44 protein-coding genes, 1 tRNA gene and 1 pseudogene (1 of these 46 only partly in view) are annotated in these 57,671 nt (G+C 52.1%); 19 read left to right on the top strand and 27 right to left on the bottom strand.

Going from position 1 to position 57,671, the window contains the following annotated elements; translation table 11 throughout:
• From flhA to ACM615_RS11405, 3 genes are all read left to right on the top strand, one after another.
• Positions 1-134, top strand: the 3' end of a protein-coding gene (flhA, locus tag ACM615_RS11415; RefSeq protein WP_112287876.1) for a flagellar biosynthesis protein FlhA. Its footprint begins 1,951 nt before the window's first position; 134 of the gene's 2,085 nt are visible here — the last part of the coding sequence; its start codon lies beyond the left edge, outside the window; it ends in the stop codon at positions 132-134.
• Between the two features lies 1 nt (position 135).
• On the top strand, positions 136-552 hold the full coding sequence (locus tag ACM615_RS11410; protein WP_431011910.1) for a flagellar protein FlhE: 417 nt from the start codon (positions 136-138) through the stop codon (positions 550-552).
• A 201-nt stretch (positions 553-753) separates the two neighbouring features.
• Positions 754-2,331 (top strand): ABC transporter substrate-binding protein, encoded by a 1,578-nt coding sequence (locus ACM615_RS11405; RefSeq protein WP_431011909.1) that lies wholly within the window; start codon positions 754-756, stop codon positions 2,329-2,331.
• A 199-nt stretch (positions 2,332-2,530) separates the two neighbouring features.
• Here ACM615_RS11405 and putA read toward each other — a convergent pair whose 3' ends face one another.
• Positions 2,531-6,517, bottom strand: coding sequence for a trifunctional transcriptional regulator/proline dehydrogenase/L-glutamate gamma-semialdehyde dehydrogenase (gene putA, locus ACM615_RS11400; RefSeq protein WP_431011908.1), 3,987 nt, complete (start codon positions 6,515-6,517; stop codon positions 2,531-2,533).
• A gap of 524 nt (positions 6,518-7,041) precedes the next feature.
• On the opposite strand from putA, the gene putP reads away from it, so the two are divergent.
• The 8 genes and pseudogenes from putP (at position 7,042) to phoH (ending at position 15,007) form a co-directional block, all read left to right on the top strand.
• Positions 7,042-8,526, top strand: coding sequence for a sodium/proline symporter PutP (putP, locus tag ACM615_RS11395; RefSeq protein WP_132963931.1), 1,485 nt, complete (start codon positions 7,042-7,044; stop codon positions 8,524-8,526).
• A gap of 310 nt (positions 8,527-8,836) precedes the next feature.
• Positions 8,837-9,688, top strand: a complete 852-nt coding sequence (gene efeU / locus ACM615_RS11390) for an iron uptake transporter permease EfeU (RefSeq protein WP_112287884.1) — start codon at positions 8,837-8,839, stop codon at positions 9,686-9,688.
• A gap of 44 nt (positions 9,689-9,732) precedes the next feature.
• Positions 9,733-10,860, top strand: coding sequence for an iron uptake system protein EfeO (gene efeO, locus ACM615_RS11385; protein WP_165353144.1), 1,128 nt, complete (start codon positions 9,733-9,735; stop codon positions 10,858-10,860).
• 52 nt (positions 10,861-10,912) lie between these two features.
• Positions 10,913-12,208 (top strand): iron uptake transporter deferrochelatase/peroxidase subunit, encoded by a 1,296-nt coding sequence (gene efeB, locus ACM615_RS11380; protein WP_129638709.1) that lies wholly within the window; start codon positions 10,913-10,915, stop codon positions 12,206-12,208.
• 137 nt (positions 12,209-12,345) lie between these two features.
• A pseudogene (locus ACM615_RS11375) lies at positions 12,346-12,711 on the top strand (AMIN domain-containing protein); the annotation flags it as partial.
• Positions 12,706-13,536, top strand: a complete 831-nt coding sequence (locus ACM615_RS11370) for an N-acetylmuramoyl-L-alanine amidase (protein WP_431011912.1) — start codon at positions 12,706-12,708, stop codon at positions 13,534-13,536. The pseudogene ACM615_RS11375 and the gene ACM615_RS11370, both read left to right, overlap by 6 nt.
• Before the next feature lie 205 nt (positions 13,537-13,741).
• A complete protein-coding gene (locus ACM615_RS11365) occupies positions 13,742-14,155 on the top strand; it encodes a hypothetical protein (protein ID WP_431011907.1) in 414 nt (137 codons plus the stop codon).
• A 63-nt stretch (positions 14,156-14,218) separates the two neighbouring features.
• A complete protein-coding gene (gene phoH, locus ACM615_RS11360) occupies positions 14,219-15,007 on the top strand; it encodes a phosphate starvation-inducible protein PhoH (protein ID WP_112289210.1) in 789 nt (262 codons plus the stop codon).
• A gap of 74 nt (positions 15,008-15,081) precedes the next feature.
• Here phoH and ACM615_RS11355 read toward each other — a convergent pair whose 3' ends face one another.
• The 4 genes from ACM615_RS11355 to ACM615_RS11340 are packed head-to-tail and all read right to left on the bottom strand — an operon-like array spanning position 15,082 to position 18,333.
• Positions 15,082-15,927: an amino acid ABC transporter ATP-binding protein gene (locus tag ACM615_RS11355; protein WP_431011906.1), complete on the bottom strand. Its 846-nt coding sequence runs from the start codon at positions 15,925-15,927 to the stop codon at positions 15,082-15,084.
• A gap of 12 nt (positions 15,928-15,939) precedes the next feature.
• Positions 15,940-16,857: an amino acid ABC transporter permease gene (locus ACM615_RS11350; protein ID WP_159282097.1), complete on the bottom strand. Its 918-nt coding sequence runs from the start codon at positions 16,855-16,857 to the stop codon at positions 15,940-15,942.
• 27 nt (positions 16,858-16,884) lie between these two features.
• The gene (locus ACM615_RS11345; RefSeq protein WP_112289212.1) at positions 16,885-17,388 is read right to left on the bottom strand and encodes a GNAT family N-acetyltransferase; all 504 of its coding nucleotides are present in this window, start codon (positions 17,386-17,388) and stop codon (positions 16,885-16,887) included.
• A 15-nt stretch (positions 17,389-17,403) separates the two neighbouring features.
• Positions 17,404-18,333, bottom strand: a complete 930-nt coding sequence (locus tag ACM615_RS11340) for an ABC transporter substrate-binding protein (protein ID WP_181955548.1) — start codon at positions 18,331-18,333, stop codon at positions 17,404-17,406.
• Between the two features lie 364 nt (positions 18,334-18,697).
• On the opposite strand from ACM615_RS11340, the gene ispG reads away from it, so the two are divergent.
• On the top strand, positions 18,698-19,819 hold the full coding sequence (ispG, locus tag ACM615_RS11335) for a flavodoxin-dependent (E)-4-hydroxy-3-methylbut-2-enyl-diphosphate synthase (protein WP_112289214.1): 1,122 nt from the start codon (positions 18,698-18,700) through the stop codon (positions 19,817-19,819).
• Positions 19,820-19,991: 172 nt separating this feature from the next.
• Here the strand turns inward: ispG and ACM615_RS11330 are convergent, their stop codons facing one another.
• Complete coding sequence (locus ACM615_RS11330; protein ID WP_431011905.1) at positions 19,992-21,209, bottom strand: M20 peptidase aminoacylase family protein; 1,218 nt, start codon at positions 21,207-21,209, stop codon at positions 19,992-19,994.
• 250 nt (positions 21,210-21,459) lie between these two features.
• Between ACM615_RS11330 and ACM615_RS11325 the strand changes: the two genes are divergently transcribed.
• From ACM615_RS11325 to ACM615_RS11310, 4 genes are all read left to right on the top strand, one after another.
• Positions 21,460-22,446: an MsnO8 family LLM class oxidoreductase gene (locus ACM615_RS11325; protein ID WP_431011904.1), complete on the top strand. Its 987-nt coding sequence runs from the start codon at positions 21,460-21,462 to the stop codon at positions 22,444-22,446.
• A gap of 9 nt (positions 22,447-22,455) precedes the next feature.
• Entirely contained in the window at positions 22,456-23,811 is a 1,356-nt protein-coding gene (locus ACM615_RS11320) for an LLM class flavin-dependent oxidoreductase (RefSeq protein ID WP_129638714.1), read from the top strand.
• Positions 23,812-23,964: 153 nt separating this feature from the next.
• Entirely contained in the window at positions 23,965-24,942 is a 978-nt protein-coding gene (locus ACM615_RS11315) for an oxidoreductase (RefSeq protein WP_431011903.1), read from the top strand.
• Between the two features lie 197 nt (positions 24,943-25,139).
• Positions 25,140-26,111 (top strand): chemotaxis protein, encoded by a 972-nt coding sequence (locus ACM615_RS11310; RefSeq protein ID WP_120163458.1) that lies wholly within the window; start codon positions 25,140-25,142, stop codon positions 26,109-26,111.
• 62 nt (positions 26,112-26,173) lie between these two features.
• Here ACM615_RS11310 and ACM615_RS11305 read toward each other — a convergent pair whose 3' ends face one another.
• The 10 genes from ACM615_RS11305 to ACM615_RS11260 all read right to left on the bottom strand — a co-directional run bounded on the left by ACM615_RS11305 (position 26,174) and on the right by ACM615_RS11260 (position 42,071).
• The gene (locus ACM615_RS11305) at positions 26,174-26,587 is read right to left on the bottom strand and encodes a hypothetical protein (protein ID WP_129638716.1); all 414 of its coding nucleotides are present in this window, start codon (positions 26,585-26,587) and stop codon (positions 26,174-26,176) included.
• A gap of 242 nt (positions 26,588-26,829) precedes the next feature.
• Positions 26,830-28,251: a hypothetical protein gene (locus ACM615_RS11300; protein ID WP_431011902.1), complete on the bottom strand. Its 1,422-nt coding sequence runs from the start codon at positions 28,249-28,251 to the stop codon at positions 26,830-26,832.
• Positions 28,235-30,157, bottom strand: coding sequence for a hypothetical protein (locus tag ACM615_RS11295; protein ID WP_431011901.1), 1,923 nt, complete (start codon positions 30,155-30,157; stop codon positions 28,235-28,237). Before ACM615_RS11295 ends, ACM615_RS11300 begins: the two co-directional genes overlap by 17 nt.
• 10 nt (positions 30,158-30,167) lie before the next feature.
• Positions 30,168-31,829, bottom strand: coding sequence for a hypothetical protein (locus ACM615_RS11290; protein ID WP_431011900.1), 1,662 nt, complete (start codon positions 31,827-31,829; stop codon positions 30,168-30,170).
• Positions 31,830-31,838: 9 nt separating this feature from the next.
• Positions 31,839-33,674, bottom strand: a complete 1,836-nt coding sequence (locus ACM615_RS11285; RefSeq protein WP_431011899.1) for a hypothetical protein — start codon at positions 33,672-33,674, stop codon at positions 31,839-31,841.
• Between the two features lie 67 nt (positions 33,675-33,741).
• A complete protein-coding gene (locus ACM615_RS11280) occupies positions 33,742-35,892 on the bottom strand; it encodes a hypothetical protein (RefSeq protein WP_431011898.1) in 2,151 nt (716 codons plus the stop codon).
• Between the two features lie 16 nt (positions 35,893-35,908).
• Entirely contained in the window at positions 35,909-37,354 is a 1,446-nt protein-coding gene (locus tag ACM615_RS11275; RefSeq protein WP_431011897.1) for a hypothetical protein, read from the bottom strand.
• Complete coding sequence (locus tag ACM615_RS11270) at positions 37,351-39,144, bottom strand: hypothetical protein (protein WP_431011896.1); 1,794 nt, start codon at positions 39,142-39,144, stop codon at positions 37,351-37,353. The genes ACM615_RS11275 and ACM615_RS11270 overlap by 4 nt, the downstream gene beginning before the upstream one ends.
• On the bottom strand, positions 39,104-40,420 hold the full coding sequence (locus tag ACM615_RS11265; protein ID WP_431011895.1) for a Hint domain-containing protein: 1,317 nt from the start codon (positions 40,418-40,420) through the stop codon (positions 39,104-39,106). Before ACM615_RS11265 ends, ACM615_RS11270 begins: the two co-directional genes overlap by 41 nt.
• 1,153 nt (positions 40,421-41,573) lie before the next feature.
• Positions 41,574-42,071, bottom strand: a complete 498-nt coding sequence (locus ACM615_RS11260) for a hypothetical protein (protein WP_431011894.1) — start codon at positions 42,069-42,071, stop codon at positions 41,574-41,576.
• A 248-nt stretch (positions 42,072-42,319) separates the two neighbouring features.
• Between ACM615_RS11260 and ACM615_RS11255 the strand changes: the two genes are divergently transcribed.
• The gene (locus ACM615_RS11255) at positions 42,320-43,312 is read left to right on the top strand and encodes a TIR domain-containing protein (RefSeq protein WP_431011893.1); all 993 of its coding nucleotides are present in this window, start codon (positions 42,320-42,322) and stop codon (positions 43,310-43,312) included.
• Positions 43,313-43,841: 529 nt separating this feature from the next.
• Here the strand turns inward: ACM615_RS11255 and ACM615_RS11250 are convergent.
• The 3 genes from ACM615_RS11250 to ACM615_RS11240 all read right to left on the bottom strand — a co-directional run bounded on the left by ACM615_RS11250 (position 43,842) and on the right by ACM615_RS11240 (position 46,025).
• Complete coding sequence (locus ACM615_RS11250) at positions 43,842-44,507, bottom strand: hypothetical protein (RefSeq protein WP_159282109.1); 666 nt, start codon at positions 44,505-44,507, stop codon at positions 43,842-43,844.
• Positions 44,508-44,542: 35 nt separating this feature from the next.
• Positions 44,543-45,355 carry a hypothetical protein gene (locus ACM615_RS11245; RefSeq protein ID WP_431011892.1) on the bottom strand — a complete coding sequence of 271 codons (813 nt, stop codon included), beginning with the start codon at positions 45,353-45,355 and terminating at the stop codon, positions 44,543-44,545.
• Between the two features lie 594 nt (positions 45,356-45,949).
• Positions 45,950-46,025 (bottom strand) — tRNA-Asn (locus tag ACM615_RS11240).
• A gap of 264 nt (positions 46,026-46,289) precedes the next feature.
• On the opposite strand from ACM615_RS11240, the gene ACM615_RS11235 reads away from it, so the two are divergent.
• Positions 46,290-47,315 (top strand): LLM class flavin-dependent oxidoreductase, encoded by a 1,026-nt coding sequence (locus ACM615_RS11235; RefSeq protein WP_431011891.1) that lies wholly within the window; start codon positions 46,290-46,292, stop codon positions 47,313-47,315.
• A gap of 263 nt (positions 47,316-47,578) precedes the next feature.
• Positions 47,579-49,789 carry a catalase/peroxidase HPI gene (gene katG, locus ACM615_RS11230; RefSeq protein ID WP_431011890.1) on the top strand — a complete coding sequence of 737 codons (2,211 nt, stop codon included), beginning with the start codon at positions 47,579-47,581 and terminating at the stop codon, positions 49,787-49,789.
• Between the two features lie 81 nt (positions 49,790-49,870).
• On the opposite strand, the gene ACM615_RS11225 is transcribed toward katG, so the two are convergent.
• From ACM615_RS11225 to ACM615_RS11190, 8 genes are all read right to left on the bottom strand, one after another.
• A complete protein-coding gene (locus ACM615_RS11225) occupies positions 49,871-51,271 on the bottom strand; it encodes an FAD-binding oxidoreductase (protein WP_431011889.1) in 1,401 nt (466 codons plus the stop codon).
• A 26-nt stretch (positions 51,272-51,297) separates the two neighbouring features.
• Positions 51,298-52,113, bottom strand: a complete 816-nt coding sequence (locus tag ACM615_RS11220) for an ABC transporter permease (RefSeq protein WP_129638730.1) — start codon at positions 52,111-52,113, stop codon at positions 51,298-51,300.
• Positions 52,114-52,117: 4 nt separating this feature from the next.
• The gene (locus ACM615_RS11215) at positions 52,118-52,945 is read right to left on the bottom strand and encodes an ABC transporter ATP-binding protein (RefSeq protein ID WP_120163445.1); all 828 of its coding nucleotides are present in this window, start codon (positions 52,943-52,945) and stop codon (positions 52,118-52,120) included.
• Entirely contained in the window at positions 52,942-53,856 is a 915-nt protein-coding gene (locus tag ACM615_RS11210) for an ABC transporter substrate-binding protein (protein ID WP_369964407.1), read from the bottom strand. Before ACM615_RS11210 ends, ACM615_RS11215 begins: the two co-directional genes overlap by 4 nt.
• A gap of 82 nt (positions 53,857-53,938) precedes the next feature.
• Complete coding sequence (locus ACM615_RS11205; RefSeq protein ID WP_431011888.1) at positions 53,939-54,820, bottom strand: creatininase family protein; 882 nt, start codon at positions 54,818-54,820, stop codon at positions 53,939-53,941.
• A gap of 21 nt (positions 54,821-54,841) precedes the next feature.
• On the bottom strand, positions 54,842-55,312 hold the full coding sequence (locus tag ACM615_RS11200; protein WP_112289235.1) for a RidA family protein: 471 nt from the start codon (positions 55,310-55,312) through the stop codon (positions 54,842-54,844).
• On the bottom strand, positions 55,302-56,582 hold the full coding sequence (locus ACM615_RS11195; RefSeq protein WP_129638732.1) for a cytosine deaminase: 1,281 nt from the start codon (positions 56,580-56,582) through the stop codon (positions 55,302-55,304). Before ACM615_RS11195 ends, ACM615_RS11200 begins: the two co-directional genes overlap by 11 nt.
• Positions 56,583-56,602: 20 nt before the next feature.
• The gene (locus ACM615_RS11190) at positions 56,603-57,577 is read right to left on the bottom strand and encodes a PDR/VanB family oxidoreductase (protein WP_129638733.1); all 975 of its coding nucleotides are present in this window, start codon (positions 57,575-57,577) and stop codon (positions 56,603-56,605) included.
• Between the last annotated feature and the right edge of the window lie 94 nt (positions 57,578-57,671).

The following is a 57,671-nucleotide window of genomic DNA, read 5'->3' as shown; positions in this document are numbered from 1 at the left end:
TGGTCAATCATGCGCTGCGTCCGCTGTTGTCGCGCTTCCTGCGCCGTTCGCTGCCAAATATCGTGGTGATGTCGAATCTGGAAATGACCGACAGCCGTCAGATCCGTATGACTGCTACCATCGGCGGGGAATAATATGCGCCGCCTGGTGATGTTGCTGCTGGGAACACTGAGTCTGTCTGCGATGGCCGCCACAGGCTCATGGTCTGACACCCGCCACGGCGTCACGCTGCAAAATCGCGGTGTGATGATGTCCTCGGCGGCACTGGCAGCGACCCGCTCCGCGCCCGTCAGACAGCGGACCTCAGCGACCATCACCAGCATCAGCTGGAAATATGAACTGCTCGGCGCAAGACCGGCGGGCTTGCAGGTGCAGTTGTGTAATACGGTCAATCACTGCGTGATGCTGGATGCCGAAGGCGGAATGACGAAATCCTTTTACGGTCAGGCCGCCATTTCCCCGCTGAGATTCGTGTATTTCGTGCCCGGTTCCGGTGCGCTGAATACGCCGCTGCGGGTGGTAAGCAATCAGGTGATCGTGAACTATCAGTAAGGCAGGGTACAATAACTTAGGGGCGTATTGCGGTGCGCCACATATCCCGTTGGTACAATCCTTCATTCCCGGTTCTGTTTTCGTAATCCAGCGTCTTAATCTATTTTCCTGAAATACATAGCGTTATTTCATGGTTCTGGCGGTGCCGCCGACACTCTACACTCGAAAAAATTGCCTTTTCACCTGTGGAGTATGACCTCAATGAAAGTCCGTGTTCCTTCCCTGTTATTTTTGCTCATGATGGCGGTTACCCGCGTGGACGCCGCAACGCCTGCGGATACGCTGGTGGTGGCCGGTTCTCTCGAAGGTATTATCAGCCTGGATCCGGCTGAAAGTTTTGAAACGGTCAGCTCCGGTAATCTGGTCAATCTGTATCAGCAGCTGGTGGCGTCTGACCGTCAGCATCCTGATAAGCTGGATCCGGATGCTGCCGCCAGCTGGCAGCCGGGGCCGGACGGACACAGCCTGATCTTTACCCTCAAGCCCGGCCAGAAATTTTCCAGCGGCAATCCGCTGACCGCAGACGACGTGATTTACTCGTTCACCCGCGTGGTCAAACTCAATAAAAGCCCGTCATTTATTCTGGGGGAACTGGGCTGGACGCCGGAGAACGTCGACGGCAATCTGAAAAAACTGAGCGACGATAAAGTGCAGCTCAGCTGGCCTGCCGATATTGGCAGCGGGTTAGTGCTGAGTATCTTATCCGCGCCTGTCGCCGGTATCGTGGACAGTAAACTGCTGAAAGAACATGCCGAACAGAACGATTTCGGCAACAGCTGGCTGCGTTCGCGTTCAGCAGGTAGCGGTCCGTTTGAGGTGCGCAACTATGTGCCTCATGAGGCGTTAATCCTCAAGCGAAATCAGAATGCGAAGCCGTTAGCCAAACTGGAAAACGTGCTGTTTAAAAACGTCGGTGACCCGTCCACCCGCCGGTTGCTGGTGCTGAACGGAGATGCGGACGTCGCGTATGATCTGGGGGCAGACCAGTTCAGCTCGCTGCAAAAAGAGAAGGGCGTGCATGTCGCGCAGTTCCCGGCGGCAAAAGTGTTCTATCTGGCGTTTAACGTCGGCGATACCACTCAACCGGCGCTGGCGAATCCGGCATTATGGGAAGCCGCCCGCTGGCTGGTGGATTATCAGGGGATTTCGACTGACCTGCTCAAAGGCCAGTACGGTATTCATCAGACCTTCCTGCCTGATGGTCTGGCCGGTGCCATTGATGACCAGCCGTTTAAATATGATGTGGCGAAAGCCAAAGCCATTCTCAGCAAAGGCGGTATCGCGCCGGGCACTAAAATCGATTTAATCGTCATAAACCAGCCGCCATATTCTGATATCGCGCAGGCATTACAGGCCAGTTTTGCCAAAGCTGACATCAGTTTAGTGGTGCATCCGCTGGTAGAAAGCGACGTGCTGACCCGTATGCGGGCGCACAAATTCCAGTCCATCTTCACCTACTGGGGCGCGGATTATCTCGATCCGAATACCAACGCCAGCACCTTTGCGTATAACGTGCCGAATGGCCCGAAAACGCTGGCTCAGCGTATTCAGTGGGTGATCCCGGAAATCAGCAAACAGACACGCGCCGCTGCCGCAGAATCTGACCCGGAAAAACGCAAGGCGCTGTACGCCGATTTACAGCGTGAGCTGCAAAAAAGTTCACCGTTCGTGGTGGCGTTACAGAGCAAATTGCTGGTGGCAATCCGTGACAACGTGAAGGGCGCGAGTCAGAACGTGGCGGGCAGTCAGCTGTATCTTGATACGGTGAGCAAGGAGTAAATATCCGGTTATCTGTTGCTGTTTTATTGGATATTTTACCGGTCGGACTGATCGAGCGCCTTTCGGTTTACACCATTACCGGCTGGCAAATCGCCACCGGAGCAGGGCTCAGAACGCAGTTCCGGTACTAAAAACCGTGCTCCTGCCGCAATAATCAGCGGAAGGAGCACGTCAGTTTTTCCTGATGTTTTACCCGTGGTTAGCCGATGGTCATCAGGCTGGCATTCCCGCCCGCCGCCGCCGTGTTCACGCTTAATGAACGCTCATGCAGCAGACGTTCCAGCAGGATGTTGTCTTCCCCACGCGCAAAACCCTGCACCGAGATAATCGGCCCGGAACGCTGGGCGATGGTCTGACACAGTTCGCGCAGCTGATCGGCGTCACCGTGATAAATCACCGCATCAAACACCAGCGTGTCGTTCTGCCAGTCTTTGGTGAAATCAACCCGTTCCTGCACGGCTTTCGGCAACGTATTGAACAGGTCGCGTTGCAGCGGCGCATCCGGCCACAGAATGTGGCAACCGGTAGCAGTTACTGCCGCCAGCTGGGTCAGCGCATCTTCCTGATTATCGGCCAGCGCCAGAACACGTTCACGCGGCAGCAATGCGTAAGTGTTGCGTTCGCCGGTCGGCCCCGGTAGGGTGCGCAATGTGCCGCCCTGACTGGTCTGCGCGAACCGCTCGCAAACTGCCACTAACTCCTCGCGGTGTTTCTGCTCCGTTGCCCATTGTTGCAGGGCGCGGTGCGGTGCCAGCAGCGCTTCGCGTACTGACGTATCCAGCGGCAGCTCTCTGTCCTGACGCAGCAACGTTTGCTGCACGGCATTCTGCGGACGGCTGCTCAGCAGGCGATACAGATACAGCGGCCCCCCGGCTTTCGGGCCCGTGCCCGACAATCCTTCGCCACCGAATGGCTGCACGCCAACCACTGCGCCGACCATATTGCGGTTCACGTACATATTGCCGACGTGCGCCTGCTGCGTGACACGATGAATGGTTTCATCGATGCGGGTATGAATACCCAGCGTCAGGCCGTAACCGGCCGCATTAATCTGACCGATCAGCTTATCCAGATCCTGACGGGCATAACGCACCACGTGCAGTACCGGTCCGAAAATTTCTTTCTTCATCTCATCGAAACTTTCCAGCTCGATAAGCGTAGGTTTCACAAAGGTACCGTGCGGCCATTCCTGCTGATCGGCGGCAAATTCCTGCGACGCCTGATACACGGTGCGGCCTTTGGCGCGCATCGCATCGATGTGTTTCTCAATACCCGCTTTGGCTTCGGCGTCGATCACCGGGCCGATATCGGTACACAGACGTTCCGGATTGCCCATGCGGCATTCCGCCATCGCACCGCGCAGCATTTGCAGCGTGTGATCGGCTACGTCGTCCTGAATACACAATACGCGCAGGGCGGAACAACGCTGACCGGCACTGTCGAATGCCGAGGCAACCACATCCGTCACCACCTGTTCGGTCAGTGCGGAGGAATCGACAATCATCGCGTTCAGACCGCCGGTTTCGGCGATAAGCGGCGTCGGGCGCCCCTGCGGATCCAGACGACCGGCAATGTTGCGTTGCAGGATACCTGCGACATCTGTCGAGCCGGTAAACAGCACGCCGCGCACGCGCTCGTCATTCACCAGCTGCGAACCGACGGTTTCACCCTGACCCGGCAGCAGTTGCAGTACGCCAGCCGGAACACCCGCTTCATGCAAAATGCCCACGGCTAATGCAGCAATCAGCGGCGTTTGTTCAGCCGGTTTTGCCAGCACGCTGTTACCGGCAGCAAGTGCCGCCGCAATCTGACCGGTGAAAATGGCCAGCGGGAAGTTCCACGGGCTGATACATACGACGGGGCCCAGCGGACGGTGGGTGTCGTTAGCGAAATCTTCACGGATCTGACCGGCGTAATAATGCAGGAAGTCCACGGCTTCACGCACTTCGGCGATGGCGTTATTAAAGGTTTTTCCGGCCTCACGCACCAGCACGCCAAGCAGGTTTTGCAACTGCGCTTCCATCAGTTCTGCACCGCGTTGCAGGATTGCGGCACGCTCTTCGGGAGGCGTCGCAAACCAGATGGCACCGGCGGCGGCAGAAGCGTCAAGCGCACGGCTGATTTCAGCTTCGGTGGCTTCGCGCACGTACCCGACGATGTCGCTGTTTTGCGCCGGGTTGCGCACCGGCAGGAACTCGCCGTCGTCAGTTTGTGCATCGATAATCGGCTGGGCTTTCACCGGATGACTGGCGCTTTGCAGCAGGGCACTGGAAAGGGAAGCCAGACGGTGCTCGCTGGACATATCCAGACCGGCGGAGTTCACGCGTGCTGTACCATAAGAGCTGCCGTAAAGATTACGCGCCAGGGCAATACGCGGGTGCGGCAATCCGACCTGACCTTCGCTGGCGGCCAGCGCTTCAACAGCCAGCACCGGATCGGCAACCAGTTCTTCAATCGGCAGCGTGGCATCGGCGATACGGTTAACGAATGAAGTGTTCGCGCCGTTTTCCAGCAGACGACGCACCAGATACGCCAGCAGCGTTTCGTGCGTGCCGACCGGTGCATAAATACGGCAAGGGCGGTTCAGTTTGCCTTCGGTAATCTTACCGACAACCTGCTCGTACAGCGGTTCTCCCATGCCGTGCAGGCACTGGAACTCGTACTGACCCGGATAATAGTTATTACCCGCCAGCTGATAAATGGCCGCCACGGTGTGGGCGTTGTGCGTCGCGAACTGCGGATAAATCAGGTTCGGCACCGCCAGCAGTTTGCGGGCGCAGGCCAGATAAGAAACGTCGGTGTAAACCTTGCGGGTATACACCGGGTAATCTTCCAGACCTTCAACCTGCGCGCGCTTGATTTCGCTGTCCCAGTACGCGCCTTTAACCAGACGGATCATCAGACGACGACGGCTGCGTTGTGCCAGATTGGTCAGATAATCAATCACCATCGGGCAACGTTTCTGGTAAGCCTGAATGACGAAACCGATGCCGTTCCAGCCCGCCAGTTCCGGTTCGAAGCAGAGTTTTTCCAGCAGGTCGAGAGAGATTTCCAGACGGTCAGCTTCTTCGGCGTCAATGTTAATACCGATGTCGTAACTGCGCGCCAGCAAGGTCAGGGAAAGCAGGCGCGGGTATAACTCGTCCATCACACGTTCGTACTGCGCGCGGCTGTAACGCGGATGCAGGGCGGAAAGTTTGATGGAAATTCCGGGGCCTTCATAAATGCCGCGACCGTTAGACGCTTTACCGATGGCATTAATGGCCTGCTGATAAGACTGCAAGTACGCCTGCGCATCTTTTTCCGTCAGCGCCGCTTCACCCAGCATATCGTAGGAATAACGGAAGCCTTTTTCTTCGTGCTTGCGGGCATTGGCCAGCGCTTCGGCGATAGTTTCACCGGTCACGAACTGTTCGCCCATCAGACGCATCGCCATATCCACGCCTTTGCGGATCAGCGGTTCGCCACTTTTACCGATAATGCGGTTGAGTGATGTCGACAGGCTGGCTTCGTTATGTGTCGCCACCAGTTTACCGGTGAACAGCAAACCCCAGGTGGCGGCGTTGACGAACAGCGACGGGCTGCGGCCCAGATGAGAATGCCAGTTGCCGTTGCTGATTTTGTCGCGGATTAACGCGTCACGCGTTGGTTTGTCCGGAATACGCAATAAGGCTTCGGCGAGACACATCAGCGCCACGCCTTCCTGAGAAGACAGGGAGAATTCCTGCAACAGGCTTTGCACCATCCCGGCGCGACCGTTTGCACTCTTCTGGTTACGCAGTTTTGTGGCGATGTCGGCGGCCAGTTTCAGCGCAGCGTTGCCAAGCGGGGCAGGTAAACGGGCCTGTTCCAGCAGCATAGAAACCGCTTCAGGCTCGGGACGACGATAGGCGGCGGTAATGGCGGAACGGCTGACCGACTGCGGTAAAATCTGCTCGGCAAAATCAAGGAACGGCTGATGCGTTTCCTGAACCGCCGGTAATGCAGCCTCGTCGATTTCGCCAGCAGTGGCGCCGTTCAGCGCCGGGATCTCCGGCAAAGCATCGCCATTTTCCAGACGTTCCAGATAGGAAAAAATCGACTGCTTAATCAGCCAGTGCGGCGTGCGGTCAATTTTAAGCGCCGCCTCTTTTAGCCTGTCGCGTGTGCTCTCGTCCAGCTTCACGCCCATCGTTGTCATACCCATGCGCAACCACTCCATATGAAAAGGTTCAGGTGAATTCATTATCTTTATGGCAAGCAATATCTTCTATGTTGCAACCTTGTGCAACCCTGTTAATGCACGAAGTATGCCTGATGTGATTTATTTGGCATTTTTAACAAAATGCGGCGTCTGGAAAAGCCTGTCTGACTGATATCACGCTAATCAGAAGGGATGCAGCGGGTGCAACTTACGCAGTTGCAACGTGCAACCCGGATACAAAATAACTGTGATGGAGAGTGAATTTTAAGTATCGAAATTGTTAAAACAATTGAAAAGTCGTTGCCGCTGAACCAGTATCCGGCACGACAGGATTTTTGAATAACAACCCTACTTAAGACGCTGACTAATGACGCGTAACGATAAAAATATGGAGAGTAATGCTGAAACCTTTGCCGGTTTCAGCCATCATCTCGCCCCGGCAGGCTTTTGACAGTCTTTCATAAGAAGGGCGTCATGACAGACAGGTGCCGGACAACATCGCAAATAAGAAGAAAGTGGAGAATGGAATGACAATGAACACACCGATGCTGGTGACGTTTTGTGTTTATATTTTCGGGATGATTTTGATAGGGCTCATCGCGTATTTACGAACCAAAAACTTTGATGATTATATTCTGGGTGGACGCAGTTTAGGCAGCGTGGTCACGGCGCTTTCAGCCGGGGCTTCTGATATGAGCGGCTGGCTGTTAATGGGGTTACCGGGCGCGATTTTTATTTCCGGAATTTCCGAAAGCTGGATTGCGATTGGTCTGACGATCGGCGCGTATCTGAACTGGAAACTGGTGGCGGGGCGCTTACGTGTGCATACCGAAGCCAACAACAACGCACTGACGTTGCCGGATTACTTCACCCATCGTTTTGAAGATTCCAGCAAGCTACTGCGTATTATCTCGGCGATCGTGATTTTGGTGTTCTTCACCATTTATTGCGCTTCCGGCATCGTGGCCGGTGCGCGTCTGTTTGAAAGCACCTTTGGCATGACGTATCAGACGGCGCTGTGGGCCGGTGCGGCAGCGACCATCATTTATACCTTTATCGGCGGTTTTCTGGCGGTCAGCTGGACAGATACCGTCCAGGCCAGCCTGATGATTTTCGCGCTGATCCTCACGCCGGTGATCGTTATCCTCGCCGTGGGCGGCATTGATACCTCGATGATGGTGATCAAGGCCAAAAACCCTGAGTACACCGATATGTTTAAGGGCATGAATCTGGTGGCGATTTTGTCACTGCTGGGCTGGGGACTGGGCTATTTTGGTCAGCCGCACATTCTGGCGCGTTTCATGGCCGCCGATTCACATCACACTATCCGCAGCGCACGTCGCATCAGTATGACCTGGATGATTCTGTGTCTGGCAGGCACCATCGCGGTGGGTTTCTTCGGGATTGCGTACTTCAGCAATAATCCGGGCGAAGCGGGCAACGTGACGCAAAACGGTGAGCGCGTATTCATCGAGCTGGCGAAAATCCTGTTCAACCCGTGGATTGCCGGTATCTTGCTGTCCGCCATTCTGGCGGCGGTGATGAGTACCCTGAGCTGCCAGCTGCTGGTATGTTCGAGTGCGATCACCGAAGACTTGTACAAAGCGTTCCTGCGTAAGGGCGCGAGTCAGCGTGAACTGGTGTGGATTGGTCGTCTGATGGTGCTGGTTGTTGCGCTGGTGGCGATTGCGCTGGCTGCCAATCCTGAAAACCGGGTGCTGGGTCTGGTGAGCTACGCGTGGGCCGGTTTCGGTGCGGCGTTTGGTCCGGTTATCCTGATTTCGGTGATGTGGAAACGCATGACGCGTAACGGCGCGCTCGCGGGCATGATCGTCGGTGCGGTCACGGTTATCTTGTGGAAACAATATGGCTGGGCTGAACTGTACGAAATCATTCCGGGCTTTATCTTTGCTTCGCTGGCTATCTGGATTGTCAGCCTGATGGGACGCAAACCTTCTGCTGCGGTGGAAGAGCGTTTCACGACGGCAGAAGCAGAATACAACACCATTTAATACGCGGCCTTTTTAGCCGTAACGCTTTTTTTGCCCTCACAACAACGAGAAACGGGGTCATCTGACCCCGTTTCTCTGACTCTCCCGCCACACTTTTCCCCATACTTCTCACCACGTGTTTCACCAGGCGTTTCATTAAAGAAAGTCCCGCTCTGTCATTTCATGCGCATTTCCTCGGACGCCTGCAAAAAAGGGTCGGTTACCTCTTGTATTTCTTTTGGCAAGAATGATAATCACTATCGTTTCTTTTTACTTTTCTTTACAGAGCCCTTACAGTTTTTGCCGATTCATGGGGTCAGGAGTTATCGCTATGTTCGTTCCGTTTCTCATTATGTTTCGCGAAGGGCTGGAAGCGGCGCTGATTGTCAGCCTGATCGCCAGCTATTTAAAACGGACGCAACGCGGGCAGTGGCTCGGTGTGGTCTGGATTGGCGTGTTCGTTGCTGCGGCGTTATGTCTGGCGCTGGGTCTGTTCATCAACGCCACCACCGGTGAATTTCCGCAAAAGCAGCAGGAATTATTTGAAGGCATCGTTGCCGTGGTCGCGGTATGCATTCTGACTTACATGGTGTTCTGGATGCGCAAAGTGTCGCGTTCCATCAAGGTGCATCTGGAAGGCGCGATTGATAACGCGCTCAGTTCCGGGCGCGGGCAGGGCTGGGCGCTGGTGGCGATGGTGTTCTTTGCCGTCGCGCGTGAAGGCCTGGAATCGGTGTTTTTCCTGCTGGCGGCTTTCCAGCAAGACGTAGGAATAGCCGCACCCATCGGCGCCATGCTGGGGCTGGGCGCGGCCATCGTGCTGGGTTTCCTCATCTACTACGGTGGTGTGAAACTGCATCTGGCAAAATTTTTCAAATGGACCAGCCTGTTTATCCTCTTCGTTGCGGCCGGTCTGGCGGCAGGTGCGATCCGCGCATTCCACGAAGCGGGATTGTGGAACGGTTTGCAGGACATTGCATTTGATTTGAGCAATACGCTCTCCACGCATTCCCTGTTCGGCACCTTGCTGGAAGGGATGTTTGGTTATCAGGAAGCGCCAAGTGTGAGCGAAGTGCTGGTCTATTTCCTGTACCTGATCCCGGCGCTGTTCTTCTTTTTTATGCCTCAGGGAAAATCCTCTGTGGCCGCCGCGGCCTCTGCCGGGCAAAAAACACCACGTTGATTTCATCTATTTTTCATCACCTTGCCTTTGCCATGGAGTTGTACATGCCACATTTTCGCCGTAAAGCTTTACAGATTGCACTGCTGTCTCTGCCGGCTTTTGCGCTGAGCGCAAACGTACTGGCAGCCGACGTTCGTCAGGTCAAAATTACTGTGAATGATAAACAGTGTGAACCGATGGCGCTCAGCGTCCCGGCCGGTAAAACACAGTTTGTTATCCACAACGACAGCCAGAAAAACCTGGAATGGGAAATTCTGAAAGGCGTGATGGTGGTGGAAGAGCGTGAAAACGTCGCGCCGGGCTTCACTCAGAAAATGACTGCCAATCTGGAGCCGGGCGAATATGACATGACCTGCGGCCTGCTGAGCAATCCGAAGGGCAAACTGACCGTGACCGCAGAAGGCGCGGCGGCTTCCGCTAAACCGGACGCGATGGCGCTGGTCGGGCCGATTGCAGAATATAAAGTGTATGTGACTCAGCAGGTTGGCGAACTGGTTTCCCACACCAAAGCGTTCACCGATGCCATTAAGAAAGGCGACCTGGCGAAAGCGCAGTCCCTGTATGCATCCACCCGCGTTTACTATGAGCGCATCGAGCCTATCGCGGAATTGTTCTCAGATCTGGACGGCAGCATTGATGCCCGTGAAGACGATTTCGAGAAAAAAGCGGAAGATCCAAACTTCACCGGTTTCCACCGTCTGGAGAAAATCCTCTTCGCAGATAAAACCACCAAAGGCGCGGAGCCTTTTGCTGACAAGCTGTATACCGACACGGTTGATCTGCAAAAACGTATCACTGACCTGACCTTCCCGCCGAGTAAAGTGGTCGGCGGTGCAGCAGGGCTTATCGAAGAAGTGGCAGCCAGCAAAATCAGCGGTGAAGAAGATCGTTACAGCCGCACCGACCTGTGGGACTTCCGCGCTAACCTCGACGGCGCGCAGAAAATCGTAAACCTGCTGCGTCCGCTGCTGGAAAAAGCCGACAAGCCGCTGCTGGATAAAATCGACGCGAACTTCAAAACTGTCGATTCCCTGCTGGATAAATACAAAACCAAAGACGGTTACGAGAACTACGAAAAACTGTCAGATGCCGACCGTAACGCCATGAAAGGCCCGATCACCACGCTGGCCGAAGATCTGGCTAAACTGCGCGGTGTGCTTGGTTTAGATTGATAAGAACTTCTCCCCCTTTGCAGGGGGAGAAGTGTTTTCCCGAGGCATAGCAATGAGTCACAAAAACAATAATCAGGACGACATTTCTTCTTCACGCCGCAGCTTGTTAAAAGGCGTGGGATTGTTAGGCGGGGCATTTGCCCTGGGCGGCGCAGCGACTGCGCAGGCTGAGAAAGCACCCGGAGCAAAAAAAGAATACACGCCAGGCACCGTTTCCCCCGACGAGCGTTGGGGCAAGCAACCGTATTATGGCGAACATCAGGCGGGGATTTTAACGCCGCAGCAGGCCTCGATGATGCTGGTGTCCTTTGACGTGCTGGCCACCAACAAAGCCGATCTGGAGCGTTTATTCCGTCTGCTGGATTCACGTTTTGCATTTCTGACCACCGGCGGCACCGCGCCGTCACTGGATCCGAAATTCCCGCCGATGGATTCCGGAGTGATGGGCGCTGAAATTTATCCCGATAACCTGACCATGACATTGTCCGTCGGCGAATCGCTGTTTGATGAACGCTTTGGACTGGCAGCGCATAAACCACTGAAATTAAGCCGCATGACGCGTTTTCCGAATGATTCCCTCGATGCGAAACTTTGTCACGGTGACCTGTCATTGCAAATCTGCGCCAACAACAGCGATACCGTGGTTCACGCGTTGCGCGACATCATCAAATACACGCCGGATTTGCTCAGCGTGCGCTGGCGTCGTGACGGCTTTATCTCTTCTCATGCCGCGCGCAGTCAGGGTAAAGAGACGCCGATTAACCTGCTGGGCTTTAAAGACGGCACGGCCAATCCGGATTCAAAAGACAAGCCGCTGATGGATAAAGCCATCTGGGTGACGCCAGATCAGGCTGAGCCAGCCTGGACAACGGGTGGCAGCTATCAGGTGACACGTCTGATCCCGTTCAAAGTGGAATTCTGGGACCGCACGCCGTTGCAGGAACAGCAATCCATTTTTGGTCGCCATAAAGCCACCGGCGCGCCACTGGGCATGGAAAAAGAGCACGATGTGCCGGATTACACCAAAGACCCTGACGGTAAAGTGATCCCGCTCGACGCGCATATCAGGCTGGCCAATCCGCGCACTAAAGAAACCGACGACAATCTGATGCTGCGTCGTGGTTACAGCTATTCGCTGGGCGTGACCAATTCCGGCCAGCTGGAAATGGGGCTGATTTTTGTCTGTTATCAGCATGATCTTGAGAAAGGGTTCCTGACGGTGCAAAAACGCCTGAACGGTGAAGCGCTGGAAGAATACATCCGTCCCAATGGCGGCGGTTTCTTCTTCACGCTGCCGGGCAATAAAGATGAAAGTCACTACCTCGGACAATCTTTGATCGAAGCATAATTGAGCTCCTCCCGCTGAGAAGGGGGAGGAACTCAATCCTGAAATGCTTTTTACGCCTGGTTACGCAATTCACGACCTGTTAATACTCCGCTTAATTCCTGAAAATCTCAGTAATGTCATGATGATAAATCGCGTAAATGATTTATCACGATGCCAGTTCTGAGATTGCTATGACCATCAACCATTCCCGCAGAAAACTGCTGATTTTCGGTATCGGGCTGTCGCTGACGGCGCCGCGGCTTTACGCTGCTCAAAAAGCGGTACGCATCACCATGACGTCGGATGCCAGTCAGATCCACGTTGAATTACCCGCAGCCGATAAGCGTTGTCGCGTGTTTATACTCAGCGCGCCGGAGCGGGTGGTGATCGACATGCCGGTGACGTCTTTCCCGCCAGAACTGGAACATGCGCTGACCGTAGTGCGGCAGAAATTCCCGTGGGTGGCAGAAGGGCGTCTTGCCCATTTCAGCCCGGACGTGGCGCGTATTGTATTGCAGGTGAAGGGTAAACCAGTGATTACGCGCAGTACTGAGAATGGCGTGCTGAAAGTCTCGATCACAGAACAGAATGCCGCGCAGAATTTGCCGCAGGTAATCCCCGTCACCACCACCACGCCGCGCGCAGAGAAACCGCTGCTGGTGATGATCGATCCCGGTCACGGCGGTAAGGATCCGGGTGCGATCGGCAATGAAGGCACTTACGAAAAACACGTGGTGTTGCACATCGCCAGACGGTTGCAAACGTTGCTGGATAAACAGCACGGTATTCATGCAGTGCTGACGCGTCAGGACGACGTATTTATCCCGCTGTATCACCGCGTCAGTCTGGCGCATCAGCACCAGGCGGACCTGTTTATTTCCATCCACGCCGACGGGTTTACTAACGATCAGGTGTCGGGCGCGTCGGTTTTTGCCCTGTCAGAGCACGGCGCAGGCAGCGCGATGGCGCGGTATTTATCGCAAAGTGAAAACAGCGCAGACGTGCTGTACGACAACGATTTTAAGACAGACGATCAATATCTTAAAGAAACGCTGTTTGATCTCGACCAGCACGAAACCATTCATCGCAGCATGAATTTTGGCACGCATCTGGCGGCGAATATCGTCAAAGTCCATCACATGCACAGCCCGCATCCGGAGCAGGCAGGTTTTGCGGTTTTAAAATCTCCACGCATTCCCTCGGTGCTGGTGGAGACCTCTTTCATCACCAATAAACAGGAAGAAAAACTGCTCGGCGAACCGGTCTTTCAGGAGAAAATGGCCCGTGCGCTGGCAGATGGCATTAACAGTTACTTCATCAATGAAAAGAAAAACAATCTGCTGACCTGAGTAAAATTCAGCGTGCTTGCGGAGGATCTGAAAAAGATCCGCGTGATCCTATTGACGCCAGCCACAAACTTTTTTACATTTTGGTAACGCAAATATTTCAGCTGTCATTATACTGAAATTATAAAGTGATAGTTTTTAAGATGTACAAGACAGGTTTTCACAAGGTGTACGGCAGGTGCCGTTAATAACACTGCGGGGAGCGCGAATGGTAAAGTCCATGTTTGGGCTGGTGAACGAAAATAACATGCTTCACTGCCTGACTCGTTGTTGTCGCTTAAATGCAAACGAGGGCAAGGCCACCGTCTCTCCAATATTGACGTCATCATTTTCAGTTTATTCCTGCCGCTTTTTACAACAATCATCATTCACGCAACCTCAACCCTGTTCTTTAAATGACCCCTCAATTGTTGATAAAAATGATGTGAATATCACTGGCTTTTATCCTGGATATCTCATTTTATGGGTCAGCGGTTTGTCATTATTGACGACATTGGCAATGCCTCCTCGTGAACAGAAAACAACCAGGAGATTATTATCCAATCGCTTTGGTTTATTTTCCTCTTCACGTTATTCATTGGCTCTACTTGGTCTAAAAGGAGACCAAAACCTCATTTGTTAGTGAAACATAATCGTGCGGGCATTATGCCTTAGCGTTAAGTGAATCAAACTGTAAGGTGCCACTATGGGAAGACAGAAAGCAGTGATCAAAGCTCGTCGTGAAGCAAAACGTGTTATTCGTAATGATTCACGCAGTCACCGCCAGCGCGAGGAAGAGTCTGTGACGTCACTGGTACAGATGGGCGGTTTGGAATCGATCGGAATGGCTCGCGACAGTCGCGATACTTCCGTCATCGAAGCGCGTACTGAAGCTCAAGGTCATTACTTATCAGCCATAGAGAATAAGCAGTTAATTTTTGCCACCGGCGAAGCGGGCTGCGGCAAAACATTTATCAGCGCTGCGAAAGCGGCAGAGGCATTAATTCATAAAGAAATCGACAGAATTATAGTGACACGTCCGGTATTGCAGGCCGATGAAGATCTCGGTTTCTTACCCGGCGATATTTCTGAGAAGTTCGCGCCTTATTTCCGTCCGGTTTACGACATCTTATTACGTCGACTGGGTTCATCATTCCTGCAATATTGCTTGCGACCGGAAATAGGCAAAGTTGAAATTGCGCCATTCGCTTATATGCGCGGGCGAACTTTTGAAAATGCAGTGGTTATTCTGGATGAAGCCCAGAATGTCACGGCCAGTCAGATGAAAATGTTCCTGACCCGTCTCGGTGAAAACGTGACGGTGATCGTTAACGGTGATATTACCCAGTGCGATTTACCACGTGGCGTAGTATCGGGTCTCAGCGATGCAATGTCCCGCTTCGAAGAAGACGAGATGGTTGGCATCATTCAGTTTGGCAAAGAGGATTGCGTGCGTTCAGAACTGTGTAAACATACGCTGCACGCGTACTCTTAATTCCTCCCTCATTTCTGTAAAAAGCCCGGCGACTGTCCGGGCTTTCATCTTTTCACATCACCAGCAACCCGTATTTACAGCACTTTTTTCAGAAACCTGCGGGTACGCGCATGACGTGGACGGTCGAGCACCTGCGCCGCGCTGCCGGTTTCCACTACTGCGCCATCCACCATAAACACCACCTGATCGGCCACCTGACGCGCAAAGCCTATTTCATGCGTCACTACCACCAGCGTGACGCCTGACTGCGCCAGTTTTTTGATCACGTCCAGCACCTCGCCGACCAGTTCGGGATCCAGCGCTGATGTGGGTTCATCAAATAACATCACTTTCGGATTGAGTGCCAGCGCGCGGGCAATGGCGATGCGTTGTTGCTGTCCGCCTGACAGATGGCGCGGCCATGCCAGTGCTTTTTCACGCAGGCCGACGGTGTCGAGCAATTCATACGCACGGGCGATGGCCTGTTTGCGGCTCAGCAATCCGTGAACCACCGGCGCTTCGATAATGTTATCCAGCACGGTCATGTGCGGGAATAAATTGAAATTCTGGAACACATACCCGACGTGAGTACGTTGCTTGAGAATGGCGCGTTCTTTCAGTTCATACAGCGTGTCGCCTTTGCGCCGGTAACCAATGTAATCGCCATCAATCTGGATAAAACCTTCATCAACCCGTTCCAGATGATTAATGGTGCGCAGCAGGGTGGATTTTCCCGAGCCGGAAGGGCCGAGGATCACCGTCACCGTACCCGGTTCGATGCTCAGACTGACGTTATCCAGCGCCTTGTGTGCGCCGTAATATTTACTCAGATTGCTGATGTCGATGCGCCCGACGGTCGCACTGTGCGGTTTAGGCACAAATTGCCGTTCTGCGGGAGCATCTGCCGGGCGGTTAACGAATAAATCAAAGGCTTCGGACATAGGATTTTCCCTTTATTGAGGACGGGCAACGCGCCACTGACGCAGACGCTGCAACGGAGTCGGCGCGACCTGACGCACGGTGCCGCGGGAGAAATAACGTTCGACGTAATACTGCAATACAGACAGCACGGTGGTGATCAGCAGATACCAGATCGTCGCCACCATCAGCAACGGAATGACCTGCTGCGTGCGGTTGTAAATCACCTGCACGGTATAAAACAGTTCCGGCATCGACAGCACATAAACAATCGACGTGCCTTTCGCCAGGCTGATCACTTCATTAAATCCGGTCGGGAGAATGGAGCGCAGCGCCTGCGGCAAAATAATGCGGAAGGTGCGACGGTAAGCCGGTAATCCCAGCGCGGCGGCGGCTTCATGCTGCCCGTGCTCAACGCCTAAAATCCCGCCACGGATAATTTCTGCGGTATAGGCAGACTGCACCAGCGAAAGGCCGAGAACGGCAACCGAAAACTGATCCAGCAAATCCACCGTCGGGGTGCTGAAAAAGGATATTGTGGTGAACGGAATGCCCAGTGACAGGTTGTCGTACAGATAGGAAAAGTTGTAGAGGATGATTAATACCAGCAACAGCGGCAATGAGCGGAACAGCCAGATATAGCCCCAGGCCAGCGCATTCAGCAGATAAGATTTCGACAGGCGGGCGAGGGCGAGAGCCGTGCCGAAAATGACGCCAAACAGGGTGCCCAGCAGGGTGAGTAACAGCGTCTTGCCCAGACCCGATAAAATCACCGGATCAAAAAACCATTGCCTGAACACGCCCCATTCCCAGCGGGAATTTGTCGCAATCGACTGAATAATCCCGAGCAGAATAAACGCCGAAAAGACGGCACCGGCCAGCCGCCACGGATAACGCGCCGGCACCACTTTCAGCGGGGGATGATTCACAGATGAAGGGGCATTTTCGCTCATAGTCTTTCTCTTTCTGTTTGCTGCTGATTACGACACCGGAACGTCGGCGGTCAGTTTCTTGGTAAACGGCAGACGACCGTCATAAGGAGGCCGGGAATAGACTTCCGGATCCAGTCGCGTATCGAACTGCGGCTGATAACCGTGAGATAAGTACAACCCGACCGCTTCCGGCTGGCGGAAACCGGTGGTGAGAAACACCTGCCGATAACCGTAAGCGGCAGCGCGGCGCTCCAGTTCATGCAATATTTTCTGTGCCAGCCCCTGACGGCGCAGCGAGCGGTGCGTCCAGATGCGTTTCAGCTCGGCGGTTTCGGCGTCGTATCGCTTATACGCGCCCATCGCAATGGGCGCTCCGTTTCTTAGCAGAACAATAAATGCGCCGTCGGGCCGGGCGAACACGCTGTCATCTTCAGGTTCTTTGCTGGCAAAATAGTCGCCGTAACGTTCACGGTATTCGCCGAATAAACCCTGAATCACCGGCGCAATCAGCGGATCTTCCGCTACGGTCTGGATAAATACGTCTTCGCTCATCGTGGCGTCCTCTGATTAATCGCCCAGTCCCGGCGGGTTAATTTCTGAATGGTCGATCTTCTCAACGCTTTCACCCCAGCGATCCAGCACTTTGATATAAGCCCCGCTGGCAATGGCGCTGTTCAGCGACGCCTGCACGGCATCCACCAGTCCGTTACCTTTTTTCAGCGTCACCGCGATATTGGCGGTTTTCGGCCAGCCGCCCGGCACCGTGCCGACCAGTTTGGTTTTGCCGGTCAGCAGTGCTTTATACGCACCGGTGACGTTAGGCCCAAAAGTGGCATCAGCGCGACCGGACTGGATCGCCAGCGTGGCAGCGGCGTCATCGGTGACATATTGCGGTTTCAGTGCCGGTAATCCCTTGGCCTGATTCTCTTTGTCCCAGGCCAGCAACACGGCTTCCTGATTGGTGCCGGAACCGACGATGATGCGTTTACCGGCGATATCCGGCGCGGAAGTAATGGATGTGATTTTGCTGTCGCTTTTCACGTAAAAGCCCAGCGTGTCCTGACGATAGGTCGCGAAATCAAACTTGGTTTTGCGATCTTTAGTGACGGTGATGTTGTAGATGGCAGCGTCGTATTTCCCCGACGTCACGCCCAGCGGCCAGTCTTCCCATGAAGCCGGCACCACTTTGAGTTTCAGGCCTAAACCGTCCGCCACCAGACGGGCGATATCGGCTTCGCTGCCGATCACGGTTTTGTTATCGCGGGCATACAGCCCGAACGGCGGGGCGCTCCCAAGAACCGCCAGTGCAACGGTCAGGGTGCCCGGTTCGACAAACTTAAAGTTTGCCGGGATTTTTGCCACGGCTTCCGGGCTTTTCGGCGTATTAATGGGGGTTTCATTGGCAATCAGATCAATTCCCGGCGCGGCGTATGCCGCTGATGAAAAACTTAATATTGCCGCGATGGCGGTGGCTGTGATGGTTGCGCTATGTTTCATCATTATTATTTTTACCCTGCATTCTTATTTTAAGGGGTGATGACCGTGAGGTGACGCTTTCACTATTCCCGAGTGTTACAGGGATGTAAAACAACAAAATTAAATAATCAAAGAGATAAAATAGAAATGCCATACGCAAAGGGCTTCGACGAAACATAAGTGATAAAGGCCAGCAACATTATTGATACCTTTTGGGGTGAGTTTTTCAAAAATGAAAAATAAAGAGGCACATGTTATTTTTGAGATTCACCTTAAAATATTCACATTTATCGGTGTATGGGGATCCCCTGAAGCACGTAGAATAAACTTTCATTTGGAAGTGATTTTTTAAGTTTCCCTGATTTTTATTTATAAGGATATATCCATGAGCGATGCTCAAAAAAGTCCAATCGTAAGACGTAAATCAACATTACTTTATGTGGGCAAAGTGCCTGTTGGCGGAGATTCGCCAATAACGGTACAGTCAATGACGAATACCAATACGAACGACGTGAATGCCACGGTGAGTCAGATTAATGCTCTTGAAAAAGCAGGCGCAGACATTGTTCGTGTATCAGTCCCAACTATGGATGCGGCGGAAGCATTCAGAATGATTAAGGAACAGGTGAATGTTCCCCTGATCGCAGATATTCATTTTGATTATCGGATAGCGTTGCAGGTTGCAAAATACGGTGCTGATTGCCTGAGAATAAATCCCGGTAATATTGGTAATGAAGCCCGTATTCGCTCGGTCGTTGACTGCGCACGTGACAAAAATATCCCCATTCGCATCGGCATCAATGGCGGTTCACTGGAAAAAGATATTCAGGAAAAGTATGGCGAACCCACACCGGAAGCCTTGCTGGAGTCTGCGATGCGTCACGTAGATATTCTGGACCGCCTGAATTTTGATATGTTTAAAATCAGTGTAAAAGCGTCAGATGTTTTTCTGGCGGTACAGTCATACCGTTTGCTGGCGGCACAAATTGTTCAACCTCTGCATCTGGGGATCACTGAAGCAGGCGGATTGCGCAGTGGTTCCGTAAAATCGGCGATTGGACTGGGCATGCTGCTGTCAGAGGGGATTGGCGATACTCTGCGTGTCTCTCTCGCCGCTGATCCTGTCGAAGAAGTGAAGGTAGGATTCGATATTTTAAAATCCCTGCGTATTCGCTCCCGTGGTATTAACTTTATAGCCTGTCCAACCTGTTCCCGGCAGGAATTTGATGTGATTAAAACCGTTAATGAACTGGAACAACGCCTTGAAGATATTACCCTTCCGATGGATGTGTCAATTATTGGGTGTGTCGTGAATGGTCCGGGTGAAGCATTGGTATCAACCTTAGGCGTTGCCGGCGGTCATAATAAAAGCAGTTTTTATGAAGGAGGCGTACGTCAGAAAGAACGTTTTGACAACGATAAAATAATTGACCAGCTTGAAAGTAAAATACGTGCCAGAGTCGCGATGATGAATCATAAAAACCATATTGATATGGTAAATGGATAATCCCAATAAAATTCGCAATGTTAATATTTAGATAACATTGATTTTACCGACGGGCAGTCCTGTTACTGACAAATTTATAAATATTACAGATTTCATTTAAGCCTTTCTTTTAAGTCAAAGAGGTAAACGCCCGGAATAGCCGGGCGTATCTTCGCCAATATACGAACAGACTTTATTTTTCCCTGGTTAATTCATCCAGTGCTTTTTCAGCCAGTTGCTGGAAATATTCTGCCGCCGGATAAATAGCCGATTCGTCGGGATTAAATTGCGGATGATGCAAACCGAAATCACTGGCGGAGCCGATGCTGACAAACGCACCCGGTACATGATGCAGGTAAAACGCAAAATCCTCACCGCCCATTTGTGCCTGCGCGACTTCGGTTTTATAGCCAAATTCATCCGCTGCTTTCAGGCTGAACTCGGCCCAGCGCGGCGTATTGACTACTGCCGGTGGCCCGCCAAACCAGTGCAATTCGGCTTTTGCGCCCAGCGCGTCTGCGACACCTGCGATGACTTTGCGGATGCGCTGCGGAATTTGCTCACGGATTTCGCTGTTGTGCGTGCGAACCGTGCCTTCGAGTTCGACGGTTTGTGGTAGCACGTTCCAGGTATTGCCGCCTTCAATGCGTGTAACGCTGACCACCGCCGCCTCCTGCGCGCTGACATTGCGGCTGACCACCGTTTGCAGCGCGGTCACGATGTGGCTGGCGGTGACGATACTGTCGACGCCTTCTTCCGGATGCGCGGCGTGCGCGCCTTTGCCGGTCACGGTTATCTGGAAGCGGTCAACATTGGCGTAAAACGCGCCGCCTTTGGTGGAGAAGGTGCCGACCGGCAATTCAGGCGCATTGTGCAGACCAAAAATAGCATCCACGTTTTCCAGCGCACCGGCTTTTATCAGCTGCGACGCGCCGCCGAACCGTTCTTCCGCTGGCTGGAAAAACAACCGCACGCGGCCCGGAAGCTGGTCTTCACGCGCTTTAAGCAGATGGGCGGCACCCAGAATAACCGAGGTATGGAAGTCGTGTCCGCAGGCGTGCATTACGCCGGGCTGTTGTGAACTGAACGGCACGCCGGACGTTTCTTCAATCGGCAGGGCATCGATGTCACCGCGTAACGCCACCACCGGGCCGTGTTCAGGGCCGATTTCCGCCACCACGCCGGTTTTCAACCCGAGGGATAAAATGCGGATCCCGGCGGCATTCAGCCACTGAGTAATTTTTTGCGTGGTGACAAACTCCTGATTGGATAATTCCGGATGCTGATGTAATTCATGGCGCCAGGCGATGAGTTGTTCTTCTAATCCTGATGGATTGTCTGCTGATGAAATGTTTGCTGATGAATTGTCAGGTGCGATGTTTTTCGTGTCTTCGGCAAGTGAAATGCTCATGGCGAAATAACCTTATTGTCTGAAAAGGATTGTTAATTGTCTGAAAATGATTGTTACCCGGATGTAGCGGTTCATTTCATGCTAGCCAGAGCGAGGGAAATAACTAAATACTCAGTCGCTATAATTTATAGTCATTTTGCACACACGATTGCATAGCAAATTACTGACTATAGAAACGTGTTTTTATTATTTAGCTTTGGTCGTATTTCATGGAACTCTTTTTGTCACAATGAATAAAAGGGATGCCCAGGTGAATTACCGACTGAGTTTATTAGATCAAAGCCCGATCAACGACGGGCAGACAGCGGCGCAGGCACTGGAAGCGACGCTCACATTCGCGCTAAAAGCCGAAGCGCTGGGTTATCACCGCCTGTGGGTTTCTGAACATCACGACACCGAAAGGCTGGCAGGCAGCTCGCCGGAAGTGCTGATTGCCTGGCTGCTGGCGCGTACATCCCGGCTGCGGATCGGTTCAGGCGGCGTGATGTTGCAACATTACAGCCCGTATAAAGTGGCCGAGAATTTCCATCTGCTGGCCTCGCTGGCGCCGGATCGCGTGGATATCGGCATTGGCAAAGCGCCCGGCGGATTGCCGCTTTCTACCAAAGCCCTGCGCGGTCATACACCGGCAGATTCAGCACCCGGATTTCCCGCGCAGTTACAGCAACTGACGCATTATCTCACTCATCTTGATGACCATCTGGCTGGCACGGAAGCCCGTGCATTGCCGCGTCCGCCGGTCAGTCCGCAACGATTTCTGCTGGGTGCCAGCCCGGAAAGCGCGCGGCTGGCCGCATCGCTCGGCTGGAATTTTGTGTTCGCCGGTTTTATCAATACTTCGGAACAGGTGATGACAGAATCCGTGCTGGCCTTTCACGAATATTCTGCCGGACAGGGGCACGCGCTGGTCAGTCTGGCGGTGCTGGCAGCAGAAACCCGCGAACGGGCGGAAGCGCTGGTGGCTGAGCAACATAATTTTCGGGTCACGGTGGGCGACCGGCACGTTACGGTCGGCACGCGCGAACAGGCGGAGGCCTTTGTGCAACAGGCGGGCGCAACGCACTACCAGATTGAGCAGCAGAAGCTCAGCGTGTTGCACGGCACGCCCGGCGATATCCATCAGCAACTGCGCGATATTCAGCGCCGTCTTTGCGTGAATGAATTTGTGATCCACACCCCACTGACAGATGCCGCGGTGCGTCTGAAGTCCATCGAATTGCTGGCGGGCCAGCATTAAGGAGTTTTCATGAGCCATTCAAGTCATTCAGGCAATTCAAAAAGTATAAAGCTGGGTCTGATGCTGCACGGTGCGGGCGGACATATGAATTCATGGCGACATGAAAAAGCGCCTGCGGATGCCAGTGTGAACTTTCCCTATTTCCGCGATTTAGCCTTGCGCGCTGAAGCCGCAGGATTTGATTTTCTGTTTGTCGCCGACGGTCTGCACATCAACGAAAAATCGCTGCCGCACTTTCTGAACCGTTTCGAGCCGGTGGCGCTGCTGTCGGCGCTGGCATCAGCCACGCACAGCATTGGTCTGGCGGGCACCATTTCAACCTCTTACAGCGACCCGTTCACCGTGGCGCGTCAGCTGGCGTCCATCGACAATATCAGTCAGGGACGTGCGGGCTGGAATGTGGTGACGTCGCCGCTGGCCGGTTCCGCGAAAAATTTCGGCAAAGATCATCCTGAACACGCGCTGAGATATCAGATTGCGGAAGAATATATCAATGTGGTGCAGGGGCTGTGGGATTCATGGGAAGACGGCGCGTTTGTGCGTGACCGTGAAAGCGGCGTGTTTTTTGATGCGGCGAAGCTGCACAAACTGAATCATCAGGGGCAATTCTTCTCGGTGGAAGGGCCGCTGAATATTCAGCGTTCGCCGCAGGGACAGCCGGTGATTTTCCAGGCCGGTGCGTCTGATGCCGGTATCGCGCTGGCAGGCAAATCTGCCGATGCGGTGTTCACTAACGCCCGTACGCTGGAAGAGGCGCAGGAATACGCCGCGAAATTGCAGGCGCAGGTCGCGAAAAATGGCCGTCATCCGGTCGGGATTTTCCCCGGCATCAGCCCGATAGTCGGCAAAACCGAAGAAGAGGCTGAGGCAAAATATCAGTATCTGCTTTCCCTGCTTTCGCTCGATGACGCGCTGGCGTATCTGGGACGCTTCTTCGATCATCATGATTTCAGCCAGTATCCGCCGGACGGGCCGTTCCCGGAACTGGGTGATTTAGGACAAAACACCTTCCGTTCGACCACCGACAGCATCAAGAAACTGGCGCGGGAAGAGAACCTCACGCTGCGGGAAATCGCCTATCAGACCACGCTGCCGCGCGGTGAATTCTTCGGTACGCCGGAACAGGTGGCTGACCGGCTGATCCGCTGGGTGGAAGAGGGCGGTGCCAGCGGCTTTATCATCAGCGGGCCGGTGCTGACGGAAGCGCTGGACGATATCACCCGGCTGGTTCTGCCGGTGCTGGCGGCGCGGGGTTACTGGCATCCGTCAGAGGCGCAAACCCTGCGCGAGCGGCTGGATATTCCTTTTAAAACTAACCGTTACAGCGTGCAGGAAACCCGCCGCGAGGCAGTAAACGAAAAATAGTTACAACATACTAAAGCTTTTAACTGAGCCCGCTCCGGTAGCCCCGAGCGGGCTTTTTGCTTTGCAGGGATCGGCGGGGGTTGTCTCACAGAAAAAAGGGGCGTAGGTTTCGACAAAACCATAAGAAATCTTTGAACTGATAAAGGAAATGAAATGAAAGCATTGGTTCTCGAACAACAAGACAAAGCCACTCTGGCCGAAGTGAAAGACATCGCACTGCCGGAAATGGCCGCGGGCGACGTGCTGGTGGATATCAGCTGGTCAGGGCTCAATTACAAAGATGCGCTGGCAATCACCGGTAAAGGCAAAATCATCCGCCAGTTCCCGATGGTGCCGGGCATTGATTTCACCGGCCATGTAAAACGCAGTAACGATCCGCGATATTCAGCGGGACAAGCGGTGATCCTCACCGGCTGGGGCGTGGGCGAAAACCACTGGGGCGGACTGGCAGAACAGGCCTGCGTCAAAGGCGACTGGCTGGTCGCACTGCCTGAAACGCTGCCTGCACGCAATGCGATGATCATCGGCACCGCCGGTTTCACCGCCATGTTATGCGTGATGGCGCTCGAAGACGCAGGCGTGACGCCGGAAAGCGGCACCGTGCTGGTGACCGGTGCCAGCGGTGGCGTCGGCAGCACCGCCGTGGCACTGCTGCATACCCTCGGTTACACTGTCACGTCCGTGACGGGACGTGAATCCACGCATGATTACCTGCGCAAACTGGGTGCCAGCGAAATTCTGTCCCGCGATGAGTTTGCCGAAACCCGTCCGCTGGAAAAACAGCTGTGGGCCGGTGCCATCGATACCGTCGGTGACAAAGTGCTGGCTAAAGTGCTGGCACAAACCAATTACGGCGGCTGCGTGGCGGCCTGCGGTCTGGCGGGGGGCTTTGGTCTTCCAACCACTGTGATGCCGTTTATTCTGCGTAACGTGCGTTTACAGGGCGTGGATTCAGTTTCTGTGCCCGCTGAACACCGTGCGGCGGTGTGGGAACGTCTGGCGAGTACGCTGCCGGAAAGCTTCTATCAGCAGGCTGCGACGGAGATTACGCTGGAGCAGGCACCGGCGTATGCCGAAGATTTTCTGAATAATAAAATTCAGGGCAGAACGCTGGTGAAAATAGGCGGTTAACCTTGTTCAGCCCCGGCATTTTCACGATGCCGGGGTGTTTCTCCGCTCAATTTTCCCGCCGCGCTAAAGAATTTCCCCAAACCAGCCGATAAATACAACGTCCCTCTGAGACAAAAAGAGAACGGAATTCCTTATTTTCCGAACGACGCACAGCGCAAACACCGATAAAAACGAATAACGACAGGCATGGGGAAAGTATGGATAATTTTCAGAAAGAAATTGATGAGAGAACAAATCTCACTTCATCAAACCGGTTTGAGCTTTTGCTGTTCCGTCTTGGAACCTCGCCGGAAGACGAACAATCTGAACTCTTTGGTATCAACGTCTTTAAATTGCGCGAAATCGTGCCGATGCCGGCACTGACCAAAGCCGCAGGCATGTCATCGCCGATGATGGGCATGGCGAATATTCGCGGTGAAATTATTCCGGTGATTGATTTGCCCGCGGTGGTCGGCTGCGTGCCGAAAACCGGGCTGAACATTTTGCTGGTCACGGAATATGCCCGCAGCACGCAGGCGTTTGCTGTGGAATCCGTGGACGATATCGTGCGTCTCGAATGGAGTCAGGTGCTGGCTGCCGAATCCGGCGTCAAGAGCCGCAACATCACCAGTATCGCGCGTCTGGATAGCGATAAATCCAGCACCCGTCTGGCGCTGGTACTCGACGTCGAGCAGATCCTGCATGACATCATTCCGAACAGCAATATCGATATGGACAAGAAGAAAACCAGCGCGTTCAAACTGAAACCGGGCACGGTGGCGATTGTCGCGGAAGACTCGAAAGTCGCGCGTCAGATGCTGGAAAAAGGCCTGAACATGATGGAGATCCCGGCACAGATGCACGTGACCGGTCTCGAAGCCTGGAATAAAATCCGCAAACTGGCCGAAGAGTGCAAAGCAGAAGGGCTGCCAATCGCCGATAAAATTTCCTTCGTTCTTACCGATCTGGAAATGCCGGAAATGGACGGTTTTACGCTGACGCTCAATATCAAGCGTGATGAATTCCTGAAAAATATTCCGGTGATTATCCACTCCTCATTATCCGGCAGCGCCAACGAAGATCACGTGCGCAAAGTCGGTGCCGACGGGTATGTGGCTAAATTCGAAATTAACGAGCTGGAAGCGGCGATCCATAAAGCGCTGGATGCGAAGAAGATTGCGCACGTTTAATTTTATGAAAAATTGATTTATAAAAACCCCGCCTTATGTTGAGCGGGGTTTTTATTATTTACTTATTGAAGCGCAAACATTTGCCATGCACCTTTAATATTCTTCAGTTCAATATTACTGATCAGACAATGGTTAGGGCTATTTGGCAGCGGATCGGTGGAGACGGTGGCATTTTTATTCACCAGTGTGGACGCGTTTGTTCCACCTGCCTGCTTCAGGCCGGCCGGATGACCGGGATCTGTCGCAATTAAGGCTTCGACCTTGGCCTTATCAACGCCGGAAACGGTTTTCGTACAGAGTGCTGAAACGTTTTGTAATCTACCCGGATAACCATCCTGAGTGGCGTAATTCGCATCCGTATTGGCGGCACCGTAACGGACAACCAGCGCGCCTTTAGGCACATCATTCACTTTCGCGAAACCTTGTGCGGATACCAACATACCTGCGGCAATAACGAACATATAGTTGTGTTTCATCAGAACCTCGATAACAGAGTGTTTTTGTGGTGACGATGCAGAATGTCTGCATTGTCATTTCTCATAAATTGGATACAGACAGATTACAAAACTGAATATTCTCTGAACGTTAAACGTTACGTAACAGGGTTACCGTCGTGAGTTTTACGTCAGCTTTTTCGCATAGGCATGACTCCTGAGTGAGCTGTTATTAACAGGTTTTCAAATTTCCGCTTTTTTACCCGCATATCTGCCGGAGAAATTCACGGGACATAAATAATCTCAAAAGTTGAGGTTTGGTTATTAAGGTCCGTTTTACTGCCGTCAACGTAGCGGATTTGCAGATCGTATTTATAAACCGTCTTTTTATCCGGATGGAGGATGAGGTCAATAACCGGAACTTTCACCGTGACCTGATGGTCCGGACTGGCTTCATTTAACTCAAAGGTCTGGTTGCTGATATTGACCAGCATACGGGCGATAGGTCGCGGTCCGGATGAACTGTAAGCTTTCGGATCACTTTTAAAGGTCAGCGTATTGGAGATATCTACCGGTGCCGACTGGGTAATAAAATCGAGCGGTTTATCTTTGTATTTGTCGTCTAACGCAATTTTCATCGGCAGTTTGTCAGGATTAAATCCCGTGAACTGAACCTCTACTTCCCCTTTGAGTAACAGGCTTTGCTGAGATTTAGAAAACAGCGCATCCCAGATTGTCACAAACTGACTGACGGGCAGGGTGAATGAATCGGCAATCCCGCTTTGCAGGTTGATCAGCGCATTTTTCTCCTCCGTCTTGCCTGCGGGCAGTTCAAGCTGCAACGCCAGCGTATCGGCGTTGGCAAACGGCACCAGTTTGCCGTCTGACTGTTTTTGCAAAAACTGATCCCTGGCATTGGCGATGCGATCCTGATTAACCTTCGGCAGTAAAAAATAATCCAGCGACACGGTAACCTGATCCAGGCTGGTGGCGTTTTCCGGTGCTGAGAATGAAAACGACAGCATGGGTTTAAGGTCAGTGCCAATCCCCACCTCGAAGGTATCGGGCAGATAGTACAGGTAACTTTTCAGGACATAATCCTGATAATAGTTGTACGCCACGTTGTGATAAACCAGCGGCAGGAGCGTCAGTTGCAAGCGCGCGGGCGGCGGCAGAATACCCTGATAAATATACGGATAGTAGTTTTGTGCAAAGTAGAAAACTTTAGGGTCGGTAATGGTATTGATAATGCTGTGATCGGTGGTGATGGCAATCACCAGCGTGGTCTGCGCATCAAAATCCGACAGGGCGCGCAACAGGGCATCACGTTGAGCTAACTCATTCAGCTCCAGTTCCGCCTCATAGGTGTTGTCCGTTCCGGCTTTAAGCACTTTATCGAAGATCATCTCTTCGGGATTACCGAAGGTGCTGTAGCTCAGCACAACGTAGGGGATTTGAGGCACCTGGCGACTCAGCGTGAAATTCAGCATCATCTTCCAGCTTGTGCCGTCGGTGCTGGTGGCAATCTCGTAGCGTGTTTCTCCTGAAACGACTTCTGTGCAGACTTTGGCGGCCAGATCGTCCGCCTGCACGGCCTGTACCGCCCGATAGCGTACGTGCTTTTCGCTGATATCCGGAAATTGTTCGCGGGCGTTTTGCAGAATAATTTGGTTCAGCGTCACCAGGTTATTAAGAAATATATTCATCTTTTTCCTCAGCATATTCGGTTTGAGCCAGCGTTCTGAAGTGGTTCAGATTGGGTGACGTCCACAGGTATCGCCCGTCGTGCCGGCGGTAAAGCGGGCTTTCCGGCTGACCGGCAGGTAATTGCCAGCGGGCCAGTGCATTAATGACCGGCGTGAGCTGCGGAACACCGGCTTGTCTGGCGTAGATCAAGGTGGCGTGCCATTCGCCGGGATGGGCGTAATAAGGCGTCAGCAAACTGAGCCTGTCGAAGTCATCACCGCTCCATTGCACCGCCTGACTCAGCATGTTGAGAATGCGCGTGCAGGCAGGCGGCATGACACCGCCGTCGTCCGCCAGCGTTTGCAGCAAAATCAGCGCATTAGTGTTAACGCAGCAATCAAGCTGGCTGATGTCGTTGTCATCCTGCATCCAGGTATAAAAACTCTGACACTCCGCCCACTGGTGCTGTCCGGCCTTCAGACGGGGATCAACCTGTCGCACCTGATAACCGTTCATCTGCGCCAGCGTTTGCCTGACCTGCATCCGTGAGATGCGACCAAACTTATAAAGCAGCTCGGTGATGATGGCCGTGTCATCGATATCGGCGCAGATTTTCTGGTTCGCCATCCATTGGGGATGAGCGTCCGGCGGCCAGAAACTGAAGTGAGAAGGACGGATTTCGCAGGCAGTTAAAAAATCGAGCGCCTTTTCGATACACGCTGCCGTCTGCGGGGTGTATGCCAGCGTGCGTAAAACCTGCGCCGTGACAAACGCATTTTCATCCTGATGCCAGCGCCCGTCGGGTGTTCTGACATGTGCCGCAAAGGCACCGCTGGCGCACTGTTTCGCCAGCAGCGTTTTCAGACCGGGACTGCCGGGTTGCGCGGTGGAAGACGTCGGCTTTAACGGCAGGACGTTAAAACGCGAATTCTGCGGACTGAAGGTGCAACTGAGTCCGCTACGGCTTTGCCTGTCCACCGAAAACCCCACCACGTTGAACTGCACGGGAATTTCTGCGGTCATCACCTGCTGCAATAAAGGCAGGGTGTATTCGTTTTGCCGCAGCAACGCCTGTACGCCGGGAAATACCCGCGAGTTATCACCAAAGAAACTCGCGGCCATCACAAACAGCGTCACGCTTTCCGGCGCGCCATCCTGACCGCAGGACAGACTAAAACCGTAGGTGGTTGGCGGAAAAGTCTGTCCGTTCAGGGTTTGCGCCAGTGCCTGATCCAGTAAGGACGTCAGCGCCGGTAACAGGGATCCACATTCGAAAAAACGCATCACTGAGGCAATATCCGCGTGGGTGATGCGCGCGCTGTGCCACTGAAAATAATACTCACGCGGCGCATCAGCCTGCTGCGGGTAATAACCGACCATCAGTAATGACAAACCTGCCCGCCGGCAGGCAGCGGCAGAAAACTTTTCCACCGCGCCGGGCAAGCTGACTTGATCCAACGCGTCGCCACGCACTTCCGAATACACCTTGGTTTTCACCCCGTCAGGAGAATATTTTCGCCCCAGCCAGGAGCCAAACCGCAACGGCTGCGTGCTGCGACTTTGTATTTCCTCCATCGCGGCAAAACAGGCTTCAACGTTATCCTGCGGCGAACCGGCAACAATATGCTGCACATGCCGGGAGAAAGCCGCCATCCGGCGGTTTTCGGTAAAGCGCGGCAGAAAAGGATCCAGCGTGCAGGCCAGCGCCTGCGGTTTTGAGGTCGCGACCGTGAATTCCAGCGGGCAGCCGTTATAGGCCAGCAGGCTGGTATTGAATGCCGAAGACAAGCCACCGGAGGTCAGCCGCGCCTGAGTAAAACGGGCGATCTCCGGTGCCAGTGTTGCCCGCAAATGAGGCGCGGCGCGGCAAAGCGCGTCCACCAGGGCGTTCCATGCCACCGGGAGTACGGTATTGAGCTCGGTCATCGTCAGCCGCCTACGCCACAGCCGGAATAACGATGCCCGCCGGGTTTTCACTGCCTTCGAGCGTGGTTGTTTTACCGCCGACCAGGAAGTACGTAATCTTGTAATTAACCAGCCAGGGCTTCTCGGTCAGGCAGCGATATCTGAAGGTCTGCGGGTCTTTTTTATCCTCGCTGAAGGTGTACTTTTTGCTTTTTTTGCTCTGCTTGTCGTCGAGATAGGTCAGTTCGACGATCACCTGGTTACAGTTTTCCCACGAGAACGTCTTGTCGAGGCGAATTGAGATTTCGTTGAATGTCAGCACGGCGGCGGGGTCGAGGTTCAGCAAGGTTGAAGCCGATTGCGATGTTGGCTGGTAACTGCTGCTTCCTTCCCAGCCGGAGGTGGCGGCGGATTTGAAGACAAACTCACTCTGGATATCAAACAATTCGTTGACGTTGCTGCTGCGGGAAATGTTTTTGTTCCAGGTGCCGTCATCGGCGGTGAACGCCGGAGCGGTGTAAACCTGTTTGTTGTAACCGATTTTAAAAGTCGCGGCTTTAATGCCGTATTCATCAAAGCCGTCCGGCCCCAGCACGGTGAAATCAATTTTCTGGAAGAACGGATCGTTGACGTTGACTTCAATAAAGTAGGGCGCCTCTTTTTTGGCGTGCAGGATGTCGCTGCCAATAAAGTTTTGGGGCACGGCTGACTGGCTGATGGCTTTCGATGAGATGTAGTTAAAGTTCAGTGCTTTGGTTTCTTCGATGCGCACCATTTTTATCTCCAGCGAGCCGCTGGGGAACAGGCCACCTTTACCGCCTTCTTCTCCGTCTTCTTTCTTATCGCTGGCGATCAGAGAATCCAGAATGGAAGAACTGGCGGATTTTGCCTGGGTATTGCTGTCATCGTTGAGGCTGAGCGAGGCGGTGAAGAAGCTTTTGAGGATCTCTTCTTTGACGAACTGCAACGCCCATTCCTTTTCCTTTTCCGCCTGATCACCCGGCATACTTTCGGTGATTTTGATCACCAGTTTCTGATCCTGCTGCAACTTCTTGATGACGCTGTCAAAACCGAGCCAGAAACTGGCCGGTGTTTCTACCGGGATCGGAATGTTAGCGCCAAATTTAAGATCGAATTCTTTGTATAGGCTTTCAAATTTGGCTTCCACTTCCACCTTTAAGGCAGGCGTGATGCCGGTAAAACTCAGGTTGTAGGCTACCGCCGCCGGTGCCTGCGCCTGATTAAAGGCGGCTTCCAGAATGACCGCCTGTTCCGGTGTCAGTTTGGCGCTGAAGATGGCGCTGTTCTTGCCAAACAGGCTGGGGCTTTGCGCGCTGATCAGCTCGCCATTGGTGCCTTCTGCGCCCAGAACAAAGAAATTCACCGTGCCTTTATCGAAAGGAACCTGAGCCTTGCGGGGGTTCACCGGCTTAACCTTGAGCTTGCTGAGATATTCTTTAAATGCGCTGTCGAGCACATCTTCTTCAATGGACGTATCCACTTCAAAATTGATGTATCCGCCTTGCTGACCGCTGCCGTCACCGGTGTATTTGATCAATGAAAAGACCGGCTTTTTATCATTCTGCGCGATGTGAATGTCACCGGGTAAATACCAGAACTGTGAGTCATCAGAATCATCGGCAAAGAAGGTAATGTTATTGATGGTTTGGGTTCTTTCTCTGAGTAATAACATGGCGTTTCCTTAATTGAGGTTGGCGATATCGATACTGTCTTGAACGGTGGTGGTCTGGATGTGCTCGGGTTTGTCTTTACCTTGTCCCGGCTGGTAAATGAACCAGACATCGAGATCGACGCTGAGTCGTGCAGGGTCGGGCTGATCGGCGCTAAAACACTGAGCGGCGGCGTCGGATTCGGTAAATTTAAAAACTTGTTGCAGGGTGGCGTTGCTGTCAGTTGCCGACCAGGCATAACTGGCCGAGACGATCACTTCCCCGACCTCCTGCCAGTCGAGGGTGGCGGAAAGCATTAACACCCGCTGGTGATACAGGCTGGAGAACAGGGAAACAGTCTGGCTGGTCGGCTCATTCATCTCCGCCGGTATGTGAGGAGAATTGACGGCGCTGCTGTAGTCCTTGATGACCTCAAACAGATACAAATCGGGATTGGGCAACGTGACCGGATAATGCACCGGCGGCGAACCGGCGGTTATCTGAAAACTTTTCGAGACAACGGAGGCAGGCAGCAGCATATGACGACAGCGCAGGGTCACCAGCACGGACTGATACCAGTTCCAGTCAAACTGGCTGGCCGCCGCGATGAGAAAATCATAGCGGGCATAGACTGAATCCAGGTCGAGGTAAATATCGTCCAGTTCGGTGTACAGATCGCCGGAGCTGACTGAATTCACACCGCCGAATGGCTGATTAAAATAGACGGTAAAATCGTACCCGACCGGCCAGAGCATTTTCCCGGTTTTGGGGTCGAGAATGCTCGGTGCCTTGAAATGCTTTGGCTGCACATCGCCGTTGCGAAAAGTAAATTGCTGAATATTTTCGCCATAACGCAGGCGCGCCATTACCAGCTGTACATTGCTGTCCAGTTCGGGCGTCAGTAAGCTGATTTGCACCTTACGGCTGGCAAAGAAGTCATCCTGTAGATCACTCTGGCTGATCACCCGACCAGGCTGATAGTCGGTGCCTTTGACCAGTTCACCGAACAATGCCTGCGGATAAAGTGAGCGTTGCACTACTGTGGTTTCGCTCAGCTTGCCGCTTAAACGACGTTGCTCAATGTCTTTAACCGACACCCGTTGCAGATAAAAACCCGCGCGGGGCTGGGTTTGCGCAGGCACATCGGCAAACACCGGGGTGAAAAACTCACTCAGCAGGATCTGCATCAGTTCAGCACCCGCCTGGGCGATATGCCCGTCGGGATCGGTTTCCCTGACTTTGATGGTCACCACTTTTTCGCTGATCAGACGCGACGAGGTTTTCTCAATATCGACTGAAAAAACCAGCAGGCTGAAGCCGAACGATTCCTGCAGGAATTCATAAACCTTGTCCCAGCTCGCCTCCAGTTCAAAGCTGGCAGGGGGTAACTGTTGCAGATAATCGATTTTGTAACTGACTGCGACCGGTGTCGCTTCCGGCGTCTCCATCAGCTTGGCCAGCAGGGCGATATCGGCTTGCTCAGACAGTCTGGCCAGCAGATAACAATTTTGCTGGTCGTTTAACGCCGTCTTGCTGGTCTGCCCGCTGATGAAGCCGGGAATATCCAGCGTGGCACTGCACGAAATCGCCTGCAACGGTAAAAGAATGGCATCGCGCGGGATGTCCGGGCTGGCATCGGCCGCCGCGCGCGCGGCCTCCGGGCTGCTGGACAACAGGGTCTGCAATGACAAGGTGGCATAGTAAACGGTGGCCGGTTCGCGGCTGTTTCTGAAAATCTGCAACTGAACGGCGGGCTGATTGTCGTGCGTCACTTTGATGCACGGCGCAGCGGCGCAGTAAAAATACAGAGCGCTGTCCGGGTCGGCACGGATAAAACAAATGTTTTGCACTACGATCTGGCTGTTCATAGCGACAATCCTGCGTTGCGAAAGTAAAGGCAGGGCAAAGATTTCTTGCCCTGCGTTTTTCAGAGCATCAGAAACTCACCACCACGATTGAGGTGGTATTCGACACCGTCTTGTCGATGGTTTTCTCTTCGCCCTGATCGCCGTAGTACAGGGTCGAGGTATAGGTTATCTCCGGTTCGTTACCACTTTCTGCCTGCATGAGATCGAAGGTCAGGGACTGAGTCAGCGACTTGCTGTCAAATTCGTTCACCACCAGGCTTTGCGTTTCGCTGAAGTCCCATTTCGGGTATTTGACCGTCATTTCAAAGGTAATCAGCGACACCTCCTTCTGCGTATATTTGAAGATGATGGTGTACTTCTGCTGTTTCGGCAGGGCGTTTGCGATCAGGATCTGGTTGCCATGTATCAGCCCGTAGCCCGGTAATTGCGGACTGGTCTCAACCCCGGTGGGAATGTAAGTCAGGCTGTCGCCATCGATGGCATAGTAGTCGGCGGAGTAATAAATGGGTTTTTCCACGGCGGTGCCGATCGGATAAATGAAAGGCTTAGGTGGTACGCTTTCGCTGATCACCTGGCTGCTGGTTTTAAGTTCGACGCCTTTATCCGGATCGGAATATTGGGTTTTAACCACCACCTGACTGAAGACTTTCCATCCCTGCGGATCGAGCAGCGTGGAAATGTCGGCAAACACCACGCCGCATTGGGCGGTATTGATGGTGATAATCAGGTCCCGGTCGCTCTGGATCTCGCCAGAATGATAGGGTTTAGCCTGTAACCCGCTGAAATTTACGGTATAGGAGTATTTAAAGGCGCGACCCAGTTCAGGCTTGATATACCATTTGCCGGTTTTTTTCGGATCCATATCTTTAGGGCTAAACTGCAGGGTGCTTTGATTGTCTTTATCGTAAATGGCCGTCACGACAATATTGGCAATGTTATAGGTGGACAAATCCTGGGTGACAAAGAATTCAGGCTGTATGTATTGATAGAAAGGATCGTTAAGGTCGTACTCTTTGAAATATTCTTTCAGATTGTCTTCACCCACGATGGACTGAATGGACGGCAACTGGGTTTGCGGCGCAATAGCAAACGACACGACCGAGTTTTCGTCATAAACGCGGGTAAAGCTTTTGGTCTGGCTCAGGCTTTCCTGGAATTTCCCAAAGTTGCCTGCGTCATTAAGCATATCCAGACTCATGTCCAGCCCGGTCTGACTGCTCAGGATTTGCTCAACCTGCTTCTGTCCCCACGCCGTCAGACCTTCTTTCCATTTAATGTACTGATCGGGTGTCATGCCCATTTCTGCCGCGGTCAGGCCGACCTGGACATCAATTTTGATCGCGCCTTTTTCGATGTATTCCCGCTCAATTTTTTTCTCATCCGCCGACCACGTATGGTAAGAAATAGTTTGCGTGACGGACTTGGTGATCTCGCTGTCGTAGCTGACCGTGACTTTGGCGGCGGGCAGGGAGGCATCCAGATTGAAGTTAAAACGAACGCCCACGCTGGAGTTCTTATCCGTGCCGGTCAGCACATTTTCAAACAGGGTGGCGCCTTCGCCGGTCAGCGTCAGGCCGAACACGGTGCGGTTATCGCCCAGACCGGATGGCGATAACGGGGTCGGGATCTGACGATAGAATTTCTCATTATCATCAAGAATTAACGTGGCCTGCGCCGAGGTGTACGACGGCTGTAACAGATTAATTTTTTGCGCTTCTTCCGGCAACAGCTCCGGCAGGAACTGATCATTGCCTTTGCTGCTGTCGTACAGCGAGACAAACTTGCTGGCCTGCTCAGCATTCAGACCGGTATTTTTCAGCGCCGTGTCCATGGCTGCTTTCTTGGTCTGGTTTTCAGGATCCGCCACCGAGGCCTGTTCAGCTTTCACATAGGTGACAATCAGCGTCGATTTCGCCGTCAGCTGGCCCTGAATATTGCCGTACAGTTCCGCGCGGATTTTGATTTGCAGGTCTTCGGGAGGCAGCGGCAACATCACGGTAAACTGGGTATAACCGCCTTGCATATCTTCGCCGCGATACTTGTAAAACATAAAGCTGGGGCTCTTGTCATCCCTGGCGACAAATACCGGAATTTCTGGCACCACGTAATACGTGTTCTTGTCGAGGCTGTCGCCGTAACAGGTACAGATATACTCAGTTTCGCCCAGATACTTATCAGTAGGGATTTTGATCGACTGCTGCAAAGCGGTAGTTAACATAGGGTGTTCCTCTTGTTTATATCACTTGTTTGTATTGCAGTTTGACGGGGCTGACGGTGGCCTTCAGGCGGCCAGAGTCGTAGGTCTTGGGAAACAATGTATTTTTCAAATCTCCGATCCAGCTGTACTCAATTTCGCCGTTCAGACCGGCAAAATGCGTGTTGATCCACCAGCTGGCCTGCCACTGCGATTGACCGGAAAAGGCGAGGTTAAAAGATTGTCGTTTTGCCACACCGGCAGGCTGATACATGGCCGTGCCTTTGATTGATTTGAAGTCTTTTTTCAGGGATTCGGCTTCAAACAGGACGCTGTAAAAACCCAGTTCCTGCGGCGTAAGCGCGATGTCGTCCTGCCAGCGAAGCTGCGTCTCGTAATCGCTGTAGTCAGAAAATTTCACCCTGAGCGTGATTGTGCTGATGTCCGATATGGTTTTAAGCGTGACTGGTGTGAAGTTGGGCCACGGCATCGGCGTCTGCTCATCCCCGTAATACAAATCAACCGACATGAGGTTGAAGCCGGACGGGTTGAAACCGAGGCTGACGTGACATTCGCGGGTAACCACCGGTTTGTCCGGGCGGCTGGGTTCAGGCAATGGTGTCGGGGTAAAACTGATGATGTTACCGGCGGGCAACTTGCCCAGCAGCTCAGCGATATCCTGTTGTTGTGCCAGGACATATTGTTGCGGCACGCTGTTGCTGTAACTGACGTCATAGCTGATGTGGTTGGGGATCTCATCCACGGAATGGATATTACGCAGCGTATTACAGACCAGCAGGGAGGCCGTACTGACCAGCGAATTTCTCACCAGCGCCTGTGTCTGTTCCGACGGGGTATTATCAAACTGCTCCGGCATGGTGATCACCCCGGCATCAATTTGCTGATTTAGCAGCAGGGCGACAGCATCCGGCTGGCGCGCATCTTCATTGAACGCCAGTGTTAAAAATGCCACCCAGTCCGTTTCCAGCCTGGCCGCCGCACGACTGCTGACACTGAACTGGCTGCGGGGCAGCAGATACACCCGGTTTTTGTCCCCTTTGATCGCACTCTCCAGTTGTGCGCTTTCCGCATGGGTCAGCGCCATACGGGATTGCTCGAACTCAACGTCATAGCTGTCCGTTTCAGGCTGGCGGATAAAGCGCAAAAACAGCGACTGACTGACATCGGCCTGTATCAGGTTTATTTCACCCGGCGACGGGATGAAATGCGCCCTGATATAGGCTTCTAACACCGCGGTATCAACGGGCTGATTCGGCGCGACAAAAGTTGCCATTCCTCCGCCGGGGCTGGTCAGTAAATGAAGTGCGCTGATTTGCCCTGCGGGCGTGTCCTGCACAACCTGCGGGATAAAACTGCCATAGGTGTAGTCCTGCGGTTGCCGCGTCTGGTCGTGAAAGGCAAAGGCCCGTCCAAGCAGGAAGAAGTTCTGCAACATGTGTTGCGGGTTGTTCGCGTCAGTGTTCATTTTTCACCTTTATAATCAATTGTCTGATCGCCGGTCACCACAGCCGACCACGTGCCTCCTTCGCTTCTGTAGCGATATCCGCAGGCAAAAATAGAGGTGACCGTCCACTTGTAGTCGAATGTGTTTTGCTGATGAGTGAAGCTCCAGGGCGTAATGTGTATCGGAATTTGTGGTTCAAATTCGAATGTTGCCGCGGTTATGCCTTCCGGCAAATTGACCGTTATCCGCGCCTGTTGTGATCCGAACTGCGGGAAACTGTAGGCTCCGATAGTGGTGGTTAGCGTCACCGGCGCGGGTAGCGGGACCACGCCGGATCCTGATAACTCGCGGGCTTCCACGTCGGCAAAGGTATTGCCGATAACCGGATAGCTGAAAACGGGCGTTTTTGCGGTTAACGCGAAGTCTTGCGACCAGCCGTCAGAATGACAGGTTCCGTGAAGCGTACTTTGCAGGGCAAAGCCTTCATCGAGGCTGATAGTCAAAAACTGACACGGCAATGCAGCGGGATCGAGCACCAGGAAAGCGTCATTGCAGGGCAGTGCATCACTCTCCCGCCGGTGCCATTTTCCTCCCTGCGAATAGTTAACGCGGATTTGGTAGAAAAAGGGGCTCGCAGCCAGCGAACTGGTAAAAAAGCTAAACGACAAACGGCTCTGATCCGGCGTCAGTATCTGGGTCTGGGTCTGTTTCTGCGGATAAATATCACCGGCCGGTAAGGTGAGCTGAATATCCACAGAGACACTGCTGTCCAGCCCGGTCGGGGCGGTATAGAAAACGTCGATCGCCCGTTTGCCTTCCGGTAATGGTGGCGTGGTGGAACGGTGGATAATGGTATCCGGCGCAGTTTTTGCGATTTGTTGCGCAGCGGCAAAGGGATCGAGCAAAAAGGATAACGGACGCAGGGCAAGCATTTCGGTATCAAGGTTGAATATCACCCGCCCGCTTTGCGGCTGGGCTTGCAGGCAGATCATGGCCGTATTGTTATTCGCCGGACCCGCACAGGGTGAACCGGTTTGCTCGTATAGCCGGTCAAGGAATGCCTGACAGAAAAGCCGGATCGCGGCGGGATCGTTATCTGGCAGCGCGGGGCTGACAGTCAGCGGCAGCAGGCGGATATTCTGGTACAGATATTGGGTCAGCTGGTCGTAGCTGAACTCGACCTGACTGCCGTCAGCCGTGGGTTTGCCCGGCACATCGCGGGTTAACGTCAGCATCAGCGCATGGGGATCAAATTCGACGGAATAAGGCAGTCGCGGAGACACGCCCTGAACAAAGCCGTCCACCCGCGCATTAAATCCGACCGTTTTATCCAGCAGGGTATTTTCGATCAGCTGAGTACTGTCTGAATTCAGCAAAATAATAAACTGGATGTATTGTGCCGAATACCAGGTCGCATCAAAGCTCTGTTCCCGCAGGGCACTGTGATATTCAACCGGCACGTCAAACCCCAGGCTGCCCGCGACCAGCGGCAGAACATTCACCGCCTTATCCGGGTGCTGTTGCTTAAATTCTGCCAGGCATTCTCCGCTGGCATACTGAAGTTCAGTGGTGAAGTTGAGCCAGCCATAAATACTTTCTGCACTGCTGCTGCGGACAATATCCAGAGAGAAGGGCAACGGGTCAGCTGCCTGAATACCGAGGGATTCAGGATAAAGGTAATAAGCATCATTCTGCAGATAACTGCCGATAAATCGCTGCGTGGCGGTCGTTATCATATTTTGAAAGTCCGGGTATCCCTGATACATGATATTACTCACCCGTTGCGTTGAGATGATTTTGATAATCTTCATGCCATTCTTCGGGGAGCTGGCTCAGGATATTCACGGGCTGCTGATGATATTTATCTTCATGCAATCTTTGCATCTGGATATCACCGACTAAAATTTGATTGGCATAAAGGGTATTTTCATCTGTCTTTTCAGCCGACAGTTGCAGGTTATATACCGTCGCTTCATCACTTCGCGGTTGAATATCTGTTATTTCTGCTTCACCCTGAGGGGTAAAGAGTTTATCCGCTAATGTCAGTTCACGGGCAATAACAATGCCCGCAGGCGTGATAAATGGATGGCCGGGACTGGTAATAACGTTGAGTGTATTATTATTCCGATCCCGCGCAGAGATTTTAATACAATGCTGTTCCTGACCGGTGGTGATGTTTTCTACCCTCAGCGACCCGTTATTTATTGTTTTGACGCTGTCGCCGGTTCTGATCGCTGAGATCACTTTCTCACTGCCGTCATGCATCATTATTTTGGTATTTTCGTGCAGGCAGCCGTAAACGATTTTCATCGGCTTAATAGTCACGGTATTTAAAAACATTTGGCCGGGGACAATGTTTTTTGGCGCGTTGGTGATAAATGCCGCGATGCTTTTGCCTGAAACATTCAGAATGAGCTTGAAAACATAATAAACCATTTCGCCGGAATCAAAGTTGACCTTATTAAACTTTAACCAGTTTAGATCCCAGTTGATTTTGTTTCCGGCAACGGAAGAGTTTTTAGCATCGAAGAAATCAAAGCCTGCGTAGGGCAGGATCGGGTCACCGCCGGCGCGGGTGCGTATCAGGTAGATACTGCTCATCCCGTTGACCGGTTTGCCGCCGCTGACATCGATATCCCCGCCGTAGGTGATGTAGCCTTTAATCGGGACGCTGACGATGCCGTCCCATGAACTGGTTTGCCGGTAATCGCAGTCAGGCTCGTCGCGCGTTAAGCAGATTTTAATTTCGTTGGGATTTTTAATTGTTCGCGGGGAGTCATTGAATATTTCTTTCGGGTAACTCTGGGTAGTAATGATTTCCGCGCCGTAAAAAGTCTGATTATTAATGGTTTGCGCGAAAGTATAAATTACCGTCACCGGGGAACCGGCCACACCCGGATATACGCCGTCTGCGCTGATGACGCAGTCTGACGCGTTAACGAAGTTCTGGGTATATTTCACCGCACCGGTATTACTGGCCTCGCCGTCAAATAATCCCAGTGTTTGTGTCACATTGGTGGCAGAAACGGGGAGTGAGCCAATGGCATCGGTGCGGTAGTTTTTCCCGTCCACAGTATCAACGCGCACAATGCTGTATACCGGCCTGACAGTGTCAGTGGCTGCCTGGCTCAGCAGGCCGGCACTGCGTTTAAGTCGTTTGGTTTCCTGCCAGCACTGCGTAAATTGGGGGGAGCGCCCCGATGTCAAACCGGAAAGTTTTAGCTGGATATCATAAAAATTCACCAACTCAGTGTTGCCGGGTTCAATAATAAAAACCCCTTTATTTCCATACTGGTTGATAACGTTTTTAATAATACTTTTTTCATCTGCTGTATAAGTTTGTGTAGTCATATCATCGGCACCCAATAAAATTCAGACATAAGGCTGGCAAATGGCATTGAGAAAGAATGCCATCAGGATCCATACAATGATTGAATCATTGTTAAGTTAGTTTGTTGAATAAACAGAAACCAAACTTTTTCAGCCTGATATTGGGAGCAGGGTGTCACAGTGTCTGCCATAAATAACTTCGGGCAATAGTCTGCGAGACCTTAATATTTCAAAGGGGCAAAGTGGAATGATTATTATCAGCGACATGTCCTGACATGCAGGCACGCCTTTTTTAAAAAACACAGTCAAATGTTCATATGAGTATGTGTTCCATAATGAGAGCTAATTATTTTTTTCGCTGCGCGTCATTGCTGACTTAATCAACAATAGCAACAAAGCAAAGAAGATCAATCAACCCATAAAAAAACATTAAGAATTATCTGGCAGCGAAAAAAGTGGAGATGTGCAGTGCTGCAGGTGGCAAGTCAATGAAATCTCAATGGGTTATGTTGCAGTGTGTCGTGTCTTTTTCACCAGCATCAGTCAGTGTGATGTTTTTAATCAATTGAAATTAATGATTAAAAATATTTTTCCGCCATTGATGAAAATGGTATTTCTTATGCAGAGATCGGACGAGTGACAGACCGAATTCAAGCAACCGACAGGCAGGTTTGTAGCGGGGGTGACGACGATTCAGACGCTCAATGCGATGATTTCAGGCGGAAACTGATGAATACATAAGATTGTGTAATGTTTATAAGCGCATGAAGTCCGGGCAGGAAAATCGCTTCGCACGTGGCTTGTATCTCAGCTTCTAAGAATTCAATGAATGCACTTACTTTTGAAGTAAGTGCAGAGGGTAGGGACTCAATAAACCCGGAGGTTTGGTGAGGGGGCTACGCCATACCCGCTACTCCGGCTGCATTTTTCTGTTCCATCCAAAAGTGTCGGCACAGGGGGCTAACCATTGACGGATTTTGGAATTGCACGACAGCGCCTCGGGTTCGAGCAAGCGCGCTCCGAAATTGGCATGCCGCAGGAAGCGCATATCCAGGCATTGCTCAAGTTGCCCAGCCAGCAGGGGAAAATCCATGAGGCTGTATAGCCGGGGCCATTTGATCAATTTTTGATAGCGCAGTTGTGCCGACTCGATGCGCAAGTCATCATTCGGGCGCCACTGGATGTTGAACAGATTGTCATGACGCGACAGGTCGACCAACCAGTTCCCGTTAGATGGGATGCGCAACTCCAGTTTCAGGCTTTCGGGCCGCAACTTGTTGCGCTTGTAAAACCAGTGCTCAGGCGGTTCGCTGGTCAGGTCGACGGAACACCCGCTATATGACACGTCGGCGACACCGAACCTTGCAAACCATTCGGCGACTTCGGGGTGGGTAGAGTGGTCGAACATATTTTGCATGCTCCTAAAAAAGCGTCATATAGCACAACAGATTATCGCTCATAATCGCTCATAGTAGTCCAATAACATCCTTTTGGGGTGGTATGTGCCAGAAGCGGAACTTGCCTAGATTTTATGATGGTTCTCTAACGTCAATGTAACAATTATACTTGATTTATTTAGATGGGGAAGGTAAATCATGATTAGTACAATGCTAACCCGCTAAATATTAATTTAAACTGAAAAGGATAAATATAAAAATGCCAGAAGCAAGAGATTTTGATATTGCTCTATCGTTCGCAGGTGAGGATAGAAACTACGTTCAACAAGTAGCCAATCTTTTGATGCAATCTGGTGTGAAAGTATTTTATGATTCGTTTGAAGAAGCAAATCTCTGGGGTAAAGATCTTTATACTTATCTTAATGAAATATATAAAGACAAAGCTCTTTATACCATAATGTTTATTTCCGAGAATTACGCAAAAAAACTATGGACAAATCATGAAAGAAAAGCAATGCAAGCAAGGGCTTTTCAGGAGAGTGCTGAATATATCCTTCCTGCGAAATTTGATGATACAGAAATCCCTGGGGTGCTACTTACAACCGGCTTCATATCTCTTATAGACCGCACTCCTGAAAGTTTTGTTGAAATAATCCATAAAAAATTGGTAAACAGTGGGAGGACGATACCCTCAGAATTATCGAGAAAATCTTTTTTTTCAACAGGGTCGCTTCCCAAAATAGAACCGTTAATGTTAAGGGTAATCATTAAATCTTCGACAGGAGAGTTGATTCAGTCAGCATCAATCGTTGCTATCGCAGACAACAACACTATTAAGCAGGGCACGACTGATGCCAATGGTTGCCTAACCTTAGAAATTTTAACTCGTAGAAATTATTCTATACTGGTAGCTCATTCAGACTTTCCCGGAGCTATAATCCCTAAATGGGATCCAGCAGAAGATATTGAAATAACTTTGTCCTCCACTGAAACCATTGGTTCCGTAATAATTAATGGCACCGGCTACATTGATGGTTTAGATGGTCGATTAAATCCTAAGCTAGATAGTAATAACAGAACATATCTTTATGCGGATAATATAGCTATTAATGAAGGAGAAATTCAACCTGTTCATTTTGAAATAAATTCCCCAATCACTTTAGAGGACTGTAATGGTGTAATAATTGAAGCAATTTTCTTACATATTCAAGGTGAAACATCATTAATTAAATTTTATCATCCACGTAAATGATATTTGGCCATTTTATTTTTAACCTTAGAAGATTGGGAAAATAATTAATATTTTTGTTAACACCATTGTGTTGGTGCAATAAAGAAATATTTATATCCAACCCTAAGTTAACTTTAATAAATGATTTACAGCGGACCATACCTTTGGTATTGATAACGTGTCGCACAATGTACAACGCCCTTACCCTTTTCATATTTTAGGTATCCGTGACAATTTTTATTTTTATTAGTCTTTAATATGTCACGACAATCGAATATATTATTTAGCTTTCACACAGCGCAGGGCCAATTCGACGAAAAGAGACCTCCATGATGGGGGGGGGCTCTTTTTTAGATTTAATTCTTGTTTTCTTTTTTTTGGGGGGGCTGTTATATGATTGCCTATCAAATAAATGGCGTTATTGATTAGGCATTATATAATTAGATTATAAATATATATTGCTTTATTCAAATCTGTTCAAGCCCCTAAGCATTAAAAGTTTAAAATTTATTAATTGTCTTATTAAGCTATAGGATAAATAATTCATAATTTAATTACATGTTTTAATAATAGGCTTTGTGGTTGTTTTCTTGGGAGGCTTATAGGAGAGATTAGGTTCATTATCAACTGTTATATTGTTCTCTATTTTATACTGAATGTCACATGAAGATGGTCTCTCCCCTAAATAATTTAGTATTTCCTTCTGCATTTTCTGTTGTGACTCTAACATAACAAATAATTTAGAAGTGTATGTTGTATTTTTCGATTCGTCTTGCAGATTAGTTTTTACATCATAAACAACAGACACAACCAATACATAAACTACATACACAAAAATATAGAAACCCCATATACTGAAAGATTTCAAGGCCTCGAGATGGAATTTTCTAAAATATGGTTTCCAGTTAAAAAAATTTACATCTATATCAGTATCTTCGTCACTCAAAGCTTCGTAGATGTGCCTATACTTTTTCTCTACAGAAAGATAATATGAGTCTAATAGAGCAAAAAAATACGTTACGAATAAAAACGGAACGAACTTTTGCCATAAAGGAAAGTTACCATCTAACCAATATCCAGAAACGAAAAAACCAAACACAGTGATGAATATTGTTTTTATACTTATCGAGACCGTCCCCATTCGGGTTATAATTGTTTGCAATGTTGATAGCGAAGCTATTTTTGCAGCCAAACTCGTATTGTTATCCTGACTCATGCAGCCTCCTAAATTAAATATCTCAACGTTATATTTTATTTAAATAATTCTTCGTATATTGAATTCAGCCAGTAAAAGTGCTTATTATTTCCATGTTTTAGACTGCCGATGTCGCCAATCTTCTTATCCAAGATTAATTCTAATTTATTTTCAGTGACGGTGATTAAATGATTTAATGGTGCAATATATTCAACACAAACATTTGCTGATTCTGATATTTTCTCCATCCCGCTCCCGGCTTTCATTATCGATTCTAATGCGATAACCTTCCTTTCTGGATGCCAATTTCTTTCAATGACAGATGTGTATTTTAACTCAGTGTATATCCAAGGTGAATAGGTTGCTTTTTCTAAAGAATCTGTGCAATGAATGGAGTTGGATGTATTTAAGAACCAACAGGAATCACTTAAATTTATCGCATCCAATAAAGCATCCCCAAGTATTAAATAAAAATTACTTGCTACTTTCATGCATGATTCATAAATTAAATACTCGTTATTCTCACCGCATGGGAAATGCTTGTGATTAATTTCTGAAATAATCTCATCAACATACCCCCAAAATTCAGAATCAATGAAACTTTTAATTCCATAGTTTTCATAAAGCTTATTTGCTATGTATTTAGCCCTGTTGGCGTCTTTGTGACTATGGGATATAAATATATGATATCCGCCTTTTGGGAACCAATTATTAACTACTTCGGCATGTTTGTAAATAACAGAGACATCACTTTTACTAATAGCCTCCTCTATTACACCCTTTAATTCCTTCTTGAAATTGGATGTTTGATAAACCAGTGTTTGCTCAGGAATATTAGTGTCAAAAGTTATATTAAATCCGAATTTCATCTTATCATCCCTTTTGTGTTTTTGAAAAGGTATAATATTGCCCTCAGAGACAAATTGTCAAGAATGAAACTTGCATCATGCGCATCAATATCAAGAGTTTAGGTTAAGTTAACTTTGCGAGCATTCATAGTTGTCCATCTTTGTCCTAAATATTCTGTCCTTTTTTCATTATTAATAATTTAACAATCAACTATGACATATAACTAGCTCTCTAAATATTCAAAGGGAAATAATAACCGCACTTGATTATTAACAAGCGTTATTCATTTGAAGGTTCTGCTATTAATAATCGTAAGGCCCTCGGAACCTGCAGTATGAAATCATACTTTATTCAGCTAGGCAGCCCATATATTTTCTAACGTATCCCCAGCGACAAACACTCAGATTCGAATAATATTGGGTTGGTTGCAACAATGAGTCACGCATCCATGCGGCATGACGGTTGCCGACTCAACAAGAAGCTCTGACTGTGAGCAGTTCTTTTTGAACTAACATCGTAATGAGACTCCCGCTTCTCGCCCAAAACTGCCTCTCCCTCAATCCCCCAAACACAAAAAGCCCGCCTAAGTTTCCTTAGGCGGGCTTCTCTAAATTTGGCTCCTCTGACTGGACTCGAACCAGTGACATACGGATTAACAGTCCGCCGTTCTACCGACTGAACTACAGAGGAATCGTGTGAACGGGGCGCATGATAACGGGGGATGAAGTCGGGAGCAACGGTTTTTTTACTTCTGCGTTTCGATGGGAGAGTTTTTGTTCAGGTTATTAAAAAATAAGCAAAAATGACCCATGTCCTTCAAATAAACTGAACCGCTTTGTTAAACAACTGATATTTATTCTCATCCTGAGGCGCGTAAAGTAAACGTATCATTGCGCCAGTCCTCAAACGAGCGGGCTGGCACATCGCTTTGCGCACTTTGAGGATGCATTTACGATGAAAAATATTGGGTTTTTATCATTTGGTCACTGGACACCGTCGCCTCAGTCAGGCACCCGCTCGGCGGCGGATGCGTTGCTGCAATCTATCGATCTGGCTGTCGCAGCCGAAGAACTGGGCGCGGACGGCGCGTATTTCCGCGTGCATCATTTTGCCCGTCAGCTCGCTTCACCGTTCCCGCTGCTGGCGGCGGTCGGCGCGAAGACCAGCAAGATTGAGATCGGCACCGGCGTTATCGATATGCGTTACGAAAATCCGCTGTATATGGCGGAAAGTGCCAGCGCGGCAGATCTGATCTCCGGCGGGCGTTTACAGCTGGGTATCAGCCGGGGTTCGCCGGAACAGGTGATCGACGGCTGGCGCTATTTTGGCTATCAGCCGGCAGAAGGGGAGACGGAAGCGGATATGGCGCGGCGTCACACCGAAATGCTGCTGGATGCGCTGCGTGGCGAAGGTTTTGCGAAACCGAATCCGCAACCGATGTTTCCAAATCCACCGGGAATGTTGCGTCTGGAACCGCATTCTGAAGGCTTGCGTGATCGTATCTGGTGGGGCGCGGGTTCAAACGCCACCGCTGTTTGGGCGGCGAAACTGGGGATGAATCTGCAAAGCTCGACGCTGAAAGATGACGAAACCGGCGAGCCATTCCATATTCAGCAGGCGAAACAAATTCGCGCCTATCGCGAAGCCTGGGCCGAAGCGGGACACACGCGTACGCCACGGGTATCGGTCAGTCGCAGCATTTTTGCCCTGATGGATGACCGTGACCGTGCTTATTTCGGTGGCAGTAGTAACGACGGCGATAAGGTCGGTTTCCTCGACGAGAAAACCCGGGCAATTTTCGGACGCAGCTACGCGGCTTCTCCTGAGTTTTTGATCGAACAGCTCAAAAAGGATGAAGCGATTGCCGAAGCCGATACGTTATTGCTCACCGTGCCGAATCAGCTCGGCGTGGATTACAACGTGCATGTGATTGAATCGATTCTCAAACACGTTGCGCCTGCGATGGGCTGGCGTGAGTAACCTCTGAAGAAAGTTTTAAGAAAACAAAAGCCCGCCTTTGGAAACTCAGGCGGGCTTTTTTCATTTTGCGACACTCGCAAAGAAGCCCCGGCGATTAAGTGGCTATTCTATAATCAGAGCAAAAAGCATTTTGGTGATTAAACACGCAAAAAACGCACATAAGTCCTAAGGCAAAGTCTATCAAATACATAGGGTGATTCAGATGTGCGTTGTTTAAAACCGCGTATAGAGTAGCAATGAGACTACATAACAGGAGTGTGAGCATGAGCAGTTCTATTGATGAAGAAGCAAACGACGCAAAGCCAATTGTTGAAGCAGACAGAGAAGCCAGTGCCGGTAAATGTCCTTTCCATGAAGGAAACACCAATAAAGCCTCTGGCGGCGGGACCAATAATCGTGACTGGTGGCCTAACCAGCTCAGGGTTGACCTGCTGAACCAGCACTCAAATCGCTCAAACCCGTTGGGCGAAACTTTCGATTACCGCAAAGAATTCGCAAAACTGGATTATTCCGCATTAAAAGCCGACCTCAAAGGGGTGCTCACTGCGTCGCAGCCCTGGTGGCCGGCGGACTGGGGCAGTTATATCGGTCTGTTCATTCGTCTTGCATGGCACAGCGCCGGGACCTATCGCTCCGTTGACGGGCGCGGCGGCTCAGGTCGCGGCCAGCAACGTTTCGCGCCACTCAACTCCTGGCCGGATAACGTCAGTCTGGATAAAGCACGCCGACTGTTGTGGCCGGTGAAACAAAAATACGGTCAGAAAATTTCCTGGGCCGATTTGTACATTCTGGCGGGTAACGTGGCGCTGGAAAACTCCGGTTTCCGCACCTTCGGTTTTGGTGCCGGTCGTGAAGACGTCTGGGAACCGGATCAGGATATCAACTGGGGCGACGAAACCACCTGGCTGGAACATCGTCATCCTGAGGAACTGGCGAAATCACCGCTGGGCGCTACGGAAATGGGGCTGATTTACGTCAACCCGGAAGGCCCGAATCACAGCGGTGATCCGGCTTCCGCTGCGCCGGCCATTCGTGCCACGTTCGGCAATATGGGCATGAACGATGAAGAGATCGTCGCGTTAATCGCCGGAGGTCACACACTCGGTAAAACGCACGGCGCAGGCCCTGCCGATCAGGTGGGTGTTGACCCTGAAACCGCACCGATTGAATCACAAGGTCTGGGCTGGAAAAGCAGCCACGGCAGCGGCGTCGGCGCGGATGCCATCACCTCCGGTCTGGAAGTGATCTGGTCGCAGACCCCGACGCAGTGGAGCAATTACTTTTTCGAGAACCTGTTCAAATACGAGTGGGTGCAGACCCGCAGTCCGGCGGGTGCGATTCAGTTCGAAGCCGCCGATGCGCCGGATATTATTCCTGATCCGTTCGATACGTCGAAAAAACGCAAACCGACCATGCTGGTGACTGACCTGACGCTGCGTTTTGACCCGGAATTCGAGAAGATTTCCCGTCGTTTCCACGGCGATCCGCAGGCCTTTAACGAAGCCTTTGCCCGCGCATGGTACAAACTGACCCACCGCGATATGGGACCAAAAGCCCGTTATATCGGACCGGAAGTGCCGAAAGAAGATCTCATCTGGCAGGATCCGTTGCCGGTTCCGGTGTATCACCCGACAGGTGCGGATATCGCGCAACTGAAAGAGAAAATTGCCGCGTCAGGTCTGAGCGTCAGTGAGCTGGTGTCAGTGGCGTGGGCGTCGGCATCGACCTTCCGTGGCGGCGACAAACGCGGAGGCGCGAACGGTGCGCGTCTGGCGCTGCGTCCGCAAAGAGACTGGGACGTGAATGCCGTTGCAGCCCGCGTGCTGCCGGCTCTGGAATCTATCCAGCAGTCCGTGCAGAAAGTGTCACTGGCGGATGTGATCGTGCTGGCCGGTGTGGTCGGTGTTGAAAAGGCAGCGAAAGCGGCTGGCGTTGATATCGAAGTGCCATTTACGCCGGGTCGTGTGGATGCGCGTCAGGATCAGACGGATGTTGAGTCGTTTGAATTGCTGAAACCGAAAGCGGACGGTTTCCGAAACTACCGCGGTGAATCAGCCAATACCTCGACAGAGAATCTGCTGATCGACAAGGCGCAGCAACTGACCCTGACCGTGCCGGAATTAACGGTGCTGGTGGGCGGATTACGTGCGCTGGGGGCTAACTACGACGGCAGCAATCTCGGCGTGTTCTCGGAAAACACCGGTGAACTGAACACCGATTTCTTCGCGAATCTGCTGGATATGCGTACCGAATGGAAACCGACGGATAGCACCGGCGAACGTTTCGAAGGCCGTGATCGTGTCAGCGGAGAAGTCAGATTCGCCGCCACGCGTGCCGATCTGGTGTTTGGCTCGAATGCCATATTACGTGCCAACGCTGAGGTTTACGCCAGCAGTGACGCCAAAGAGAAGTTCGTGAAAGACTTTATCGCGGCGTGGACCAAAGTGATGAATCTGGACAGATTCGAGCTTTGATCTGAACCTTGATCTCAAGTCTGATCTGAACTCATCGTTTGAAAGCAAAAAGCCCGCTTAATGTTGTTAAGCGGGCTTTTTTCATTCATTCAATAACAGAGGATCGTTATCTAATATCAGGGTGTTACGGACATCCCAGCCACGGAGCTTACCGGGGTTGAGTAATCCACTGGGATCAAGGCACTTTTTAACCGAAACGACGTCAGGTTTAATTTCTCCCTGTTTACCATCTTCAATTTGATAAACATGCGGGTTATTTATTTTTACATCGTAATCACGGAAGGTCATCATTATTTCGTTCAGTCTTTCTTCGGTGGAATAACGCACTAATTGTAAACCGCTGGTGGTTATATTTCCGTCGTTGTCGCGCAGGAACTCTATATGCGACATAACTTCATCGCCAAATAAATTCGCCATATCGATAATCTGCTGGCGATAGTTCGTATAATTAAACGCCGTCTGTAAATAGGTCAGGGTGCTGTCGATTTTCAGCGCGTGCAGGGTGGTGTGGTTCCAGCAATATTCCATCAGCGACGCATTGGCCTCGCGTGCTTCTCCGGCGGACTGACGCACGGCGCTGTGACCGCGGTATTTTTCCAGCAGAGAGGCGCAAAAACCTTCGCTTTCCTGCGCAATCACGCTGATCACCGCGTGCTGGCTGGCCTGATAATGTCCGTTCAGATGGCTGAAGTATGACGGGATCGGCGCGGCGAACAGCGCCAGCTGGCGTTTGACCAGCCCCGGTGAACGGGCAAAGGCGTTGGCGTAATCCAGTGCATCGGTAAAATCATCGAACACGTCCAGCCGTTCAATCCACTGATGAACCGGTGCCAGCGCCAGTTCAACCTCGAGCACAATGCCGTTGCTGCCGTAGGCATGATGCAGCAGCAGTGCCTGCGGGGCAGGAACGTGCAAAATGCGCGGTTCGGCTTCCATGGTCATGACTTTAACGCTGAGCACATTGCCCTGTGCGCCGAGCGGGCCGTAGTTGATTGAGCCGATACCGCCAAAACCGCCGCCGTACAAGCCGCCGAGGCTGGCGAGCCGGTAAGTGGAGGGCATACAGCGCAGCTCCCAGCCTGCCGGACGGGTCAGGGTTTCAATCTCTGCCAGCCGGATCCCCGCCTGGGCGCGCACCACGCCATCAGCCAGTTCGCAAACCTGATTAAAGCCGGTCATATCCACCAGAATGCCGCCTTCCAGCGGCACCAGCTGGCCGTAGTTGCCGGTCGCGCCGCCGCGCAAAATCAGCGGTAACTGGTACTGAACGCAGGCTTTCACCAGCAAAATCAGCTCTTCTTCACTGCGCGGCCTGACCACCGCATCGGCCTGTTTATCTTCCAGCTGCTGTTTGAGAACGGGACTGAACCAGTGAAAATCGCGCGAAAGGCGTTTGACCTTTGTCGCCTGCAAAGTCCAGTCGAGATCGGGAAGCGCCTGCTGAATCAGGGCAAGCGCCTGCTGACGTTGTTCACTGTTCATATTCTTCCTGCCTGAATTAAATGAGATTAATGAGATTGCACGGCTTCGCTTTCATGCCACGCGCTGAGGACGCGTTTCGAAATCCACGACATCACGCCAAACAGGGCGATACCAGTGAGTGAAATGAGCAGCAGCGCGGCAAACATCAGCGGAATGTCCAGCTGATATCCCGCCTGCAATATCTGATAGGCCAGACCGGTGTTATTGCCGCCGGTGCCCGCCACGAATTCAGCCACGACGGCACCGATCAGCGACAAGCCGCTGGAAATGCGCAGCGCGCCGAAAAAATAAGGCAGGGCAGAAGGAATGCGTAAGCGGATGAGGATCTGCAGACGGCTGGCGTGGTTCAGCTGGAAGTAGCTCAGCAGGCCCGGTGATACGCTGCGCAGCCCCTGCGTGGTATTGGAAATAATCGGGAACACCGCCATCAGTGTCGAACACACCACCAGCGACAGCGTGGTGTCCTTGACCCAGATGATGATCAGCGGCGCGATGGCCACGATCGGCGTCACCTGCAAAAACACGATGTACGGGAACAGTGCGGTTTCCACAAAGCGGTTCTGCACCAGTACGAAAGCCACTAACGAACCGATGACGATCGAGAGCAAAAACGAGATCAGGGTAATTTTCAGCGTAAACAGCAGCGACATCGTCAGCGAACCCAGATTGGTCCACAGGCTTTGCAGCATTACCACCGGTGACGGCACCAGAAACTGAGGGATTTTGAAATAGCTCACCCAACCCTGCCACAGCAAAATCACCACCACGGCGACCACCGCCGGATACAGCACTTTGCGAAACGTGGGGTTGTTGATCCACGGAGAAGTTTTTTGAGTTTGCATACCGTTACTCCATACCCGATTGGCTGGCTTGCAGCAGGCTGTCTTGTAACTGCTTCGCATAGCGTGAAAACGCCGGACTGACGCGGAAATCTTCGCTGCGCGGGAAGGGTTCGGTAATGGCGATATCTTCCACCACGCGCCCCGGACGGGCGGCCATCATGATCACCCGCTGCGACAGAAACACCGCTTCGTGGATCGAGTGGGTGACGAACACCACCGTCAGCCCCTGTTCCCGCCACAGGCGCAGCAGATCGCTGTCGAGTTTGTTACGGGTAATTTCATCCAGCGCGCCGAAAGGTTCATCCATCAGCAGCAGTTTCGGACGCGTCACCAGCCCGCGGGCAATCGACACACGCATCTGCATACCGCCCGACAATTCGCGTGGCAGGACGCTGGCAAATTTACCCAGACCGACCAGTTCCAGCGCCTCACTGACGCGGGTGTTGGCTTCGGCGCGGGGAACACCGGCGAGATCCAGCGGCAGGCGCACGTTATTTTGCACATTGCTCCACGGCATCAGCGTGGCTTCCTGAAACACGAACGACAGCGGCACCTGTGTTTTTTCCCGGCTGTCGCGCCGCCACAGCACCAGCTTGCCGTCGCTGGGTTCTGTCAGCCCGGCGACCATTTTCAGCAGTGTACTTTTGCCACATCCTGACGGGCCGAGCAGGGTGACGAATTCGCCCTGATTGATGGTCAGATTGACCGGCAAAAGAGCGCGCGTGCCGTTGCTGTAAATTTTCTCCGCCGACAGCACTTCGATAGCCGGAACCGGCGGAGGATTGGCTGAGCGGACATCGCTCATCACGGTCAGTTTGGGGGCTGAATTCATGGCATTACCTTCGCGTCTTTGATCATGTCGAGGGTATAAGTCTGCTCAAACGGCACTTTATCCGCGTCGATCAGTTTGTTTTTCACCAGCATGTCCCAGGTCTTTTTCAGACGTGGTTCCGTGATGATGCCGATACCGCTGGTTTGCGCGTCGCCGCCGGTCACCAGCTCATACTTCTTCATCTGCGCGATACCGAAGGCAATCTGGTCGGCGCCCATACGCGGGTTGGCCTGGGTGATTAGCTGGTTGCCCGCGGTCGGATCCTGCAAATATTCTTTCCAGCCCTGCATCGAGGCTTTCACGAAAGCCGCCACCGCTGCCGGGCGTTTTTTAACGGTATCCGCCATGCAGATAATCGAGTTGCCGTACGGCGGATAACCCCAGTCGCTGAGCATGTAGACGTAGAACGGTTTGCCGCCTTTTTCGATCGAGAAAGGCTCGGAGGTGACATAACCCTGTTGCACCAGATTATTGTCCGCCAGGAAGGGCTGCACGCTGAAGGTGTAAGGGCGGATTTTGGCGCTCCCCAGCCCCAGTTCACTCTTCGCCCACGGCCAGAAAGAGGTATAAGCCTCCGTCGCCAGCAGGAAGGTTTTGTCTTTCAGCGCCTGACCTTTCTCCACTTTGTCATGGCTGATAAACACCGTCGGCGAATGCTGGAACACTGTCGCCACGGTCACCGCATGTACGCCTGCCTGCCAGGTTTCCAGCGCCTGACCGTTGTCGCCGAGCGTACAGTCAGCCTGTCCGGCGGCCATCAGTTGCATCACGTTAACCTGCGGGCCGCCCATTTTGATGCTGACATCCAGACCGGCGGTTTTGTACAACCCTTTGGCCTGCGCCTCGTAAAAACCACCATGCTCCGCCTGCGCGTACCAGTTGGTCAGAAAGGTAAATTTCTCTTCCGCCATGCCGGAGGTGGAAACCCCGGCCAGCAGCACGGCCAGCAGGCTGTAAGTGAAGGGATGCTGTGTTTTCATCGTGAGAATTCCTTTATTCAGAGGCCAGAGAAGACGAAGGAGGAGTGAAGCTGGTTTGCACAAAGCCGTTCCAGTGGTGTTTTCCCCAGGTGGGCTCGCTGCGGGCTTTCCATTGCATGTGATGGATTTCGGTGATCGCCTGCGCCCAGCTCGCCGCCAGCGAATCAAGGATTGCATGACCCTGTTCAGCGGTCGCGCCGGTCGGGTCGCCGATCACGCCACTCGGGCCAAAATCATAGGAAGCCCAGGCGGCGGCAGGACGGCCTGATGACAGCGTCGGGCACGGGAACTCCGGCGGATAATTGGCGACCGCGTGTTCGATGTGGACACATTCCGGTGCCAGCGCCAGCATCACCGCGGTTTCGCTGTGACCGGCGTGCATCGCCATTTTTTGCTCCAGCGGACTCAGGAACTGGTTTTCCACATTCGGCACGCGGAACACGTCGTGCGGGATCATGATCATGTCGCCGTGACGCAGGCGCATTTCCCGCGAGGCCATTTGCAGCACCTGCGGTTGTCCGCCATGACCGTTAATCATCAGCAGCTTGCGGAATCCGGCGCGGTACAGCGATTCGGCAATTTCTAAAACCGTCTGCAACAGCGTGTCGCCGGTTAAGGTCAGCGTACCGGGGAAATTCAGGTGTTCGTCAGATTTGCCGTAGGTGATCGGAGGAATGGCGTAAGCCGGAATAGCTTGCGCCAGCCGCGCCAGCGCGTGACCCGCCACACCGGAGGAGATCACGCTGTCCACCGAGCACGGCAGATGCGGGCCGTGTTGCTCAATCGCGCCGGTCGGCAGGACGATCACCGTATTGGCTTTATCAGGCAGGGCAGCGATGGCCGTCCAGCTCAGAAAAGGGAGAAAACGATTTGCAGGAATGTAACCGTTAATCATGCTGTGCCTCGTGGTCTGACATTATTGGGTTGAGCGGGATTGCGGTAACCAGGCGGTGGCTTCGACTTCAATCAGCACCCCGGCATCTGGCAGCATTTCACTGACCTGCACCACGGTGGAAACCGGCGGTTGTCCGGGATAAAAAAGTTTTCTGACCCGGCTGTAATACGGGAAGTGATCGAGATTGCGAAAATACTGCACCAGCTTGATCACATCGCTCATTTGCCCGCCCGCGTCTTCGATGGTGTGGCGGATGCTTTCCAGCACATACCAGCTCTGAGCGAGGATCGGCCCCTGCTTGGCATCGGTGGAGAATTCGCCGGTTTCGCCCAGCAGCAGCCGCGCTTCGGCGGGGATATCCTGAAAACCACGCACGATAGTTGCCGTCTGCGGGTTGACGGGAATGATGCCGGAGAGAAAAACGAAATCACCGGCGCGACGCCATGCGGCATATCTGGCGAGCGGTTTGCCCGCTCCCGCTTCAAGACTCATGGGATAACTCCTGATTCCAGGTGCGTTGGTGGGTCAGCCTGCCGTGGCGGATAACCAGGCGGGCTGCGCTGTGTAAAGGCCAGGTCCGGCTGTCGCTGCCCGGAAAGAGAACCAGACTGGCATCGCTGCCGGGGGAAAGCGGCAGGGCGGCTGGCGCCTCACCGGTCAGTGCGCCGGCATCGCAAATAAGCCGTGACTGCTGATCAAAAATGTCATTCAGCTGAAGCGCGAACAGGGCGCAGCTCAGCGTATCCAGCGGGTCATAACTGCCTGCCGGACAAAAAGCGTCCTGCACGTTATCGCAACCGAGCAGCAGCGGAACGCCCGCCGTCTGCGCTTCTTTCAGCAGGGTGATGCCGCGCTGGCGCGGCGTGCGGCCGGTGACGGCATCCTGTAACAACAGGTTGGTCATCGGCAGCGCAATCAGGGTGACGCGCTGCGCCGCCAGCAAACTCAGGATCTGCTGCGCCTGTTGTTTACTGCCCGAAGCCAGCGCACAGCCGTGGCTGCAACAGATGTGGCCGCTGAAATCAGTTTGTGACAGGTAATCAGCCAGCCAGCTCAGGCCGTATGCCACCGGCGAAAGCTCCTCGTCGATATGCAAATCCAGATTCAGTTTCCAGCGTGAGGCACTTTGCATCAGATTGCGCATCGCCGCCGGATCCCAGTTTGAGGAGTGAATAAATCCGCCCAGCAGACAATGCTTTCCGCTTTCTGCGACTGTGCGGGCAATGCGGTCAGCCGTGCTGGCGTCGGCGAAAAGGCTCAGCGGCGCCAGCGCGACCCGTTCCAGCGTGACGCCGGTGTGCGCCATCTCGCCCAGTTCAAGCCAGGCCAGCGGCGGAGCCACGTCGAACCAGTCAATGTGGGTGCGTAAACGGGTCACACCATTCGCCGCTGCCCACGCCAGACCCTTGCGGGCACGCTGACGCAAATCATCCGCCGTCCAGTGCTGACGATCCTGATGCAGGGTTTCAATCGCCGCCAGCAGACCGGGTGTCGACGGGCTGCTGCGGGCAATGGTGAAGGTTTTATCGAGATGGGCGTGGGGTTCAATCAGCCCCGGCAGCGCCAGTGTGCCGTGTGCGTTCCACAAATCATGTTGATCTGGCTGATAAGGCGTCACGGATGCAATTTTGCCTGTGTCAAAACGCAGATCTGCCGTAACTGGTTCGCCAGCCTGTAAAGGCCATCCGGCGGGAAGCAGCCACGCGGGCAGACGAGCGTTGGCAATGCCGTTCAGCGGTGTGGTGGGATCGGGCAGGTTCATTGTGTCGCTCCGTGTTGACATTACAGGTCGAGAACCAGAACGGGACTTTTGGAACGTGAACAGCACAGCGTTATTTGCGTGTTCTCGGCTTTCTCTTCATCTGTCAGCACGCAGTCGCGGTGATCGGGAATACCGTCGATCACGTCAGTAATACAGGAACCGCAAATACCCTGTTCGCAAGACAGCATAATATCGACTCTGGCGCTTAATAAGACTTCAGCAATGCTCTGTTTCGGGCCGACTAAATAACGTTGCCCGGTGGAGTTAAGCTGGATATGAAATGCCTGATTTTCTGCATCCTTACCAATATTCGCATTACTGAACCGCTCGAAAGATAATTGATTTTCCTGCCAGTGATGGGTGCGCATAATGTCTTCAAGGCGCTGAATAAATCCGTCCGGCCCGCAGGCCAGTACCCGCGTATTCTCATCCGGCTGACATAAACTCAGCGGCGTGTTATGGCGCAGGGAATCGTTTGCGCTGCTGTCATGTATAAAGACATTTTTCGCTAAGGCGGGCGCAGTTAAGCGCGGCAGAAACGCGATGTGTTCACTGTCTGAAACAGAGTAATGCAGTTCAAATTCAATCTGTTGCTTCGCAACGTGTTCCGCCATTGCCAGCAGCGGCGTGATGCCGATACCACCGGCAAAGAAGAGATATTTACCGGCGTCAGGCAAAGGAAAATGATTGCGCGGTGCCGAAATGGTCAGGCTGTCACCGGGGCGGAAATGATGATGAATAAAGTGCGATCCGCCGGTGGAGTATTCTGCCAGTTTCACGCAGATTTCGTAATATTCCCCGTTGCCGTTTTCACCGCAAAGAGAATATTGCCGCGGGCCGAGTTTCGGAATAAAAACGTCAATGTGCGCGCCGGGAAAATAAGGCGGTAATAGATTGTCGTCCTGCGCAATAAGCTGCACGGAAATATTACCCTTACCATTTAACTTCACAGCTTTAATTATGACAGGAATTAATCCGGCATCTTTCATCGTCATTTACCGTATTTTCTCTGATGAATCATTCATAAAAAGGGGCATCGATCCGTTCACCGCATAACCCGCTGTCTTACGCAAATGACTGCGCAGAGTC

The organism is Rahnella sp. PAMC25617, assembly GCF_050606005.1.
Lineage (GTDB): Bacteria > Pseudomonadota > Gammaproteobacteria > Enterobacterales > Enterobacteriaceae > Rahnella > Rahnella variigena.
This window is presented reverse-complemented; position numbering and strand designations above follow the sequence as displayed.

Coding starts and splice junctions, on each gene's coding strand:
- ACM615_RS11410 (WP_431011910.1), top strand. CDS start 136: ATGCGCCGCCTGGTGATGTTGCTGCTGGGAACACTGAGTCTGTCTGCG.
- ACM615_RS11405 (WP_431011909.1), top strand. CDS start 754: ATGAAAGTCCGTGTTCCTTCCCTGTTATTTTTGCTCATGATGGCGGTT.
- putA (WP_431011908.1), bottom strand. CDS start 6,517: ATGGGTATGACAACGATGGGCGTGAAGCTGGACGAGAGCACACGCGAC.
- putP (WP_132963931.1), top strand. CDS start 7,042: ATGACAATGAACACACCGATGCTGGTGACGTTTTGTGTTTATATTTTC.
- efeU (WP_112287884.1), top strand. CDS start 8,837: ATGTTCGTTCCGTTTCTCATTATGTTTCGCGAAGGGCTGGAAGCGGCG.
- efeO (WP_165353144.1), top strand. CDS start 9,733: ATGCCACATTTTCGCCGTAAAGCTTTACAGATTGCACTGCTGTCTCTG.
- efeB (WP_129638709.1), top strand. CDS start 10,913: ATGAGTCACAAAAACAATAATCAGGACGACATTTCTTCTTCACGCCGC.
- ACM615_RS11365 (WP_431011907.1), top strand. CDS start 13,742: ATGGTAAAGTCCATGTTTGGGCTGGTGAACGAAAATAACATGCTTCAC.
- phoH (WP_112289210.1), top strand. CDS start 14,219: ATGGGAAGACAGAAAGCAGTGATCAAAGCTCGTCGTGAAGCAAAACGT.
- ACM615_RS11355 (WP_431011906.1), bottom strand. CDS start 15,927: ATGTCCGAAGCCTTTGATTTATTCGTTAACCGCCCGGCAGATGCTCCC.
- ACM615_RS11350 (WP_159282097.1), bottom strand. CDS start 16,857: ATGAGCGAAAATGCCCCTTCATCTGTGAATCATCCCCCGCTGAAAGTG.
- ACM615_RS11345 (WP_112289212.1), bottom strand. CDS start 17,388: ATGAGCGAAGACGTATTTATCCAGACCGTAGCGGAAGATCCGCTGATT.
- ACM615_RS11340 (WP_181955548.1), bottom strand. CDS start 18,333: ATGAAACATAGCGCAACCATCACAGCCACCGCCATCGCGGCAATATTA.
- ispG (WP_112289214.1), top strand. CDS start 18,698: ATGAGCGATGCTCAAAAAAGTCCAATCGTAAGACGTAAATCAACATTA.
- ACM615_RS11330 (WP_431011905.1), bottom strand. CDS start 21,209: ATGAGCATTTCACTTGCCGAAGACACGAAAAACATCGCACCTGACAAT.
- ACM615_RS11320 (WP_129638714.1), top strand. CDS start 22,456: ATGAGCCATTCAAGTCATTCAGGCAATTCAAAAAGTATAAAGCTGGGT.
- ACM615_RS11315 (WP_431011903.1), top strand. CDS start 23,965: ATGAAAGCATTGGTTCTCGAACAACAAGACAAAGCCACTCTGGCCGAA.
- ACM615_RS11310 (WP_120163458.1), top strand. CDS start 25,140: ATGGATAATTTTCAGAAAGAAATTGATGAGAGAACAAATCTCACTTCA.
- ACM615_RS11305 (WP_129638716.1), bottom strand. CDS start 26,587: ATGAAACACAACTATATGTTCGTTATTGCCGCAGGTATGTTGGTATCC.
- ACM615_RS11300 (WP_431011902.1), bottom strand. CDS start 28,251: ATGAATATATTTCTTAATAACCTGGTGACGCTGAACCAAATTATTCTG.
- ACM615_RS11295 (WP_431011901.1), bottom strand. CDS start 30,157: ATGACCGAGCTCAATACCGTACTCCCGGTGGCATGGAACGCCCTGGTG.
- ACM615_RS11290 (WP_431011900.1), bottom strand. CDS start 31,829: ATGTTATTACTCAGAGAAAGAACCCAAACCATCAATAACATTACCTTC.
- ACM615_RS11285 (WP_431011899.1), bottom strand. CDS start 33,674: ATGAACAGCCAGATCGTAGTGCAAAACATTTGTTTTATCCGTGCCGAC.
- ACM615_RS11280 (WP_431011898.1), bottom strand. CDS start 35,892: ATGTTAACTACCGCTTTGCAGCAGTCGATCAAAATCCCTACTGATAAG.
- ACM615_RS11275 (WP_431011897.1), bottom strand. CDS start 37,354: ATGAACACTGACGCGAACAACCCGCAACACATGTTGCAGAACTTCTTC.
- ACM615_RS11270 (WP_431011896.1), bottom strand. CDS start 39,144: ATGAAGATTATCAAAATCATCTCAACGCAACGGGTGAGTAATATCATG.
- ACM615_RS11260 (WP_431011894.1), bottom strand. CDS start 42,071: ATGTTCGACCACTCTACCCACCCCGAAGTCGCCGAATGGTTTGCAAGG.
- ACM615_RS11255 (WP_431011893.1), top strand. CDS start 42,320: ATGCCAGAAGCAAGAGATTTTGATATTGCTCTATCGTTCGCAGGTGAG.
- ACM615_RS11250 (WP_159282109.1), bottom strand. CDS start 44,507: ATGAGTCAGGATAACAATACGAGTTTGGCTGCAAAAATAGCTTCGCTA.
- ACM615_RS11245 (WP_431011892.1), bottom strand. CDS start 45,355: ATGAAATTCGGATTTAATATAACTTTTGACACTAATATTCCTGAGCAA.
- ACM615_RS11235 (WP_431011891.1), top strand. CDS start 46,290: ATGAAAAATATTGGGTTTTTATCATTTGGTCACTGGACACCGTCGCCT.
- katG (WP_431011890.1), top strand. CDS start 47,579: ATGAGCAGTTCTATTGATGAAGAAGCAAACGACGCAAAGCCAATTGTT.
- ACM615_RS11225 (WP_431011889.1), bottom strand. CDS start 51,271: ATGAACAGTGAACAACGTCAGCAGGCGCTTGCCCTGATTCAGCAGGCG.
- ACM615_RS11220 (WP_129638730.1), bottom strand. CDS start 52,113: ATGCAAACTCAAAAAACTTCTCCGTGGATCAACAACCCCACGTTTCGC.
- ACM615_RS11215 (WP_120163445.1), bottom strand. CDS start 52,945: ATGAATTCAGCCCCCAAACTGACCGTGATGAGCGATGTCCGCTCAGCC.
- ACM615_RS11210 (WP_369964407.1), bottom strand. CDS start 53,856: ATGGCGGAAGAGAAATTTACCTTTCTGACCAACTGGTACGCGCAGGCG.
- ACM615_RS11205 (WP_431011888.1), bottom strand. CDS start 54,820: ATGATTAACGGTTACATTCCTGCAAATCGTTTTCTCCCTTTTCTGAGC.
- ACM615_RS11200 (WP_112289235.1), bottom strand. CDS start 55,312: ATGAGTCTTGAAGCGGGAGCGGGCAAACCGCTCGCCAGATATGCCGCA.
- ACM615_RS11195 (WP_129638732.1), bottom strand. CDS start 56,582: ATGAACCTGCCCGATCCCACCACACCGCTGAACGGCATTGCCAACGCT.
- ACM615_RS11190 (WP_129638733.1), bottom strand. CDS start 57,577: ATGACGATGAAAGATGCCGGATTAATTCCTGTCATAATTAAAGCTGTG.